This is a genomic window from Myxococcus dinghuensis, from assembly GCF_024198235.1.
In the GTDB taxonomy this organism is placed as follows: Bacteria; Myxococcota; Myxococcia; order Myxococcales; family Myxococcaceae; genus Myxococcus; species Myxococcus dinghuensis.
This window is the reverse complement of record NZ_JAKCFB010000039.1, coordinates 1-57,047: the sequence shown is the minus strand read 5'-3', so window position 1 is coordinate 57,047 and position 57,047 is coordinate 1. Positions and strand designations below refer to the sequence as shown.

46 protein-coding genes and 1 pseudogene (1 of these 47 running past the window's edge) are annotated in these 57,047 nt (G+C 71.1%); 28 read left to right on the top strand and 19 right to left on the bottom strand.

Annotation, left to right across the window (positions count from 1 at the left end; all coding sequences use genetic code 11):
- From trpS to LZ198_RS34185, 6 genes are all read left to right on the top strand, one after another.
- A protein-coding gene (gene trpS, locus LZ198_RS34210) for a tryptophan--tRNA ligase (protein ID WP_253976333.1) crosses the window boundary here: on the top strand, positions 1-710 show its 3' portion. The gene continues 340 nt to the left of window position 1, outside the view; 710 of the gene's 1,050 nt are visible here — the last part of the coding sequence; its start codon lies off the left edge, out of view; it ends in the stop codon at positions 708-710.
- Between the two features lie 151 nt (positions 711-861).
- Positions 862-1,731, top strand: coding sequence for a segregation and condensation protein A (locus LZ198_RS34205; protein WP_253976332.1), 870 nt, complete (start codon positions 862-864; stop codon positions 1,729-1,731).
- On the top strand, positions 1,718-2,725 hold the full coding sequence (gene scpB / locus LZ198_RS34200) for an SMC-Scp complex subunit ScpB (RefSeq protein WP_407667487.1): 1,008 nt from the start codon (positions 1,718-1,720) through the stop codon (positions 2,723-2,725). Before LZ198_RS34205 ends, scpB begins: the two co-directional genes overlap by 14 nt.
- 27 nt (positions 2,726-2,752) lie before the next feature.
- Positions 2,753-5,158: a pseudouridine synthase gene (locus LZ198_RS34195; protein WP_253976331.1), complete on the top strand. Its 2,406-nt coding sequence runs from the start codon at positions 2,753-2,755 to the stop codon at positions 5,156-5,158.
- Between the two features lie 83 nt (positions 5,159-5,241).
- Positions 5,242-7,353 (top strand): HEAT repeat domain-containing protein, encoded by a 2,112-nt coding sequence (locus tag LZ198_RS34190; RefSeq protein WP_253976330.1) that lies wholly within the window; start codon positions 5,242-5,244, stop codon positions 7,351-7,353.
- Complete coding sequence (locus LZ198_RS34185) at positions 7,353-9,344, top strand: cyclic nucleotide-binding domain-containing protein (protein WP_253976329.1); 1,992 nt, start codon at positions 7,353-7,355, stop codon at positions 9,342-9,344. The genes LZ198_RS34190 and LZ198_RS34185 overlap by 1 nt, the downstream gene beginning before the upstream one ends.
- Positions 9,345-9,377: 33 nt before the next feature.
- Here the strand turns inward: LZ198_RS34185 and LZ198_RS34180 are convergent, their stop codons facing one another.
- Positions 9,378-10,076, bottom strand: a complete 699-nt coding sequence (locus tag LZ198_RS34180; protein ID WP_253976328.1) for a GspE/PulE/PilB domain-containing protein — start codon at positions 10,074-10,076, stop codon at positions 9,378-9,380.
- A gap of 168 nt (positions 10,077-10,244) precedes the next feature.
- Here LZ198_RS34180 and LZ198_RS34175 point away from each other — a divergent pair, with 168 nt between their 5' ends.
- Positions 10,245-11,078, top strand: a complete 834-nt coding sequence (locus LZ198_RS34175; protein ID WP_253976327.1) for a hypothetical protein — start codon at positions 10,245-10,247, stop codon at positions 11,076-11,078.
- Positions 11,079-11,099: 21 nt separating this feature from the next.
- On the opposite strand, the gene LZ198_RS34170 is transcribed toward LZ198_RS34175, so the two are convergent.
- On the bottom strand, positions 11,100-12,353 hold the full coding sequence (locus LZ198_RS34170) for an ArsB/NhaD family transporter (protein ID WP_253976326.1): 1,254 nt from the start codon (positions 12,351-12,353) through the stop codon (positions 11,100-11,102).
- 90 nt (positions 12,354-12,443) lie between these two features.
- Here LZ198_RS34170 and LZ198_RS34165 point away from each other — a divergent pair, with 90 nt between their 5' ends.
- From LZ198_RS34165 to LZ198_RS34155, 3 genes are all read left to right on the top strand, one after another.
- Complete coding sequence (locus LZ198_RS34165; protein ID WP_253976325.1) at positions 12,444-14,861, top strand: DEAD/DEAH box helicase; 2,418 nt, start codon at positions 12,444-12,446, stop codon at positions 14,859-14,861.
- 19 nt (positions 14,862-14,880) lie between these two features.
- On the top strand, positions 14,881-16,314 hold the full coding sequence (locus LZ198_RS34160; RefSeq protein ID WP_253976324.1) for a ribonuclease H-like domain-containing protein: 1,434 nt from the start codon (positions 14,881-14,883) through the stop codon (positions 16,312-16,314).
- A gap of 74 nt (positions 16,315-16,388) precedes the next feature.
- Positions 16,389-16,883, top strand: a complete 495-nt coding sequence (locus LZ198_RS34155) for an FKBP-type peptidyl-prolyl cis-trans isomerase (protein ID WP_253976323.1) — start codon at positions 16,389-16,391, stop codon at positions 16,881-16,883.
- A 129-nt stretch (positions 16,884-17,012) separates the two neighbouring features.
- Here the strand turns inward: LZ198_RS34155 and LZ198_RS34150 are convergent, their stop codons facing one another.
- Both LZ198_RS34150 and LZ198_RS34145 read right to left on the bottom strand, forming a co-directional pair.
- Entirely contained in the window at positions 17,013-18,005 is a 993-nt protein-coding gene (locus tag LZ198_RS34150) for a hypothetical protein (protein WP_253976353.1), read from the bottom strand.
- A 49-nt stretch (positions 18,006-18,054) separates the two neighbouring features.
- Positions 18,055-18,957: a bile acid:sodium symporter family protein gene (locus LZ198_RS34145; protein ID WP_253976322.1), complete on the bottom strand. Its 903-nt coding sequence runs from the start codon at positions 18,955-18,957 to the stop codon at positions 18,055-18,057.
- Positions 18,958-19,262: 305 nt separating this feature from the next.
- On the opposite strand from LZ198_RS34145, the gene tesB reads away from it, so the two are divergent.
- The 5 genes from tesB (at position 19,263) to LZ198_RS34120 (ending at position 26,167) form a co-directional block, all read left to right on the top strand.
- Positions 19,263-20,153, top strand: a complete 891-nt coding sequence (gene tesB / locus LZ198_RS34140) for an acyl-CoA thioesterase II (protein ID WP_253976321.1) — start codon at positions 19,263-19,265, stop codon at positions 20,151-20,153.
- Positions 20,154-20,211: 58 nt separating this feature from the next.
- Positions 20,212-20,907, top strand: a complete 696-nt coding sequence (locus LZ198_RS34135; protein WP_253976320.1) for a glutamine amidotransferase-related protein — start codon at positions 20,212-20,214, stop codon at positions 20,905-20,907.
- 223 nt (positions 20,908-21,130) lie between these two features.
- On the top strand, positions 21,131-21,667 hold the full coding sequence (locus LZ198_RS34130) for a PDC sensor domain-containing protein (RefSeq protein ID WP_253976319.1): 537 nt from the start codon (positions 21,131-21,133) through the stop codon (positions 21,665-21,667).
- A 22-nt stretch (positions 21,668-21,689) separates the two neighbouring features.
- Positions 21,690-23,582, top strand: coding sequence for a methyl-accepting chemotaxis protein (locus LZ198_RS34125; protein ID WP_253976318.1), 1,893 nt, complete (start codon positions 21,690-21,692; stop codon positions 23,580-23,582).
- Between the two features lie 266 nt (positions 23,583-23,848).
- The gene (locus LZ198_RS34120) at positions 23,849-26,167 is read left to right on the top strand and encodes a gluzincin family metallopeptidase (RefSeq protein ID WP_323383201.1); all 2,319 of its coding nucleotides are present in this window, start codon (positions 23,849-23,851) and stop codon (positions 26,165-26,167) included.
- Between the two features lie 64 nt (positions 26,168-26,231).
- Here LZ198_RS34120 and LZ198_RS34115 read toward each other — a convergent pair whose 3' ends face one another.
- The 4 genes from LZ198_RS34115 to LZ198_RS34100 all read right to left on the bottom strand — a co-directional run bounded on the left by LZ198_RS34115 (position 26,232) and on the right by LZ198_RS34100 (position 31,238).
- Positions 26,232-27,167, bottom strand: a complete 936-nt coding sequence (locus tag LZ198_RS34115) for a bifunctional helix-turn-helix transcriptional regulator/GNAT family N-acetyltransferase (RefSeq protein WP_253976316.1) — start codon at positions 27,165-27,167, stop codon at positions 26,232-26,234.
- Positions 27,168-27,186: 19 nt separating this feature from the next.
- Positions 27,187-28,191: a bile acid:sodium symporter family protein gene (locus LZ198_RS34110; protein WP_253976315.1), complete on the bottom strand. Its 1,005-nt coding sequence runs from the start codon at positions 28,189-28,191 to the stop codon at positions 27,187-27,189.
- A gap of 56 nt (positions 28,192-28,247) precedes the next feature.
- Positions 28,248-29,348: an endonuclease/exonuclease/phosphatase family protein gene (locus tag LZ198_RS34105; protein WP_253976314.1), complete on the bottom strand. Its 1,101-nt coding sequence runs from the start codon at positions 29,346-29,348 to the stop codon at positions 28,248-28,250.
- Between the two features lie 117 nt (positions 29,349-29,465).
- The gene (locus tag LZ198_RS34100; protein ID WP_253976352.1) at positions 29,466-31,238 is read right to left on the bottom strand and encodes a hypothetical protein; all 1,773 of its coding nucleotides are present in this window, start codon (positions 31,236-31,238) and stop codon (positions 29,466-29,468) included.
- 102 nt (positions 31,239-31,340) lie between these two features.
- Between LZ198_RS34100 and LZ198_RS34095 the strand changes: the two genes are divergently transcribed.
- Positions 31,341-32,117: a 3-hydroxybutyrate dehydrogenase gene (locus LZ198_RS34095; RefSeq protein WP_253976313.1), complete on the top strand. Its 777-nt coding sequence runs from the start codon at positions 31,341-31,343 to the stop codon at positions 32,115-32,117.
- On the opposite strand, the gene LZ198_RS34090 is transcribed toward LZ198_RS34095, so the two are convergent.
- From LZ198_RS34090 to LZ198_RS34080, 3 genes are all read right to left on the bottom strand, one after another.
- A complete protein-coding gene (locus tag LZ198_RS34090; RefSeq protein WP_253976312.1) occupies positions 32,071-33,441 on the bottom strand; it encodes an MFS transporter in 1,371 nt (456 codons plus the stop codon). The two genes, LZ198_RS34095 and LZ198_RS34090, sit on opposite strands and share 47 nt — an antisense overlap.
- Before the next feature lie 61 nt (positions 33,442-33,502).
- A complete protein-coding gene (locus LZ198_RS34085; RefSeq protein WP_253976311.1) occupies positions 33,503-34,915 on the bottom strand; it encodes a hypothetical protein in 1,413 nt (470 codons plus the stop codon).
- 95 nt (positions 34,916-35,010) lie between these two features.
- The gene (locus LZ198_RS34080; protein ID WP_253976310.1) at positions 35,011-36,450 is read right to left on the bottom strand and encodes an esterase/lipase family protein; all 1,440 of its coding nucleotides are present in this window, start codon (positions 36,448-36,450) and stop codon (positions 35,011-35,013) included.
- 400 nt (positions 36,451-36,850) lie between these two features.
- Between LZ198_RS34080 and LZ198_RS34075 the strand changes: the two genes are divergently transcribed.
- Positions 36,851-38,071, top strand: coding sequence for a threonine aldolase family protein (locus tag LZ198_RS34075; protein ID WP_253976309.1), 1,221 nt, complete (start codon positions 36,851-36,853; stop codon positions 38,069-38,071).
- An 86-nt stretch (positions 38,072-38,157) separates the two neighbouring features.
- Positions 38,158-38,352 (top strand): hypothetical protein, encoded by a 195-nt coding sequence (locus LZ198_RS34070; protein WP_253976308.1) that lies wholly within the window; start codon positions 38,158-38,160, stop codon positions 38,350-38,352.
- Between the two features lie 63 nt (positions 38,353-38,415).
- Here LZ198_RS34070 and LZ198_RS34065 read toward each other — a convergent pair whose 3' ends face one another.
- From LZ198_RS34065 to LZ198_RS34035, 7 genes are all read right to left on the bottom strand, one after another.
- Positions 38,416-38,673: a hypothetical protein gene (locus tag LZ198_RS34065; RefSeq protein ID WP_253976307.1), complete on the bottom strand. Its 258-nt coding sequence runs from the start codon at positions 38,671-38,673 to the stop codon at positions 38,416-38,418.
- Positions 38,674-38,762: 89 nt separating this feature from the next.
- Complete coding sequence (locus LZ198_RS34060; RefSeq protein ID WP_253976306.1) at positions 38,763-40,061, bottom strand: MFS transporter; 1,299 nt, start codon at positions 40,059-40,061, stop codon at positions 38,763-38,765.
- A 168-nt stretch (positions 40,062-40,229) separates the two neighbouring features.
- Complete coding sequence (locus tag LZ198_RS34055; RefSeq protein ID WP_253976305.1) at positions 40,230-41,366, bottom strand: ABC transporter permease; 1,137 nt, start codon at positions 41,364-41,366, stop codon at positions 40,230-40,232.
- 16 nt (positions 41,367-41,382) lie between these two features.
- Entirely contained in the window at positions 41,383-42,525 is a 1,143-nt protein-coding gene (locus tag LZ198_RS34050) for an ABC transporter permease (protein ID WP_253976304.1), read from the bottom strand.
- Positions 42,525-43,463 (bottom strand): ABC transporter ATP-binding protein, encoded by a 939-nt coding sequence (locus LZ198_RS34045; protein ID WP_253976303.1) that lies wholly within the window; start codon positions 43,461-43,463, stop codon positions 42,525-42,527. The genes LZ198_RS34050 and LZ198_RS34045 overlap by 1 nt, the downstream gene beginning before the upstream one ends.
- Positions 43,460-44,221: an ABC transporter ATP-binding protein gene (locus LZ198_RS34040; RefSeq protein WP_253976302.1), complete on the bottom strand. Its 762-nt coding sequence runs from the start codon at positions 44,219-44,221 to the stop codon at positions 43,460-43,462. The genes LZ198_RS34045 and LZ198_RS34040 overlap by 4 nt, the downstream gene beginning before the upstream one ends.
- Positions 44,218-45,282, bottom strand: a complete 1,065-nt coding sequence (locus tag LZ198_RS34035) for an HlyD family secretion protein (protein WP_253976301.1) — start codon at positions 45,280-45,282, stop codon at positions 44,218-44,220. The genes LZ198_RS34040 and LZ198_RS34035 overlap by 4 nt, the downstream gene beginning before the upstream one ends.
- Before the next feature lie 420 nt (positions 45,283-45,702).
- On the opposite strand from LZ198_RS34035, the gene LZ198_RS34030 reads away from it, so the two are divergent.
- The 8 genes from LZ198_RS34030 (at position 45,703) to rtcA (ending at position 54,500) form a co-directional block, all read left to right on the top strand.
- On the top strand, positions 45,703-45,936 hold the full coding sequence (locus tag LZ198_RS34030) for a hypothetical protein (protein WP_253976300.1): 234 nt from the start codon (positions 45,703-45,705) through the stop codon (positions 45,934-45,936).
- Between the two features lie 64 nt (positions 45,937-46,000).
- Positions 46,001-46,603 (top strand): TetR/AcrR family transcriptional regulator, encoded by a 603-nt coding sequence (locus LZ198_RS34025; protein ID WP_253976299.1) that lies wholly within the window; start codon positions 46,001-46,003, stop codon positions 46,601-46,603.
- Entirely contained in the window at positions 46,600-47,802 is a 1,203-nt protein-coding gene (locus LZ198_RS34020; RefSeq protein ID WP_253976298.1) for an MBL fold metallo-hydrolase, read from the top strand. The genes LZ198_RS34025 and LZ198_RS34020 overlap by 4 nt, the downstream gene beginning before the upstream one ends.
- Positions 47,799-48,497, top strand: coding sequence for an NAD(P)H-binding protein (locus LZ198_RS34015; RefSeq protein WP_253976297.1), 699 nt, complete (start codon positions 47,799-47,801; stop codon positions 48,495-48,497). The genes LZ198_RS34020 and LZ198_RS34015 overlap by 4 nt, the downstream gene beginning before the upstream one ends.
- Before the next feature lie 23 nt (positions 48,498-48,520).
- Entirely contained in the window at positions 48,521-49,864 is a 1,344-nt protein-coding gene (locus LZ198_RS34010) for a sensor histidine kinase (protein WP_253976296.1), read from the top strand.
- Positions 49,854-51,260, top strand: coding sequence for a sigma-54-dependent transcriptional regulator (locus LZ198_RS34005; RefSeq protein ID WP_253976295.1), 1,407 nt, complete (start codon positions 49,854-49,856; stop codon positions 51,258-51,260). Before LZ198_RS34010 ends, LZ198_RS34005 begins: the two co-directional genes overlap by 11 nt.
- Positions 51,261-51,389: 129 nt before the next feature.
- A complete protein-coding gene (locus LZ198_RS34000; RefSeq protein WP_253976294.1) occupies positions 51,390-53,342 on the top strand; it encodes a CocE/NonD family hydrolase in 1,953 nt (650 codons plus the stop codon).
- Positions 53,343-53,426: 84 nt separating this feature from the next.
- Complete coding sequence (rtcA, locus tag LZ198_RS33995) at positions 53,427-54,500, top strand: RNA 3'-terminal phosphate cyclase (RefSeq protein WP_253976293.1); 1,074 nt, start codon at positions 53,427-53,429, stop codon at positions 54,498-54,500.
- A 16-nt stretch (positions 54,501-54,516) separates the two neighbouring features.
- On the opposite strand, the gene LZ198_RS33990 is transcribed toward rtcA, so the two are convergent.
- Positions 54,517-54,870 (bottom strand): hypothetical protein, encoded by a 354-nt coding sequence (locus LZ198_RS33990; protein WP_253976292.1) that lies wholly within the window; start codon positions 54,868-54,870, stop codon positions 54,517-54,519.
- A gap of 105 nt (positions 54,871-54,975) precedes the next feature.
- Between LZ198_RS33990 and sppA the strand changes: the two genes are divergently transcribed.
- Together sppA and LZ198_RS33980 are read left to right on the top strand one after the other, a co-directional pair.
- Positions 54,976-56,724 (top strand): signal peptide peptidase SppA, encoded by a 1,749-nt coding sequence (gene sppA, locus LZ198_RS33985; protein WP_253976291.1) that lies wholly within the window; start codon positions 54,976-54,978, stop codon positions 56,722-56,724.
- Between the two features lie 214 nt (positions 56,725-56,938).
- Positions 56,939-57,047, top strand: a pseudogene (locus LZ198_RS33980) (IS5/IS1182 family transposase); the annotation flags it as partial.

The following is a 57,047-nucleotide window of genomic DNA, read 5'->3' as shown; positions in this document are numbered from 1 at the left end:
AGGGGAAGAGCCCGGACTTCGGCCTCTTCGCCTATCCGGTGCTGATGGCCGCCGACATCCTGCTCTACAGCGCGGACGAAGTGCCCGTGGGCAAGGACCAGATCCAGCACATCGAGTTCGCCCGTGACTGGGCCGTGAAGTTCAACGTGCAGTACGTGCCGGGGTACGACCCCGCGGACCCCGAGGGCAAGGAGCGCGGGCACGCCCCCGGCATCCTCAAGCTGCCCTCGGCGCGCATCCAGAGCACGACCCAGACGGTGCCCGGCATCGACGGACGCAAGATGTCCAAGTCCTACGGGAACACGCTGGACCTGTTCGGGGACGAGAAGGAGCTGAAGAAGCGCGTCATGTCCATCAAGACGGACTCGACGCCCGTCGAGGCGCCCAAGCCGGTGCCCGGCGACAAGCCGTCGGATGCCTCCCTGGCCAGCGACGTGCCGCTCTATGACCTCTTGAAGGTCGTGCTCCCGGAGTCCGAGTTCCGCGACGTGGAGACGTCGTGGAGGGCAGGGGGCAAGGGCTACGGGGAGTACAAGAAGCTCCTGCTCGAAGCGCTCCACACCACGTTCGGTCCCGCGCGCAAGCGCTACGCCGAGCTGTCGGCCGACCCGGCGGAGCTGGACCGCATCCTCCAGGACGGCGCCAGCCGGGCCCGGGCCGAGGCGTCCCGCCTGATGGACCAGGTTCGCAAGGCCGTGGGCATCCCCTGAAACAGGGTGTCTGAACGGGTGTTCACGGTCGATTGTTTGACCCACCTGGGAGCCACTGTTAAGGAGGTGTGTCCCCCCGGCTCGCGCTCGAGGCCGGCAGAATCGATGACGCGCCGCCACCGACAGCCAGAAGGGCACCCAGGGTCCACCGGTGAGTGACAGTCCCCGCTCACCGGCGGACGACGCCCTCCCTGAAGGGGAGTTGCCCCGCACACCGGGCGACTCCTTCCGCGTCGCGCTGCCCAATTTCGAGGGTCCGCTGGACCTGCTGCTCCATCTCATCAAGGAGCATCGGGTCGACATCTTCGACATCCCCCTGGCGCTCATCACGGAGAAGTACCTCGAGCACCTGGAGCGGATGCGGGAGATCAACCTCGACATCGCCGGGGAGTTCCTGGTGATGGCGTCCACCCTGGCCCACCTCAAGAGCCGCATGCTCCTGCCCCGGCAGGACGCGGTGGCGGTGCCGGAGGGCGGCGAGGCGCTGGCGGCGGTGGAGGAGGCGGAGGACCCGCGCGCGGAGCTGGTGCGGCGCCTGCTCGAGTACCAGAAGTACAAGGACGCCGCCGAGCACCTGGGGATGCAGGACATCCTCGGGCGAGACGTCTTCGCGCGCAGCGTGCCGGTGGAGGCGGTCCCCATCCCCGAGGACGAGGTGGGGCTCCAGGAGTTCAGCGTCCTCAAGCTCATCGAGGCGTTGGACCGGGTCCTGGAGCGCCTGCAGCCCAAGCTGCAGCACGAGGTGGTGCGCGAGCGGGTGACGCTCTCCGAGGCCATCCTGCGCATCGTCGAGCGCCTGCGCCCCCAGGGACAGGTGCTCTTCGAGAGCTTGTTCTCCGAGACGGAGACCCGGACCCGGCAGGAGGTGGTCATCACCTTCCTGGCCATCCTCGAGATGGTGAAACGGCGCCTCATCCGCGTGGTACAGGACGAGCCGTTGGGTCCCATCCTGTTGCTGCCCAACGGGGACGCCCTGGAGCGGCTGGTCCCCACGGAGGTCGACGAGAGTGACTACCGGTAGGAACGGACGGAAGGGCAAGAACGCCGCGCCCCCGGTCGAGGAGGTGGAGGCGAGCGAGGTCGCGTCCGGGGGCCCGAGCCCCTTCTCCGAGGAGGAGATCGCCGCCGTCACCGGGCCCGGCCCGGCGGACGAGCTGGACGAGGTGGATGCCGTCGCCATCGAGGAGGACGCGGACGCGACCCCCGACCTCGAGACGTCCTTCGAGAAGCTCGTCGCCAAGAGCCGCAAGCTCTCCCCGGACCGCATCCGCACGGTCATCGAGAGCGTCCTCTTCGTCGCCGAGCGCCCCCTGAGCGTGGACGAGCTGTTCCAGGCCACCGGCATCGACCGGGAGCTCATCGCCGAGGCCCTCAACCAGCTTTCCGGCATCCACCGGGACGGCATCAGCGGCATCGTCCTGTACGAGGTCGCCGGAGGGTGGCAGTTCCGCACCGACCCCCACTCGGGCGAGTACGTCCGCCGCTACCTGCGGGTGAAGCCCCAGCGACTCACCCGGGCCGCCGTGGAGACCCTGGCCATCATCGCCTACCGCCAGCCCGTCACCCGGCCGGAGCTGGAGGACATTCGAGGAGTGGACTGTGGGGCCGTCCTCAAGGCATTGATCGACCGCAAGCTCGTCAAGATCCTGGGCAAGCGCGAGGAGGTGGGGCGACCCATCCTCTATGGGACTACGCGTGAATTCCTGGAGTTCTTCGCGCTGAAGGACCTGTCGGCCCTGCCGACACTGCGGGAGTTCCACGAGCTGACGCAGGAGCATCGGGACATCGTGGAGAAGGAAGCCCAGCCGGCGCCGCCGGCGGCGGGGACGGTGGAGACACTATCGGACCCGGGTTTCACGAAGCGGATGGAAAAGAACGCCGCGGCGAGTGAAGCCGCGCTAGAGGAGCTGGAAGAAGCCATCGAGGCGGCTGACCGGACGACGAAGGTCAGCTCCAGCGTCCTGGACACGCCCCCGCCACCCGAGACGGGTGCCGAGGGGCCCAAGCCCGAGTGACGGGCAGAGCATGAAGAAGGAAGAGTAATGGCGGCCGAACGACTACAGAAGTACCTGGCCCGCGCGGGAGTGGCTTCGCGCCGGCATGCAGAAGAGCTGATCACCGCGGGCCGCGTGGCGGTGAACAACACGACGGTGACGGAGCTGGGGAGCAGGGTGGAGCCCGGGACGGACCTGGTCTCGGTGGACGGAAAGCTCGTCACGCCGCCGGATGAGACGTCCTACTTCCTGCTCTACAAGCCGGTGGGCGTGGTGACGACGCTGTCGGATCCCCAGGGGCGGCCGACGGTGGCCAGCTACGTGGAGGAGACGGGCAAACGCCTGTTCCCGGTGGGCCGCCTGGACTACGACGCCGAGGGCGCGCTGCTCTTCACGGACGACGGGGCCCTGGCGCACAAGCTCACGCACCCGAGCTTCCAGGTGCCGCGCACGTACCTCGCGAAGGTGAAGGGCGTGCCGGACAAGGCCACGCTGGACAAGCTGCGCGGCGGCGTCCGGCTGGAGGACGGCATGGCGACGCCGGTCTCCGTGGACGTGTTCGAGGCGGCCGAGAAGAACACCTGGCTGAAGATCGTGGTGGCCGAGGGCCGCCCCCACCTCATCAAGCGCCTGTGCGCCGCGGTGGGGCACCCGGTGGTGCGCCTGTTCCGCCCGGCCTATGCGGGCGTGGGCGTCGAGGGGCTGCGTCCGGGCGAGCTGCGCCCGCTGAAGACCTCCGAGGTGGACCTGCTCAACGCCGTGTCCGACGGGAAGGCCACGCCGCCGTCGACGTCGCTGCGGCTGCCGCCCCGACGCCACGGGCGCGCGGCTCCGGGCTTCGATGAGTCGGACGAGGACGAGCTGTCGATGGACGACGACGCCCCGGCGCCGCGCAAGTCGGCCGAGCGGTCTGCTCGCAAGGCCCCGGCTCGCGCGGGTGCGGGCGAGAAGCGCTCGTCGTGGAAGCCGGCCGGGGAGGGTGGCTCCAGCCTGGCGCGCTTCGGGCGGTCCCGTGGTGCTTCGGCGGAGGGACGTCCCGCGCGCCGCGAGTGGAGCGGCGATGACGAGGCTCCGGCCCGTTCGCGCGGTCCCCGCGCGGAAGGGGCGGGGGGGGAGCGCCCGCAGCGTCGCGAGTGGAAGTCCGGCGGCGAGGGGGGTTCGCGCTTCGGTGGGGCTCGCGGCGAGGGCCGTCCCGCTCGCGCCGGTGCGGCTCGTTTCGATGGCGCGGGCGCCAAGGCGCGTTCCGACCGGGGTGAGCGGAGTGGTGGTTCCCGCTTCGGTGGCGAGGGTCGCGCCGAGCGCGGGGGTCCTCGGGCTGGTGGCGAGGGTCGCCCGCCGCGCGCGGGTTCGCGCTTCGGCGGCGAAGGTCGTCCCGAGCGCAGTGGCGGCTCGCGCTTCGGTGGTGAGGCTCGCGCCGAGCGGAGCGGTGGTTCTCGTTTCGGCGGTGAGGGGCGTGCCCCTCGGGCCGGCGGTTCGCGCTTCGGCGGCGAAGGTCGTCCCGAGCGCAGTGGCGGGTCCCGTTTCGGCGGCGCGGGTCGCGGTCCTCGGGCTGGCGGCGAGGACCGTGCCGAGCGGAGCGGTGGGTCTCGCTTCGGCGGCGCGGGTCGCGGTCCCCGGGCTGGTGGCGAGGACCGTGCCGAGCGGAGCGGCGGGTCTCGCTTCGGCGGCGAGGGTCGTCCTCCTCGCGCGGGTTCGCGCTTCGGGAGCGAGGGTCGTCCCGAGCGCAGTGGTCCTCGTGCTGGCGGCGAGGATCGTCCTCCGCGCGCGGGCTCGCGCTTCGGCGGTGAGGCTCGTGCCGAGCGCAGTGGCGGTTCCCGCTTCGGCGGCGAGGGTCGCGCCGAGCGCAGTGGTCCCCGGGCTGGCGGCGAGGGTCGTCCTCCGCGCGCGGGCTCGCGCTTCGGTGGCGAGGCTCGCGCCGAGCGCAGTGGCGGTTCCCGCTTCGGCGGCGAGGGTCGTGCCGAGCGCAGCGGTCCTCGGGCTGGTGGCGAGGGTCGTCCTCCGCGCGCGGGCTCGCGGTTCGGCGGCGAGGGTCGTGCCGAGCGCAGTGGCGGTTCCCGCTTCGGTGGCGAGGGCCGTGCCGAGCGCAGTGGCGGTTCCCGCTTCGGTGGCGCGGCGGGCCGTCCCGCTCGACGTGAGTGGAGCGGGGGGGGCGACGAGGGCGGTGCGTCCCGTCCGCCGCGGAAGGAGGGCGGCGCCCGCTCCAGTGGTGGCGCCGACCGTCCGGCTCGCAAGGAGTGGAAGCCCTACGACGACAACGGCTCGCCTCGCGAGCGGGTCGTGCGCGCCGGAGCCTCCGGTCGTCGCTCCGCGGAGGGTGCCGGTGAGAGCCGGAAGTCCGGGGAGTTCCAGGACTGGAAGAAGAAGAAGCTCGACGGGGGCTCGGCTCGCTGGAACAGCAAGGCTCCGAAGGGCCGCTTCGGCCAACCTTCCAAGGGGCCTCGCAAGCCGCGCTGACGCATCGCACTGTGGATTGGGCGGCAGGGGGCTCGTTGATATAACCCCCTGCGACTCTTCCCTGTTTCCCTCGGCGGAGACCGATGCGAACCGGCACGCGCCCTTTCCTACTCATGTTGGCCCTGGTTGTCGGATGCAACGGCAGCCGTGATCAACTCCTTGCCGACCTCCAGAGTCCTCGACCGGAGGTCCGCGCCCTCGCGGTGAAGAAGCTGGCCGAGCAGGGGAATGCGGACGACCTCGTCCTCTTCACCCGCGCGGCCAAGGACCTCTCCGCGATCGTTCGCGCGGAGGCCGCGGCGGCCCTCGGTGCGAGCCAGGATCCTCGCATCGTCGACCTGTTGGGCGAGCTGCTGGAGGACTCGGACGAAGAGGTCCAGGGCCGCGCCGCCATGGCGCTGTCCAAGGTGAAGAACGACAAGGCGAAGGCGTACCTCACGCTCCAGTACGGGCGTCGCGGGCGCACCACGCGCCAGGTCATCGTCCAGGCGCTCAAGAGCGCCAACGTCCCGGGGGCCATGGCGGAGGTCGTCGCCGCCGAGGCCAAGGGGCAGTGGGACCGCAACCTGCTGACGCTCACCGAGGGCGCGCTGCCCGAGCGGGTGGGCGCGGCGGAGGAGCTCGGCAAGAGCGGGCGCGCCGAGGCGGTGAACCGGCTCCTCCCGCTCGTGCGGGACAGTCAGGTCATCCTCGCCGCCGCCGCCGTGCGCGGCCTGGGAGACGCCGGGGACAAGCGCGCGGTCGGCGCCATCGCGTTGCTGCTGGACGAGAGCTTCCCGGAGCTGCGCGAGTCCGCGCTCACCGCCTTGATGAAGCTGCAGGATCCCGCCGCCGCTCCGCGGCTCCAGGCCGTCGCGGTGGAGAAGAGCGCGGTGAGTCCGCTGGCCATCGACGCCATCCTGTCCTTCCCCCGCACGCCGGAGACGGACTCGGCGCTGTGCGCGGTCGCCCTCGACGGCGCCCCCGTGGATGCGCTCGCCGCGGCGGAGGCGATGCGCTCGCGCGGTGGCTGTTCGGCCGAGGCCATCGGCGAGCGACTCGCCAAGCCCGCCACGGCGGCGACGGGACTTCAGGCCGTCATCGGTCTGGGGCCGGCGGCCCAGCCGCTGCTCGCCAAGGTGACGCCCTGGCTCGGTCAGAACGACGTCGCGCTGCGGATGCTCGCGGTGGAGGCGGTGGCCGCCATCGGCGATGCCTCCGTCGTCCCGCAGCTCCAGAAGCTCTACGAGCAGGAGTCGAAGGGGCTGGAGTCCCTGCGCACCGACTGGGTCACCCAGAAGCTGCCGGAGAGCTATGCGTCCGGTTATGACCCCGCGACCGCGTCCCTGGGCCGGTCGAACGTGGACGAGCGCTCCTCGCGCCACACCTCGCTCTTCGAGCGCGTGAAGGCCCTCAACGCCGCGCGCGCACGGGAGTCCGGGCGTCCGGTGGTCAAGCCCCGCGTGCCCACGGAGCTGTTCGACGATGTCGACGCGGAGCGGCTGGCGCCGTTGGCGACCGTCCTGCGCGCGCTCGGCACCCTGAAGGCCCCTGGCGCGCTGGAGCTCCTGCAGGGCTACTCGCAGGACTCGAGCGTCGTGCTGCGCACGGCGGCGCTGGTCGGCCTGGCGCATGTCGGGCCCGGGGGCGTCGCCATCGCGAAGGCGAGCCTGGTCGAGCCCGAGCGCGACATGCAGAAGACGGTGGCCCTGGCGCTGGCGGTGTCGGGCGAAGCGGGGCAGGCCGCGTTGATGGAGATGCTCCCGAAGATGGGGAGCGAGAAGATCATCGTCCTCGATGCCTTGTCGAAGGGCTCCGGCGTGCCGGCGGGCGCCTCCGAGGCGCTCCAGGTCGTGGTGCGCGAGGGTGGGGCGGAGGCGGCGCTCGCGGCCGGGCTGCTGGGGCGGCTGCGCGCGAAGGACGCCATCCCCACGCTGGTCAAGGCGCTGGACGAGACGAACAGCGTCGCGCGGCGGGACGTGCTGCTGGCGCTGGGTGAGTTGGGCGACGCGCAGTCCGCGGACGCGGTGGCGAGGGACTTGTTCCACGACCTGCCGGAGGTGCGCGCCGCGGCGGCGACGGCGCTGCGGAAGATGGGCGTCGGCAACCATGCGGAGTCGCTGGACGCGCTCAAGAGCGACTACTTCCGCAGCGTCCGCGAGGCGGCGGGCGCGGCGCTGGCGAAGGAGGGAACGGCCTCCGAGGGGGCCCGGTAATGGAAGCACGTCAGCTCAAGGACAAGGCCGCGGAGGCCTTCACCAAGGGGCGCTTCTCGCGGGCCGCCGAGCTCTACGAGGACTTCTGCCGCCTGGAGCCCAGGGACCACCAGTCGCGACTGCGGACGGGGGATGCCTGGGCGAAGGCGGGCGAGCGAGAGCGGGCCATCTCCGCCTACCACTCCGCCGCCGAGGGCTTCGCGAAGGAGGGCTTCCTCCCGCGCGCCATCGCCGCGAGCAAGCTCATCCTCGAGCTCGATCCGTCGCACAGCGGCGTCCAGCAGATGCTCGCGGACCTCTACGCGCGGCGGGGCACCCCCGCGGGCGCGAGGTCCAGTACCGCCTCCCGTGGCGCGCTCTCCTCGGCGCCGCCGCCCGAGCCGCCGCCTGCGACGAAGGCCTCATCGCAGCCCGTCGTCGCGCCCGGCGCCTTGGAGACGACACCCGGCTCCGAGCCCGCGGGCGAAGAGGAGGTCGTCCACTCCGTCAGCGTGGCGCTCCAGCCGGGCTCCGGCACGGCTGACGCCCCACCGTCCCCGGTGGAGATCGACCTGACGCTGGAGGCGGATGCGCCCGTTCTGAGCGCCGCGCCCGTGGCCTCCGCGCCCGCTCCGGTGGTGGGGTCGCGCCGGGAGGGGAGCACGCTCCCTCCAGGGCTCGCTCCGCGTGCCGCGTCCCGGGAACAGCCCGTGTCGGCCTCCGGGGGAACGGCCGCGGGGGCGAGGGACACGGCCGCCGCGTCGCGTTCACCCGGCGGCGGACGTTGGCAGGCGCTCTCCTCGAACATCGCCGACTCGGCGGTGGTGGAGACGCCTCGGGTGCCCACGGTCATCGACCCGCCTTCCGCGCCGCCCGCGTTCGCGCCGCCGGGCCTTCGTCCACGTCGTTCGGACGGTCAGCCCCCCGCCGGTGCCACGGCCATGCCGTTCCGCGAGGTGTCACGAGAGCTGGGGGCCTCGCTCCGCGCCGTGTCCGGGCCCTCGTCCTTCACCGAGCTGGAGTTGGAGGCCGACTCGCTGCTCCACGCGGTGGAGCTGGCGGCCCAGGCCGGTCTGCACCAGCGCCAGGTGGACCTGGGCGTGGCCGAGGAAGAGGAGGTCTTCAGCCTCACCGAAGAGGTCTCCTCGGAGTCCCCCTCGCTCGACGCGCTGCCCGCCATTCCCCTGTTCTCGGACCTGCCGCGCGAGGCCTTCATCGAGCTGTTCGAGCGCTGCCCGCTGCGCCGCTTCGGCGTGGGCGATCGCATCATCGAGCAGGGCAGCCACGGCGACGCCTTCTACGTCATCTGCGAGGGCAGCGTCCGCGTCTTCCGGATGGAGGACGGGAAGCGCCAGGAGCTGGCGACGCTCGAGGGTGGGGCGTTCTTCGGGGAGATGGCGCTGCTGTCCGGCGCCCCTCGCACCGCCTCCGTGGAGGCCGCGTCCGACGACGCGCAGTTGTTGGAGATCTCCGCGCCGGTGCTCGCGGGCCTCTCGCGCAACCACCCGCAGGTGGCGAAGGCCCTCAAGAAGTTCGTGCGTCAGCGCATGCTGACCAACGTCATGAACACGTCGGCGCTGTTCCGGCTGTTCAACCGGAAGGACCGCCGCACGCTGGTCGAGCGCTTCCGCGCGCGCGACGTCGAGCGCGACGCGGTCATCATCCGCGACGGTGATCGCACGGACGGCCTGTACGTGCTCCTGTCGGGGGAGGTGGAGGTCCGCAAGGACGGCCACCTGCTGACGCGGCTGAAGGAGGGCGACCTGTTCGGGGAGATCTCCCTGCTCCAGAAGGTGCCCGCCACCGCGACGGTGACATCCACCCGGCACACCACGCTGCTGCGCCTGCCCCGGGAGGACTTCGACGCGCTCATCTCCAGCCATCCGCAGATCCTCGTGCTCGTGTCCGAGCTGAGCGACGAGCGGCTGCGTCGCACGGAGCAGGTGCTCGGCGCGCTCGCGGCCTCCGCGATGGAGTCGTCCGAGGGAGACGAGGACCTCATCCTCGTGTGAGGCGTGCCCCGGGCGTCGCCCCCGGGGCGGAGGTCAGCGCACCTTCGCGAGGTAGTCGTCGCGGGTGACCAGCCCGCGCGTCTCCAGCAGCTCCAGCATCGCGCGCAGGGAGCGCGCCTGCTGCGCCACCATGCGCTCCAGGTCCGCCACCTGCTGCGTGAGCACCGCCACGCGCTGGGTCAGCTCGTTCTCCCGCTGGGGGCCGGAGGCCGGCGCGCCGCCCCCGCGGTTGGCCGGGATCATCTCCAGCGGCTCGGCGGGCGGGGCCAGCTCGAAGGTCGACTCCTCGATGCCGAAGACGAGGGGCGAGGCCGTCGCGGAGGTGATCTCCCCGTGGTAGTGCCGGCGGATGGAGCGCTCGATGGACGAGGCGCTGGCCACGACGACCTGGATTCGCTGGCCGGTGTGGAACGCCAGCTCCTGGAGGGACTCGACGTTCGTCGGGTCCGACGTGGCGACGGTGAGCAGCTTGCTTGCGGGCTCGGCGGCCGTGGGGAACACGGTGTAGCGCTCGGCGATGTCCACGCGCAGCGCCTGCATCGCGATGGCCGAGGGGGCCAGGTTCTCCAGGTCGACCGTGGGGATGGCCAACTGCCGCGACAGCGCGTGGACCATGGAGCTCTCGTCCACGAAGCCCATCTGCACCAGCGTGAGGCCCAGGCGGCCCCCCCACTTGCGCTGCTCGGCGAGCGCGGACCGGAGCTGGGTCTCCGACAGGAGGCCCGCGTCCATGAGGATCTCCCCGAGCCGGCGCTTGCGGCCCGAGGCGGGAGGAACGGGAGAAGACGGTGGATTCACGCCCGCGAGCATACCAGCCAGCGCCCCGGCTGGACTGCAGGCGACCGACCAGGACGGGTGGGGAAGGGGCGGCAGGGGGCGTAATGGGGTAGATCTCCCTCCATGACGCGAAGCCTCCTTCCCCTTCTCGCGCTGGCGCTCTCCACGGTGGGCTGCGCTTCCCAGCGGCTGGCCGGCGCGGACCTGGACCGCGTGCGCCGCCCCGCCTTCATCTCCCGCATCGAGGATGGCGCAGGCCCCAAGAGCTTCGTCTTCCGCGAAGACTCCGCATACGGCGGGAAGCTCAAGAAGCTCGAACCCGTGGAGGCGGACCGTCGCCTCACCGTGAAGCTCCAGCAGGCGGTGACGCGGTTCGAGGTGTCCGAGCGGCTGCGCGTGAACACGCTGTCACAGCTACCGCACGAGGCGCCCTGGACGTTCACGGTGGACCCCGCACGCGTGGCGTCCGTGCTGGAGAGCTTCCTCGTGGAGGAGGTGCCCGCGAACGCGCCGGACTACGACATGGTGACGCCCCTGGGGGCGGACACCATCGTCGAGTTCGTGGTGCAGGAGTTCGGCATGCGCAGCAAGAAGGGCCACGCGGGCGCCTTCCTGCGCGGCTACGGGCGGATGTTCACCCTGGACGGCCGCTCCGAGGTGTGGCGCCGTCCATTCGAGGTGGACCAGGTGGTGGAGGGGGCCTCGCACCTGGACCCCTTCAAGGTCGGCAAGAACCCGGACCTCTTCCGCCAGGCGATGACGGCCATGTTGGACCAGGTGGCCGTGGACTTCGTGAAGGACCTCACGCCGAAGGACCGCAAGGGGGGCCCGCCGCTGCCGGAGACGCCCGTGTCGTCGGCGCCCCCGGACACCGTCGCGCCCACCTGGCAGGCGCCGGCGAAGCCGCCCGAGCCGGACCTCGCGCCGGGCGAACTTCCCGACCCGGATCCGGAGTGAGCCCGTCGCCGTCCTCCAACCTCAGAACAGCGCGTGCTCCGCGAGGAGCACCGCCAGGCCCGCCACGAAGCTGATGAGCGTGACGGGCAGTCCCACGCGCAGGTAGTTCATGAAGGTCATGTTGACCTTGCCGCGCGCGGCCTCGAAGACGATGAGGTTGGCCACGCTGCCCACCAGCGTCAGGTTGCCGGCCAGCGTGGACCCCAGCGCGAGCACGTGCCAGCCCAGCTCCACGTTCTGGAGCGTGGGCACCCAGCTGCGCGCGAGCATGACGAACGGCACGTTGCTGAAGAGGTTGGACGCCACCAGCGTCAGCCCCGCGAAGCCGAGCGTCTCCTTCCAGGCCGGCCCCTGCATCATCGGCGCGAACAGGAGGCGGATCTCCTCCGCCCAGCCGTGCTTGTTCACGCCGTAGACGACCACGAAGAGGCTGGAGAAGAACAGCAGCAGCACCCAGTCCACGCGGTCCAGGGCCTCGCGCGGCTCGCGGCGCGACAGGGCCATGACGCAGGCGGCGCCCGCGAGCGCGCTCCAGCTCATGGGCAGGCCCAGGAAGAAGGCCCCCACCACGCCCGCGAGCACCACCATCGTCAGCGCGAGCAGCCCCCGGTCCACGGGCGGCGGCGGCGGGCGGGGCTCGAACCGGAAGACGGGGAGGTCGTAGCGGAAGAGGAAGAGCAGGGCGCCCGCGACGATGGCGGTGGAGAGGATGGCGGGCAGCGCCATGTACGCGGCGAAGGTCGAGTAGGGCAGCCCGGACGCCCCCTGGATGAGCATGTTCTGCGGGTTGCCGGTGAACGTGGCCACGGAGCCGCTGTTGCTGCCCATGCACACCGCCAGCAGGTACGGCACCGGCGGCAGCTTCGCCTCCTCCACCGTGGCGAGCACCAGCGGCGTGAGCATCAGGCACACGGTGTCGTTGACGAGGAACGCGGACAGCGCCCCGGAGATGAACGTCACGGCCACCAGCAGCACCTGGGGCGTCCGCGCGCGGCGCACGGCCCAGGCCCCCGCGGTGCGGAAGAAGGCCGCCTGCGACAGGTAGGCCGCCAGCAGCATCATCCCCAGCAGCAGGACGATGGTGTCCGCGTCGATGGCGTGGCGGGCCGGATCCTCGCTGTGGTTGAAGACCTCCGCGGGCGTGACGACCCCGCAGACGACCATCAGCACGGCGCCGAGCAGCGCGCCGCCGGGCCTGTCCAGCTTGAGGAAGGGGAGCCGGGCGCCGGCGATGAAGATGTAGGTGAAGACGAAGATGGCGAGGGCGAGGACCACGGGCGCGGCACCCTAGCCGAGTCGCGTCCCGGGTGCGTCGCCACCGTTCGCGTTGTCCGGTCCGGTATACGTCTGTACAGTGCCCGCCCCATGAAGTCCGAGAAGGATGAGGCCCCCTTCGGGGGCCCGCGCCGCAACCCCTGGAACACCCCCCAAGGCCTGGAGGCCGTCCTCCAGGGGTGGCGCAAGGACCGGCAGTTGTGGCCGTGCTTCGCGCTCGACGAGGCGGCGCCCGCGCGCGTGGGCGCCTTCGCCCCCATCCCCGACGAGGTCGCCCCGCAGGTGAGGGCGGCGCTCGCCCAGCGGGGCATCGACCAGCTCTTCTCCCACCAGGCCCAGGCCTTCCAGCTCGCCCGGGCGGGGCGGAGCCTGGTCATCGCCACCCCCACGGCCTCGGGTAAGAGCCTCTGCTACAACCTCCCGCTCCTGGACCGCTTCGCCCGGGAGCCCCAGGCGCGAGCCCTCTACCTCTTCCCCACCAAGGCCCTGTCGAGAGATCAGGAGGAGTCGCTGCGCGTGCTGATGCGCGAGGCGGGCCTGTCCCACGGCGCCATCACCTTCGACGGGGACACCCCGGCGGACGCGCGCCGCGCGGCCCGGGAGCGCGGGGGCGTGCTGCTCACCAACCCGGACATGCTGCACACCGGCATCCTCCCGCACCACGCGAACTGGGCGCGCCTGTTCTCCAACCTCCGGTATGTCGTCATCGACGAGCTGCACACGTACCGGGGTGTCTTCGGCTCGCACCTGGCCAACGTGCTGCGCCGCCTCCAGCGCGTCGCGCGCTTCCATGGCTCGGACCCGGTGTTCATCGCGGCGTCGGCCACCATCGGCAATCCCCAGGCGCACGCCCGGCGGATGCTCGGGCGGGACGTGGAGCTCGTGTCGGAGAGCGGCGCGCCCTCCGGTGAGCGCCGGGTCATGGTGTTCAACCCGCCCGTGGTCAACGCGGAGCTGGGCATCCGCGCCAGCTACCTGAAGACCGCCGTGCGGCTGACGGCGGACCTGGTGCGCGCGGGCGTGTCCACGCTGTTGTTCGGCCAGTCGCGCAACAACATCGAGGTGATGCTCAAGTACCTGCGCGACCGCTTCGTCGAGGAGAAGCTGGACCCGTCGCTCATCCAGGGCTACCGCGGCGGCTACCTGCCCGGCACGCGCCGCGCCACGGAGGCGGCCCTGCGCGCGGGCGAGGTCCGCTGCGTGGTGGCCACCAACGCGCTGGAGCTGGGCATCGACATCGGCTCGCTGGACGCGGTGGTGTGCGCGGGCTACCCCGGCTCCGTCGCCGCGCTGTGGCAGCGCTTCGGCCGCGCCGGTCGACGTGGCGCGGGCAGCCTGGCGATGCTGGTGACGTCGAGCGCGCCCCTGGACCAGTACCTCGCGGGGGACCCGCGCTTCCTCATCGGCGCGCCCGTGGAGCACGCGCGCATCGACCCGGACAACGTCGAGATCCTCGTCCAGCACCTCAAGTGCGCCTCGTTCGAGCTGCCGTTCGAGGAGGGGGAGCCCTTCGGTGACGTGCCGCCGGAGTCCACGACGGAGGCGCTCGGGTTCCTCGCGCAGCACGAGGTCGTCCATCCCACGGCGGGCGAGGGCGGGCGGCGGGTGTTCCACTGGTCCTCGGACGCGTACCCCGCCAACCACGTCTCCCTGCGCAGCGTGGGCTGGGACAACGTGGTCATCATCGAGCGGGGCACGGACCGCACGCTGGCGGAGATGGACTTCCGCTCCGCGCACACGATGCTGCACGAGCAGGCCATCTACCAACACGAGGCCGAGCAGTACCAGGTCGAGCAGTTCGACTACGAGAACCACAAGGCCTTCGTCCGCAAGGTGGCGCCGGACTACTTCACGGACGCGATGACGTACGTGCGCGTCAACGTCATCCAGGAGGACCAGTCCGCGCCCATGGGGCCCTCGCTCCAGGCGGGCATGGGCGAGGTCTCCGTCATCGAGAAGGTCGTGGGCTACAAGAAGATCAAGTACCACACGCACGAGAACGTCGGGTACGGCGACGTGGCCCTGCCGGAGATGCAGATGCACACCACGGCGCTGTGGCTGACGGTGCCGGAGGCCGTGGTGCGCTCCCTGAACGCGCCGCGCCCGGCCGTCATCGACTCGCTGCGTGGGCTGGCCTCGGCGCTGCGCACCGTGGCGTGCGTGGGGTTGATGATCGACCCGCGGGACGTGGGCAAGACGCTCGGCAGCCGCGACGACGCCGAGGGGCCTCCGCGCAAGGACGGGAGCGTGGGCTTCGACCCGACGATCTTCCTCTACGACAACGTCCCCGGCGGGGTGGGGCTGGCGGCCCGCCTCCACGACCAGCGCGACGAGCTCCTGGTCCGCGCGCGGCGCCTGCTCGAGTCCTGCGCGTGCGAGGAGGGTTGTCCGGCGTGCATCGGGCCCGCCGCTGGCGTCATGCCCGGGGCGGCGCCCGTGGACCCGCATCCACGCAAGCGGCTGGCGTTGGAGGTCCTCTCCGCGCTAGGCATCGCCGGCGTGCAGTAGAGCGGGAGGCGCGACGCGCGTGGACCTCAAGCGCAAGCTGGCGCGGTTGTCGGGCGTGGGGCCGGGGAGCAAGGCCCCCGCTCGCTCCGTCGTCGCGCCCGAGGCTCCTCGTGACGAGGCGGGGCCCTCCGCGCCTTCCCCCCCGGAGCCCGCCGTCGTCGAGGCGGCGCCGGAGCCACCCCGTCCCCAGGACCCGCGCATCGAGTCCCTGCGGCGCATGCTGGCGGACTGGTCCCAGCGTCAAACGCAGACGCAGGCCCGCCGCGCCGAGGCCCCGCGCCCGCCGCCGAAGCCGCTCCCCGTGGTCCCGGAGGAGACGCCGCACGGGACGCTCCACGTCTGCGAGCAGCTGCTCCCCCCCGACCACCACCACGGCTCGGCCCCCGTGGCGGGGGCGCTGGACGTGGAGGCGTCGCTCATCGCCAGCCTCGCGCTGCACGAGGACCTGGCGGCGGTGGACTTCCAGCGGATGCTCTTCCTCGACACGGAGACCACGGGGCTCGCGGGAGGCACGGGCACGGTGCCCTTCCTGGTGGGCGTCGCCTGGTTCGAGGGGCGCTCGCTGCGGGTGCGCCAGCTCTTCCTGCGCAAGCTGGGGGAGGAGGCCCCCATGCTCCGGTGGCTCGCCGCGCGCATGGCCCACGCGTCCTGTCTGGTGACGTTCAACGGCAAGAGCTTCGACTGGCCGCTCCTGCGCACCCGCTTCGTCCTCAACCGCGTCACGACGCCCCGGGAGCTGCCCCACCTGGACCTGCTGCACTGCGCCCGCCGCGTCTTCAAGCACCGGGGCGCGGGGACGCGGCTGGTGCACATGGAGGAGCAGGTGCTCGGCTATCGCCGGGTGGACGACGTGGATGGGGCGCTCATCCCGGAGCTGTACTTCCGCTACCTGCGCGGAGGGGATGGCGCCTCGCTGACGCCGGTGCTGGAGCACAACGCCAACGACCTGCTGCTGCTCGCGGCGCTGCTCGGAGAGCTGGGGCGCCGCTTCCGGGCGGGGGCGGACGGGGGCTCGGCGTTCGCGAGCGAGGACCCCCGGGACCTCCTGGGCTTCGCGGGCGTGGCCCTGCGCGCGGGGGACCACGCGCGGGCCCGGGCCTTCGCGCGCGCCGCGGCCCGGGGGCCCGGCAACGTGGGCATCGAGGCGCTGGCCCTGGCCTCCCGCCTGGCGCGCATGGCCGGCGAACCCATGGCCGCGGCGAACCACCTGCTCCAGGCGCTGGAGACGGCGCGGGGCTTCCAGGCCGCCACGCTGCACCTGGAGCTCGCGAAGCTGTACGAGCACGCCCTCAAGGACCTCCGCCAGGCGCTGGAGCACGCGAGGAAGTCCGCGGCGGCCGAGTTGCCGGAGGACCACCGGCGCCGCATCGTCCGGCTGGAGGGGCGCATCGAGCGCGGCGCGCGCACCCCCTCCCTGGACCTGCGCGCAAGGGCCGCGCGTCCCGACCCCTGAAGCGTTGCGTCGGGTTTCGAGCGGTGATGCAGATGTTGAGGGCGCCGGCCAGCCGCCTGCGCTATGAGGGCGCCATGAAAATCACGAAGGACAGTGTCGTCTCCATCGACTTCAAGCTGCACCTGGGCGATGGCAAGGTGGTGGACGAGAGCGAGGGCGACGAGCCCCTCGTCTACCTGCAGGGCCACGAAGAGATCGTCCCGGGCCTGGAGAAGGCCCTGGAGGGGAAGACGAAGGGCGACTCCCTGAAGGTCGTCATCACGCCGGACGAGGGCTACGGCGAGTACGATCCGGACGGCATCGAGGAGGTCCCCCGCGACTCCTTCCCGGAGGACCTGACGCTCGAGGTCGGCGGCGAGCTGTTCGCCAGCGACGACGAGGGCAACGAGATGGAGGTCACCGTCAAGGAGATCCGCGAGAAGACGGTGATGGTGGACTTCAACCATCCGCTCGCGGGCAAGACGCTCCACTTCGACATCACCGTGCGCGACGTGCGCGCCGCCACCGCCGAGGAGCTGGAGCACGGTCACGCGCACGGGCCGGAAGGCCACGGGCACGACCACGACTGACGCCGTCCCACGAGGACGACGTGCGAGGACGCCCCCCGCTCCGGGGTGGCGTCGGATGGCCCGCGAGCGCTTCCCGCGCGGACGGGCTCTCTGGCTCCGACGGGTCCAGGACCGCGCCCCCCTCCGGACCTAGCGGCTGCTCACGATGTCCGAGTTGAACGCGAAGCCGACGAGCAGGTACGGCAGCGCCTCCTCGCGGTTGGGGTGCTTCAGGTACCAGGCCACGTTGGCGAGCACGGTGGGGCGGTTGAAGCGCGTGCCCTCGTCCGTGTTGAAGGCGTAGGCCACCAGCGGCCCCACGCGCATGTGGCTGTTGTTCGCGGACGTGCCCTCCGGGACGCCCTGGGCCTCGTCGTAGCGGGGCCAGACGGCGCTGTAGCGCAGGCCCACGGTCCACTGCGTGCCCAGCCAGATGAGGTCCGTGTCGTTGGCGAAGAGCCAGCCCTTGCCCGGCACGAGCGTGTCCGGCGTGGCCTCGTAGAAGGTCGTCCCGCCGTCGCGCAGGTCCACGTTCCAGTACTCGATGGCGAACTTGGTGCGCAGCGCGATGGACCGCACCTTCGCCTGGAGCGTGGGCTCGATGAAGAAGTGGTGGCCCGTGGTGCTGTAGGCCCCGTCCTCCCCGTCCTGGCGGATGTCGTCGGAGAAGTCCCGGAAGGCATCCGGGAACGACTGGAGGAAGCCCATGGTGCCGAAGAACTGCATGTACTCGTAGCCGGCGCGCACGTTGAGCACCGCGAGCGGCTGGATGTCCACCGTGGGGCCGATCTTGTACGAGGCGGGGCTGAGCTTCAGGCTCAGCGCGGCGTTGACGAAGGTGTCGCGCAGCAACACCGACGGGCTGTCGAACAGCCGCTTCTGCGCCACCAGCCGGTTCTGCGACTCCAGCCCCAGCGGGTTGTAGCGGAAGACGTTGAGGCTCGAGAGGTAGACCCGCACGTCGGGGATGGCGCGGGGGATGGGCGGGGGAGGCTCGCTCGGCGGCGTCACCTCCGGAGGGGCCGTGGGCGCGACAGGGGGGAGCTCCGGCGTCGCGGCGGACGTCTGGGCCGCCGCGGGGAGCGACAGGCCCAGCACGAGACACAGCGGACGGAGGCATGGCGGCAGACGCGAAGACATCATCTCGGGACGACCTCGGGGCGGGGGGGGGACGACGACGGAGCCCGGAGGCTCAGGTCTGGCTGGGCGTGGCGTCGGCCGCCTCGGGCTCGGGGGCCTGCAGCCGCGTCACCCCGTAACCGAAGGCCGCCGCCGTGAAGTACATGATGATGCTGTAGATGGCGGGCGGGATGGCCATCGTCGCGTTGTCGAGCAGCAGCGGGCTCATGGCGATGGTCATGGCCAGGATGCCGTTGTGGATGCCGATCTCCATCCCGATGGCCACCGCCTGACGCCGGGGCAGGCGGAACAGGAGCGGCGCCACGAAGCCGATCCCCAGGCTGGCCACGTTGAACGCCAGCGCCGCGAGCCCGACCTGCTGGAAGTACGACCCCACGTGCTCGCGCTCCTTGAAGACGGCCGCCGCGACGATGAGCGCGAGGAACGCGGCGGAGAGGATGCGGATGGGCTTGTCCAGGCGCAGGGCGATGCCGGGCTTGCGCGAGCGGACCAGCATGCCCAGGCTCACCGGCCCCAGCACGATGACCATCACCTGCACCATCTTGTCGAACTGCATGGGCATGGCGCGGCCCTCGCCCATGAAGTGCATCATCGACAGGTTCACGATGAGGGGCAGGGTGAAGATGGTCAGCGCGCTGTTGACCGCGGTCAGCGTGATGTTGAGCGCGACGTCTCCCCGGGCCAGGTGGCTGAAGAGGTTCGCCGTGGCGCCCCCCGGTGACGCCGCCAGCAACATCAACCCCACCGCCAGCTCCGGCCCCATGCCGAAGGCGTGCGCGATGAGGGCGCAGACCAGCGGCAGCACCAGCATCTGGACCACGAGGCCCAGGATCACCGCGCGCGGGTAGACGATGACGCGCTTGAAGTCCTCCAGCGTCAGCGACAACCCCAGGCCGAGCATGATGATGGCGAGGGACAACGGCATCAGCACGGTCGTCAGGACATTGGACTGCATGTTCCCCCCATGGTTGGTTGGGTCACCCGTCGCCACCTGGGTCGCGTTGTCGGGAAATGCCGCGAGCGTCGCGCAGTTGGGCGTCCCGCTTCAAGCCATCCTGTTGCGATTTGCCTGACATGCGGGTGACGCCTGGCGTCATCGTGTTTCATGGTGTCGGGAGGACACGCGGCGCGGTCGAGGTCCCTCGGCGGGAGGACGAACGTCCGCTCCCGGGCGAGCGCCCTGTCTCATTCCCGTCTCGCCGCCCGGGCGCTCACTGTCCCCGAGACAGGGCCCCGGGGGGTCGGATAGGAGAGACCTCCATGAGTCGTGTCCTGGATGAGCTGCTGGAGCTCCTCAAGCTGGAGGCCATCGAAGAAAACCTGTTTCGCGGGAAGAGCCAGGACCTGGGCTTCCGCCAGCTCTTCGGTGGGCAGGTGCTGGGGCAGGCGCTCTCGGCGGCGAGCCAGACGGTGGAGGCGGAGCGCCACGTGCACTCGATGCACGGCTACTTCCTGCGGGCGGGCGACGCGAGCGTCCCCGTCGTCTACACGGTGGACCGGGTGCGGGACGGCGGCAGCTTCACCACGCGCCGCATCGTGGCCATCCAGAAGGGGCAGCCCATCTTCACCCTGATGGCGTCGTTCCAGGGGGACGAGCCCGGCTTCGCGCACCAGTCGTCCATGCCGGACGTGCCGCCGCCGGAGTCGCTCGAGACGGAGATGGACCTGCTGCGCCGCCAGGCGCACCGCATCCCGGAGCGGCTGCGCGACAAGTTCCTGTGCGCCAAGCCCATCGAGATGCGGCCCGTGGCGTACGTGGACCCGTTCAACCCCACGCCGCACGCCCCGTCCAAGGCCGTCTGGTTCCGCGCGGACGGCCAGCTCCCGGACGACCCGCAGGTGCACAAGTACGTGCTGGCGTACGCGTCCGACTTCAACCTCATCAGCACCGCGCTGCTCCCGCACGGGACCAGCTTCTTCAAGCCGGACATCATCGGCGCCAGCCTGGACCACGCCCTGTGGTTCCACGGCGACCTGCGCGTCAACGACTGGCTGCTCTACGTCATGGACAGCCCGTGGGCGGCCAATGCCCGGGGCCTGGCGCGTGGCTCCATCTACACGCGCGACGGCCGCCTCGTCGCCTCCGTGGCCCAGGAGGGCCTCCTGCGCATCGTCGATCCGGCGCGGCGGGCGGTGAAGTCCGGGCCCTGACGCGGGCCGGGTTTCCGCTAGGCTCCGTCGGCGTGGAACGCGCAGGGAGGTCGTGACGATGCGAGCCGTGGTGTATCAGCACGAGGAGCACGAGGGCGTCGGGCTGCTGGGACCGGCGTTGGAGGAGGTGGGCTTCACGCTGGTGAACCGCTTCCGCGCCGTGCGCCGCGAGGACGTGGACGCGGAGCTGGTGGTGGTGATGGGCGGCCCCATGGGCGTCTACGAGGCCGACCAGCACCCCTTCCTCCGCGACGAGCTGGCCATCCTCCTGGAGCGGCTCGCCAACGAGCGCCCGTGCCTGGGCTTCTGCCTCGGGGCGCAGATGCTGGCCGCGGCCGCCGGCGCGGAGGTGTTCCCCGGCAAGAATGGCTTCGAGGTGGGCGCCGCGCCCGTGCGCTGGACGAAGGAGGGCCTGGAGGACGAGGTCATCGCCGGGGCGCGCCCGAAGTCGACCGTCGCCCACTGGCACGGTGACACCTTCAAGCCCGTGCCCGGCGCGACGCTGCTCGCCTCCACGGACCGCTACGTCCAGCAGGCCTTCCGCCTGGGCGGCTCGTATGGCTTCCAGTTCCACCTGGAGCTGACCGCGGCGGAGCTCGGCCACTGGCTGGAGCTGGGCGCCGAGGATTTGAAGCAGCGCGGCAAGGACCTCGCGGAGTTGAAGTCGCAACTGCCCAGGCTGAAGGCCGCCGAAAAGGAAAATACCGAGTTGCTCCAGCGACTGGCGCATCACTTCGCCCAGCTTGCTCGCTGAAATCCGCTCTTCGTGCCGTGTGACATCCAGGTGAACGGATGTGTCGTCATCGACCCACGATGTCTCGGATGAATGCAGGCGGGCACTCGGGGTGACGGGGGGCGGGGGGCCGTCGCTCTCGCCTGCTCACGGGTGATGTTTCATTCATGTATTGTTCCGACCCGTCCGCCGGCGGAGGAGGGGGCCGTTCCCGCCGAGTCATCGCGGATGTGACGAGGTCGGGATGCACTGGACTGGTGTCGTGTTCACGCTGCTCGCGGGGGTGCCTCCGGATGGGGCCGCGCAGCTCGCGAAGGTCGAACGTCTCATGCCGGCGTTGTCACGGCTGGCGGCGGACCCGCAGATCGTCGAGGCCGTGCGCGCGCAGAACGCGCGGGGCGTGTCGCTGGACACCGTGCGCGAGCGGGACGAGGCCTGGCAGGCGACGTCGCAGCTCACGCCCTTGAAGAAGGAGGTCCTCGGGTCGGCGTGCTCGAAGCTCCTCGTCCGGCACCAGCAGGCGCTGGGGCGCCGCCTGGCCGAGTCCTTCGTGATGGACAAGCTCGGGGGGCTGGTGGGGGCCACGCGCCGCCCGTCCGACTACTGGCAGGGGGACGAGGCGAAGTTCCAGGTCCCGTTCACGCGGGGCGTGGCGCTGACGGAGAAGCCCTTCTTCGACGACTCGTCGCTGACCTACGTCGTCCAGGTCTCCCTGCCCATCCGGGACGCGGGCCGGGTCATCGGCGCCGTCACCTTCAGCCTCTCCCTGCTGGATCTCTGAAACCTCTTCGTCTCCGAGCCCCATGCGCTTCCTGGATCGCTTCTCGCTTCAGACCCGCCTCATGGCGGCCGTCTGCGCGCTCACCCTGTGCACGCTCCTGCCCCTCAACGTCCTGGGGCGCGTCTTCGTCTTCGACCTCATCCAGGAGCAGATCAACGCCTCGCTCCGCGCGGAGGCCCAGCACCTGCGTGACGTGGTGGAGACCGCGCTCTCGGAGCGCGAGGCGAACGTCCGCAGCTGGGCGGAGGACTCCATCATCCGTGGCGCGCTCCTGTTCGACACCTACGAGAAGAGCGACGCGGTGCTGGCCTCGCTCGAGAAGCGCCACCCGTCCTTCGCGGGGCTCGTGCTCTTCACGGAGGAGGGGCAGGCCGTGTCGGCGAGCGACCCCCGGCTGCTCCAGGCCTACGCCGGACACGAGAAGGACGTCCTCGCGGCGGCGTGGTTCCGCGCGGCGCTGACGGGGCACCAGGACATCCGCGGCTTCACCCGGGAGGACCCCTACTTCGGGCAGGTCGTGCTGCCGCTCGCGGTGCCCATCCTCAGCCCCCTGAGCGGCGCGCGGATCGGCGTGCTGCTGGCGCCCTTCGAGTGGGGCCAGGTCCGGGGCGTGGTCGCGCCCGCGCTGGAGCGCGCCCGCTCGCGAGGCCTGGGCAGCTTCGCCCTGGAGGTGAAGGGCGTGGAGGGCGAGACGCTCTTCGACAGCCAGGAGGGGGGGGCCGCGCGCACCTCGGACGTGGTCCAGGTGGAGTCCATCAACGAGACCCACGCCAGGGACGTGGGGGACGGCTGGCGCTTCGTGGCGACCGTCGAGCCCGAGGAGGCCTACGCGCCCCTCGACACGGCGGAGACGCTGTCGGTGACGATCACCCTGCTGTCGCTCGCCGTGGCGGGCGCGGGCGCGTTCGCCCTGGCCCGGGGCACGACGCGGCCCATCACCCAGCTGAGCGAGGTCGTGGCCCGCGTCGTCCGCGAGGGGGACCTGACCCAGCGCGTGGAGTTGGTCGACCGCCGGGACGAGGTGGGGCAGCTGGCCCTCACGTTCTCCCAGATGATGGACCACCTGCGGGAGTCCAACCGCGAGCTCCAGGAGGGCACGCGCGTGCTGGGCCGGACCGTCGCGGACCTCACGGCCGCCGCCGCCCAGCAGGAGGGCAACCTGTCGCGCCAGGCCGCCGCCCTCCACGAGACGCAGGAGACGGCGCGGGAGATCGAACAGACGTCGCGGATGGCGGCGGAGCGCTCGCAGGCGGTGCTCGGCGTGGCGGAGCGCTCGCAGGAGGTGGGGCGCGCGGGTGAGCAGACCGTGGCCGCCAGCCTCCAGGGCTTCGAGCAGCTTCGCGAGCAGGTGGGGCGGATGGTGGCCAGCATCTCCGCCCTCAACGAGCGCACGCGCCAGATTGGCGGCATCACCCAGACGGTGAAGGACCTGGCGGACCAGTCCAACATGCTCGCGCTCAACGCGGCCATCGAGGCGGCCCGCTCCGGCGAGCACGGCAAGGGCTTCGGCGTCGTGGCCCGGGAGATTCGCAGCCTCGCCGACCAGTCCATCTCCTCCACCAGCCGCGTGAAGGAGATCCTCGACGACATCCGCGTCTCCATCCAGGGCTCCGTCAAGATGGCCGAGCAGAGCCAGGAGGGCGCCGAGGTGGGGCTTTCCCAGGTCCAGGCCAGCGGCGGGAGCCTCCGGGAGCTGGTCGGAATCGTCCACGACAACGTCGCCGCCGCGAAGCAGATCGCCGCCGCCGTCACCCAGCAGAGCGCCGGCGTCTCGCAGATCTTCACCGCCGTCACCGACCTGTCCCGGATGATGGAGGAGACGATGGCCGGATTGCGCAACGCGCAGCAGATGACCGCCGCGCTGCGTGAGGTGGCCCTCCGCATGGAGAAGGTGGCCGCCACCTATCGCGTCTGACCTGGGGGAAATCTCCAATGGTGCCACAACCGCGCGACGCGGTGTGGCGAAAGGGCGGACGCACCGCGCCGCGACGGAGACTGTCCACTTCCCGACAGTCCCTCGGTTTTATGCGGGCGCACTCGGAGTAAAACTGAATTATGCGCAACCCGGGGATTCCTGGTTCCATGCCGGAGCCAGCACGGGGTCCCCGGTCGTTGATCCTTCTCCCCGTGAAGGAGCACCGCATGCGCAGCGTGGTGAAAGCCGCTGTTTGTATGGCAGTGATGGCGACATCGCAGGTGTGGGCATTCACGCCCACCGACACCAACAGCAAGAGCGCCCTGGCCAGCCAGGCGTTCTTCAAGCCGGAGCTGACCTTGCCCAGCGGGCAGGTCACCCTGAACGAGGCATTGCCGAAGCTGGGCCCGGATGCGGCGAAGATCTGGCAGGACTTCTTCGCGCGGAACGGCAAGGACTTCGAGATCTACGTCGATGTCGTCACCGGCACGACGACGAACATCCAGGGCGCCGTGCCCATCATCCCGGGCAACGGCGTGGGCAACAAGCTGACCCTGAACAGCGTGGGGCGGTCGCTGGGCCGCTCGGTGACGAGGGTGGACGAGGCCGTGGTCGCGGACCTCGTGCTCAAGTTCATCGACGCGAACCGCGCGGCGCTCGGCGTGGACACGCTGCAGATCGGCGCGGCCCGCGTGGAGCAGATCAACGAGGACCTGTGGCAGTTGTCCTTCCCGCAGGAGCAGCGGGGCGTCCCGGTGCGCTATGGCCGCATCGCGGCGACCATCAGCCACGGCAACCTCGTGCTGCTGGGCACCGAGTCCTGGAGCAACGTCGAGGGCTCCGCGGTTCCCCTCGTCGACGGGGACCGGGCCATGGTCATCGGCAACGAGCGCTTCGGCCTCTATGAGAGCCCGCCGACGCTGTGGAAGGACGCCACGCTGGAGTTCACCCCGGTCCACGTGCCCGGCGGCGGCTTCGGCAAGGGCCAGTCGCACCAGCTCGTCTGGAGCTATGGCATCCAGCTGGACGGTGAGCTGGAGCGCTGGAAGGTGACGGTGGACGCCCTCACCGGCGACGTGCTGGCGCTCGAGGACGACAACCACTACCTCGACGGCAACGTCGTCGGTGGCGTGTACCCGCTCACCAACACGGGCCTGGCCACCTCCTGCACCAACCCCGCGACCTGCGGCGTGATGCAGCCCAACACGCCCATGCCGTGGGCCAACATCGCCTCGGGTGTGTACACGAACAGCGCCGGCACGTACGCGGGCTATTCCGGCACCTCCATCACCACCACGCTGAACGGCAAGTACATCCGCATCAGCGACTCCTGCGGTGCGCTCAGCTTCACCGGCGCGCCCAACCTCAACCTGGGCGGCACGAACGGGGACCACGACTGCACGCCGGCGCCGAACAACACGCCGGCGGCCCGCAGCGCGTTCTACGAGCTCAACCGCATCGCCCACCTGGCGCGCGGCTGGCTGCCGACGAACACGTGGCTGAACGGCCAGATGACGGCCAACGTGAACATCACCAGCACCTGCAACGCCTTCTGGAACGGCTCGACGGTCAACTTCTACCGCTCCGGCGGTGGCTGCCGGAACACGGGTGAGATCGCCGCCGTGTTCGACCACGAGTGGGGCCACGGCATGGACGACAACGACGTGGCGGGCACGCTGAGCAACTCCAGCGAGGCCTACGCGGACATCGCCGCCATCTACCGCCTGCCGGCCTCGTGCGTGGGCTTCGGCTTCTTCCAGACCATCAACAACGGCTGCGGCATGACCGCGGACGGCACGGGCTACAACGTGAACGAGGCGCAGACGGGCACCGCGTGGTGCGCGACCAACTGCTCCGGCGTGCGTGACGCGGACTACGCGGCCCACAGCCCGGCCACGCCCACCACCCCGCAGAACTTCGTCTGCACCCGCTGCTCCACCGGCACGGGCCCGTGCAGCCGCCAGGTGCACTGCGCCGCCTCCCCGGTGCGCCAGGCCGCCTGGGACTTCATCAAGCGCGACCTGACGGCCGCGCCGTTCAGCTTCGACGCCAACACGGCGCTGAACATCGGCAACAAGCTGTTCTACCAGGGCAGCGGCAACATCGGCTCCTGGCACGCATGTAACTGCACCGCCGGCACGGCGGATGGCTGTGCGGCGACGAACGGCTACAAGCAGTGGCTGGCCGCGGACGACGACGACGGCAACATCAACAACGGCACGCCGCACATGACGGCCATCTACGCCGCCTTCAACCGCCACGGCATCGCCTGCACCACGCCGGCGGCGGTCAACAGCGGCTGCGCGGGGGGCCCCACGGCCGCTCCGGCGACCCTCACCGTCACGCCGGGCACCAACTCCGCGGCGCTGAGCTGGGGCGCCGTCACCGGCGCGACCCAGTACTGGGTGATGAAGTCGGACGGCGTCAACGCGGAGAGCTACGGCAAGACCCGCATCGCCACCGTCACCGGCACGACCTACTCGGACACCGAGGCCATGACGGGCCGCAGGACCTGCTACACCGTCATCCCGGCCAGCAGCAACGCCTGCTTCGGCAAGGCGAGCGCCATCACCTGCATCAACTGATGCGGGTGGCGTGAGCTGAAAGGGCGCGGCGCGGCCACGAGGTGCCAGTGGTCGCGCCGTCGCCTCACAGGGTCAACTCCCACGTCTGGCCGATGAGCCCCTTGCCGAACGCGTCGTGGGGCTCGGTCTTGACGAGGACGAAGCCCGCCTGCTCGTAGAGGCGACGGGCGGCGTGGAGCTGCGGGTCCGTCCACAGGCGCACCTTCCGGTAGCCGGCCTCGCGGGCGAAGCGGACACACTCGTCCACCAGCCGCTTGCCCAGGCCCAGCCCGCGCGCCGCGGGCTCCACGATGAGCATGCGCAGCTTGGCGACCGTCTTCGACTCCTTGACCAGGAAGACGGAGCCGACGTTCTGCCCGTCCTTCTCGGCGATCCAGCACCGCTCGCGCTGGGGGTCGTAGTGGCGCAGGAACCGGGAGGCGATGTCCGCCACCAGGGCCTCGAAGCTCTCGTCCCAGCCGTACTCCTGCGCGTACAGGGCGCCGTGCCGGTGGACGACCCAGCCGATGTCCCCGGGCCGATGGGGGCGCAGGGTGTAGGGCGCCTCGTCCTTTCGCGCGGACGTCCCCCCGAGCAGCCGCTGGATGGTGTGCATCGCCTCCAGGAGCCGCTGCTGGTCCGGCGGGGGCAGGGGCATGAGCAGCGCGCCGATCTCGTTGTTGGAGCTGGTGTTCAGCCGCGCGAGCGCCGCCTCACCCTTGCGGGTCAGCTTCATCAACTGCTGGCGCCCGTCCGTCGCCGACGTCTCCTTCGCGAGCAGGCCCAACGTGCTCAGCCGGCGCAAGAGGCGGCTCAGGTAGCCCGGGTCCAGTCCCAGGTCCCGGCTCAGCTCGGCGGCCGTCGGCCTCTCCCGTTGGAACAGCTCGAAGATGACGCGCGCCTCCGTGAGGGAGAACTCGCTGTGGAGGAACTCCTTGTCCAGGATGCCGATCTTGTGGGTGTAGAAGCGGTTGAAGTGCCTGAACGCCGCGAGGTGCTGCTCGTACCGTTCCTTCGCCATGTCGTTGCCTCCGCGGGGACTATGGAGCACCCACTCCAGGGGATGACATCCTCGCGGCATAGCGCTCCGCGAGCACCGAGCAGACCAGCAGTTGGAGCTGGTGATAGAACATGAGCGGGAGGACGACGAGCCCCAGCGCGGGATGTGCTCCGAAGAGCAGCCGCGCCATGGGGACGCCCGACGCCAGCGTCTTCTTGGAGCCACAGAAGACGGCGGCGATCTCATCCTCCTTGGAGAAGCCCAGCCGCCGGGCCGAAAGGGTGCTCAGGCCCAGGACCAGGGCGAGGATGAGCGCCGCGCCCGCGAGCGTGGTCGCCACGATGCCGGCGCCGTGGGCGCGGAAGGTCCCGGACGCCACCGAGTCACAGAAGGAGGCGTAGACCAGCACGAGGATGAAGAGCCGGTCGACGCCGTTGGTGTACTTGCGGTAGCGGGCGAACGCGGACCCCAGCAGCGGGCGCAGCAACTGCCCCAGGGCGATGGGGAGCAGGAGCAGCACGGACAGCTTGAGGATGGCGGGCCCCAGGGACAGGGACTGGCCCGTGGTGCTCGCGAGCAGCCCGAGGATGAGGGGCGTGAAGACGATGCCCAGCAGGCTGGAGAGGCTGGCGTTGAAGATGGCCCCCGCCACGTTCCCCCGGGCCACACCCGTCATGGCCACCGACGAGGAGATGGTGGAGGGGACGGCGCACAGGAACAGGAAGCCGAGCGACAGGTCCGCGGGGAGGAGCGCGCCGAAGAGCTGGTCGAGGACGACCCACAGCAGGGGGAACACGATGAACGTGAACGACTGCACCAGCAGGTGCAGCCGCCACTGGAGCGCTCCGGCCTTGAGGTTCCCGGGGGGCATCCCCAGGCCGTGCAGGAAGAACACGAGGAAGATGCCCACGTTGGTGACGACGTCGGCGTGCATCGCGCCGCCCTCGCGCCCGAAGTCCGGGAAGAGGAGGGCGAGCCCGACGGCGCAGAGCATGCCCAGCAGGAACCAGTCGCGGGCGAGCCGCTGGATGAGGCGGAGTGGCATCTGGGGCTTGAATACTCCCTGCGCCGGGAGTCCTCCAAGCCCCAGGGCCCCGTCCTTCAGCGGTTCAGGCGGAACGTCACCACGAGCCCCGCGTGGTCGGAGGGCCAGAGCCCCGACGCGGAGCGGTCCGCGGTCTGGTTGCCCACGACCTGGGCGGACACCGGCTCGATGCCGTCGCCGGTGTAGAGCACCAGGTCGATGCGCTGCGTGAAGTCGGGCGTGGCGTCGTTGACGGTCTCGCTCAGGCAGCACGTGAAGCCGTCGCCGGACCCCACGCGGGTCCAGGCGTCGACGAGCCCCGTCGAGGCTCCGGTGAGGCTGTCATACGCGTCCTGCCGCGTGCCGGGGCCCGTGTTCATGTCCCCCACGACGATGACGGGCCGCTCGAAGGCGCCCACCAGGCCGAGCAGCTCCGAGGCCTGGTTCTCGTTGCCCGGGACCAGGTCCTCCAGGTGCGTGTTCACGAAGGTGAACCGCGCCCCGTCCAGCGTGGCGTCCACCTTGGTGAAGCCGCGCTTGAAGCCCAGCGTCGTGCCCCCGGCGGGCACCTCCTGCATGTAGTCGTAGTTGCCCGTCACTACGTTGGCGATCTGCACGTCGCCCCGGGTGAGGATGACGTCCTGGTCCGTGAGGCGCACGTCGGTGAGGTCCGTGGGGTTTCCGGACAGGGCCGCGGGCAGCTCCGCGTCGGCGTTCTGTACCTTCGCCGCCACGCGGTAGTTGAGGCCGCGCGACTGCAGCTCCGTCATCAGGATGGCGAGGAAGTCGTACGTCACGTTCGTGGCGTCCGGCGACTCGGGCGGGGAGCCGTCGCTCGGGTGCTGCGTCCGGTAGATGGAGACCTCCTGGAGGCCGATCAACGCGGGGTTGGCGGCCTGGATTTCATCCGCGAGCCCCTTGGCCCGTTCGGGGAAGTTGGTGGCCTGCACCGTCTCGTACAGCTCCGCGGCGACCACGGGGATCTGCTCCGGCGTCGTGGCGCTGGCGAGCCGGAAGATGTCGCCGCCGAGGTAGATGTTGCGCGTCATCACCACGGCGTCCGTGGTGGTGGGATTGGGCTGGTCGTCGTCATCGTCGTCGTTGCAGGCGACGAGGCACAGCGGGGCGAAGGCGAGCAGCGGCGTGAGGAAGGAGCGGAGCGTCTGGAATGGCGTCATGGGCACGAAGGGGGCTGGAGGTCGTGACGCCCATGATTCCGGCGCGGAACGCGGCGCCTCCACAACGGCCCTCCGGGGCGGCCCGTCGGCTCATGCACAGCCGCGCGCGCGGAGTGTTCAGAGCCCTGCGGGACCGCGCTGGAACGGCAGCTCCAGGTGTCCACCCGGGGGTGGGAGCGAGACCGCCTGGAGCCCCTCTCCGCGCCAGGTGACGAAGCACAGGTCCTTCGACTCCAGGGGGCGGCCGAAGTCGAAGTGCGCGCGGGTGAAGCCTCCCTCGTCCGCCTCGGCCACCGTGACGCGCAGGTCGCCCAGCGCCAGGCGCGTCCCGGCCGGCGGCGCCGAGGCCCGGTTGACCTGCTCCCAGAAGCCCGGCTGCCGCGGGGCGGCGCGGACCACCAGGTCGAAGGAGGAGTCGGAGGTCCGCTCCAGGACGTGGTCGTGTGGGGCCGCGCTCAGCAGCCGGAAGCCGCGGGGCTCGCGCCCCAGGAGCACCATCGCGGCGGGGACGTAGAGGGCGACGGTCGGATCGGACGCGGCCACCATGACGAGTGTCCCGTCGCAGTGGGGCGCCTCCCGCGCGATGCGCCACTGGGCCTCCGCGATGCGCGCGAGCGCGACCCCCAGGCCGACCCGGAACAGGGGCGCCAGGGCCAGGTGCCCCAGCGCGAGCACCGCCACGCCGAGGAACGCGCGCCGTCTGGCGCCCCGCGTGGCGGAGTCATCCCGGAAGGCCTCCCATCCGCGCGCCATCAGCACGGCCGCCAAGGCGCTGCCCGCGACGAGCGGGAGCATCAGCACCCGCCCGCCGACGATGCCCACCGCCCCGGGGAGGGTGGCCACGAGCCCCCCGGGCAGCAACCAGCTCAACGTCCTCCGCTCCGTCACACCCAGCCGCCCCCACAGGCTCCGCAGCAGGAGCAAGGCCCCCAGGGCGCAGAGGGCACCCCAGGCCGCGAACCCCGCGTGGAGCGCGGGCAGCCCCGCCGCGACGTCCGAGGGTGTCGCCACGAGCAGCTCGCCCATGAGGATGAGCACGCGCTGGAGGACGGTGACGAGGACCGTTCCCGGCGCGGCGAGGGGATCCAGATAGCCGCCGCTGCCATGGGCCCCGTAGCCCTGGCCCAGGTACCACGTGAGGTATCCGAGGACGAGCAGCCCATGGGGCGCGAGCCTGGAGCACGCGACGCGCCACCCCTCCCTCCGCCCGAGCCCCTCGTACACGCCCAGCATCGCGGCCGTGCCGAGCGCCACCTCGCCGGACAGGAGCGCCGCCAGCAACGCGAGCGGGGAGAGGATGCGCCCGGGGCGCCAGCCGTCCTCGCGCTCGCGCAGGTACGCCGCGAAGGCGAGCAGGCCCAGGACGCCTGAAACGAGCGGATGGCGGGAGGCGAGCCACGCCACGGGGAACATGTGGGCGCTCGCGATGGCGTAGACCGCGGTCGCGAGCGCCGCGATGGCACCGGGGAGGAGCCGCCGGTGCAGCCAGCCCACCAGGGCCACCAGCGCCAGGTACCACGCGAGGCTGTGCAGGTGGGCGGGGAAGGGCGCTTCGCCGAAGAGCCAGGTGTCGACGCTGAGCAGCGCGCTCGGGACGGGCCTGAAGAAGCGCACGGTCAGCGAGTCCGACGCCCACCACGGCAGCAGGCCGGCCTCCCTCAGCCGCACCGGCTCGGCGCGCGGCGCGCCCACGAACTCATAGAGCGTCAGGGGGCCCCAGTCCCCCATGGACGCCATCCGTCCGGAGAGCACGAGCCGGTGGACCAGGTCGTCGAGCAGCAGCCCCACCCGGAGGGAGGGCAGCGACACCAGGGTGCCGAGCGCCAGCGCGAGCACGAGTGAGCGCGGCCACCGCCACCAAGGGCCCGCGGGTGAGGCGTTCTGCGACATGGGAAGGGACACGATGGCGCGGACGCGCCGCGCACTTCAAGGCGTGGTGCGGCACGTACGCGCGGCATTGCCCCCGGGCCCCGCTTCCATCACGATGTCGGCATGAATGTGAATTCAGCTTCAGGTCGGACCGCGCTCGTGACGGGGGCGGCGAACGGCATCGGCCTGGCGGTGGCGGAGTCGCTGGCGGGCCAGGGCGTGCGGGTGCTGCTGGCGGACCTCGACGAGGCGGCGGGGGCCGCGGCCGCGGCGCGGCTGCCGGGCGCGCGGTTCCAACGCGTGGACGTGTCCTCCCGCGAGGAGTGCCGCGCCCTGGTCGCGAGGGCCGAGAAGGAGTGGGGGCGGCTGGACATCCTCGTCAACAACGCGGGCGTCCAGCACGTGGCGCCGGTGGAGGAGTTCCCCGAGGAGCGCTGGGAGCAGCTCATCCGCATCATGCTCGTGGGGCCCTTCGTGCTGACGCGCCACGCGCTGCCGCTCATGTACGCGCGCCGGTGGGGACGCATCATCAACATGTCCTCGCTCCACGGGCTGGTGGCCTCGCCCTACAAGTCCGCCTACGTGTCCGCGAAGCACGGACTCATGGGCCTGACGAAGACGGTGGCCCTGGAGGCCGCCGACAAGGGCGTGACGGTGAACGCGGTGTGCCCCAGCTACGTGCGCACGCCCCTGGTGGAGAAGCAGATCGCCGACCAGGCCCGCGTCCACGGCCTCTCGGAGACGGACGTGGTGGAGAAGGTCATGCTCGCCCCCGCGGCGGTGAAGCGGCTGCTGGAGCCCGAGGAGGTCGCCGCCTACGTCTCGTTCCTGTGCTCGGACGCCGCGGGCGGCATCACGGGGTCCGCGCAGGTGATGGACTGCGGCTGGACGGCTCGCTGACGGGCGTCTCGGGGGCGCCGGCGACGGGCGCCTCCTCCGTGAGTCGAGCCCGGAAGGTCTCCGCGGACAGCCAGACGGAGACGAGGGTGACGACGGCCAGCGCGACCATGTAGAGCGACACCGGCCACGACTGTCCCCCCGAGCGGGCCAGCAGCGCGGTGGCGACGACGGGGGACAGGCCGCCCGCGAACACCGAGGCGAGCTGATAGCCGAGCGACGCCGCGCTGTAGCGCACCTTCGTGCCGAACAGCTCCGAGAAGAAGCTGGCCTGCGGCCCGTACATCGCCGCGTGCGCCACGATGCCCAGGGTGATGGCGGCGGTGATGAGCCCCGCCTCGCGGGTGTCGACGAGCCAGAAGAACGGGAAGGCCATCAGCCCGCAGCCCAGCGCGCCCGCGAGGTACACGGGGCGCCGCCCGAAGCGGTCGGACGCGGCGCCGAAGGTGGGGATGGCCACCAGGTGCACGGTCGTCGCCACCAGCACGCCATTCAGGATGGTGGTGCGGGGCAGCCCCAGGCGCTCGGTGCCGTAGGACAGGACGAACGTGGTGATGATGTAGAAGAAGCCGTTCTCCGCGAAGCGCGCCCCCATCGCGAGGAGGATCTGCCGGGGGTACTGGCGGAGCGCGTCGAGGACCGGCAGCGACTCGTGCGCCTCCTGCTTGGGCCGGGCGCGGAACACGGGGGACTCGGCCACCTTCAGCCGGATGAAGACCCCCATGCCGATGAGGACGGCGCTGAGCAGGAAGGGCACGCGCCAGCCCCAGGCGATGAAGTCCGCCTCGGGCATCCGGGAGAAGACGTTGAACACCGCGGTGGCCACGAGCAGCCCCGCGGGCGCGCCCATCTGCGGCCAGCTCCCGTAGAAGCCGCGCCGGTGCGCGGGGGCGTGCTCCACCGCCATCAGCACGGCGCCGCCCCACTCGCCGCCCAGCCCGAAGCCCTGGATGAGGCGCAGCAGGACGAGCAGGGCGGGGGCCCAGGCGCCCACGCGCTCGTAGGTGGGCAGGAGCCCCACGGCGAACGTCGCCACGCCCATCAGCATCAGCGTGGCGCTCAGCATGGCCTTGCGCCCCAGGCGGTCGCCATAGTGGCCGAAGACGACCCCTCCGAGCGGACGCGCGACGAAGCCCACCGCGAAGGTGCCGAAGGCGGCCATCGTCCCGGTGAGCGGGTCGAAGGAGGGGAAGAACAGCCGGTTGAACACCAGCGCCGCCGCCGTCCCGTAGAGGAAGAAGTCGTACCACTCGATGGCGGTGCCGATGAAGCTCGCCACCGCCACCTTCAAGATGGAGTCCCGCTGCTCGTGTGCCGGTGTTTCCATGACGTCTCCTCCCGCTTTCGGTCGCGCGCGTCGCCTGGGGTGTCGTGCCGTCGCGGTGGGATTAGAGCAGCAGGCGGAGCGTCATGAAGTACGACGCGTCGATCTCGTCCTCGATGCCGTCCTGCTTCTTCTGGTAGCGGGCGTAGCGCGCGCCCAGCGCCACGTCCTCGGTGAACCAGTAGGTGCCGCCCACGTTGAGGAAGAACTGGGTGGTGCGGGTGATGGGCTCGGTGGCCGGCAGCTCCCCCGTCGCGGCGACGTAGGTGGGCGAGCGGTCCGCCACGCGGTTGAACTGGACGCCGATGCCCGAGCGCCCCTCGAAGTTGATGTCCATGCCCGCGCCGACGGTCGTCGCCGTGTAGTGGGTGCCCAGCAGCGTGTCCGCGAAGCCCGGAGTGGCGTTGGCCACGTCGTTCTGGACGCGGGCGAAGTTGAAGAACGGGGTGATGAACAGCGGGATGCCCACGTTCGTGTGCAGCTTGAGCAGCGCGTTGCCGCGCAGGTTGTTGCCGTGCAGCAGCGGGTCCGTGCGCGAACTGGTCTGGTAGTTCACGTCGAAGACCTGGGCCATCGCCTTCACCTCGAACAGCTCGTGGGTGTACGTCAGCGAGGGGCTGATGACCTGGAAGTGCAGGTCGTCATCCGGCTGGCCGTTGCGGTAGTTGGCCAGGGGTCGCTCCCAGAAGCGGCTGCCGCCGCCGAACGTGCCGCCCACCTGGTACGAACTGGAGGTGCTGAGCGGGTTGGCGGCGGTGAAGCCCAGGCCCACCCGGAAGCCCTTCCAGTCGTACGAGGCCTGCGCCCCCTGGCCCCGGTTGAATCCGCTGTAGAGCAGCGGATCGCGGGTGTACTTGTCCGCCAGGAGCGTGTCCGCGATGTGGGTCGAGATGTAGTCCACGCTGGCCGGGTCCACGACGATGCCCGCCTCGAGCGTGGCGTTCCAGCGCTGCAGCCGGATGACCTGGTCTCTCACGCTGAAGGACGCGGTCCCCTCCCACACGCCGGAGCCGTGGGCGCGGATGTTGCGCTCGAACTCGCTGCGGAACGAGACGTACTGGCCCAGGCGGCCCTCGAAGCCGAACCGGGTGAGCGCCACCGTCGTCGCGCGGCTCTCACGGTTGCGGTTGAGCGTCTGGATGAGGTTCTCCACGTGGACGCCGCCCGCGAGCGCGAGGACGGGCTTCACGTAGAAGGTCTCGTTGCCCACCGCGATGCGGGGGCGGACCACGGGGGGCGGGCGGTTGTCGATGACCTCGGCCGTGCCCGCCATCTCCTCGGGCGTGGTCGCGGCCTCCGGCTCCGTGGGCTTGGGCGCGTCGGGGGCTCCCGCGGTGGTGGGGTCGGCGGAGGCCTGGGCCGCGTCGGCGGACGGAGCGGGGGAGGCGGGCGTGGAGTCGGAGGCCTGGGCCCAACCCGCGGGCGCGGAGCCCAGGGCCAGCGCGCAGAGGGACGCGGCGAACGGGAATCGCTTCATGGAGGAACTCGGGACTGGAGGGGAGGGACGCGGGAGCCGGCCCGCGCACGAGGGCGGGCCGGGCTCTCTGGAGGGATGACGCGGGGACGACGGGACTACTCGGCGAGGTAGCGCATCGCCAGGTCGAGCCCGGAGCTGGAGCGCAGCGAGCCGAAGTGGTTCGCGATGAAGCCCTTGTTGAAGTAGCCGCTCGTGTCGTAGTCGGTCAGCGTGGTGAGCGTGTTGGTGACGCAGCCATCCATCTCGATGCGCGACGCGGCCTCGGACACGTAGAGGTCCTGGTAGTTGGTGCCCTTCTCCTTGTCCGTCATCGTGATGGTGTAGTACTTCACGACGTTCTCGCCGCACTGGCCCGTCTTGCCGAAGGCGTAGTCGCCGTCCGCGCACGGCGTGGCGAACAGGTCGCGCGGGCCGTTGAGCGGCTTGTGGAAGTAGGTCTGCACGTAGTTGGACCGGCTGCCCATCTCGCAGACGATGGTCCCGCGCATCGTCGTGTTGGTGGCGCACAGCGAGCCCAGGGCCGGGTCATACGTGGACACGCCGTGGTTGGCGCCCGAGCCGAGGATGACGTGGCTCACCTGGGGGAAGGGGTTGATGGCGCCCGCCTTGCCCGCCTGCCACTCCACGTACATGCGGCGCAGGGCGTCACGCGCCACCGTTACGCCGAGCGAGTGCGCGATGAGGGCCACCTTCCGGTTCGGCTGGTCCTTCATCACCGCCTTCAGCAGCGACTGGAGGATGGGCGTCGACCAGCCGTGGTCGATGTTGCCGGAGGAGTTCTGCGTGGTGCTGTTGGCGGACGGGTCGATGCTCGTCACCACGTCCGTGCGGAAGTCCACCGCGATGACGCGGTAGTGCGCGGCGATCAGCTTCTCCGCCAGTTGGTCCCGCGCGGTGGTGTCCGCGGTGAACTGGACGTTCTCGTACGCGGTGGTGGGCGGGGTGCCCGGCGGCAGGATGAACTTCTCCCAGGTGTGCGGCCGGGTGGAGTTGCCGTGTACGAGGACGATGATGGGCTTGGACGTGTCCTCGTTGGGTTGCGTGTACTCCTTGGCGGCACAGGGATAGCCGGGGATCTTCGCGCGATCTCCCGGCAGGAAGCCCGTGGCGGCGTTGGGACCTCCGAACGCGGAGTTGCCCGTCCACTTGCCGTCGTTGTTCCCGTCGACGTACGGCGTGGAGCCCGTGGTGTTCGTCTTGTCGTAGTAGAGGTTGTCCACCGCGCAGCCCGGGTGGTTCGTCACCGGGCGGTACTTGCCGTCGTAGGACAGGTAGTTGTCCTGGTTCTGCGGCGTCGTGGTGGTGAGCTCCTTCATCTCCGACGCGTCCTGGATGGACCAGGTGGCGATGTCGATGCCCGCCGCCTCGACCTCCGCCGTCTTCGCCGCGATGCGGTCGCGGCAGGCCTTCACCGCCGCGGGGACCTGCGTGCCGGGCCCGGGCTGTTCTCCTCCGGGCTCCTGGTTCGAGCATGCCACTCCGACCAGGCCGACGACAGCCACCACCGCGCGGATATCCATGCGACGCGTTGCCATGTGTAGCTCCGATGCAATCGCTAGCTGATGCTGTGGGGATAGCGAGCACGCCCTCCGTGACACCACGACGGAAGAGGCCCCGACTTGCGAACACAACTGTGTCGCAAGTGCGCGATACGTACCAAACGCACGGTCCGGACCGCAAATGGAGTTGAAGGGTGATTCAGGTTTCTGGGCACCAGAACATGAAGCCTGATTCAGCATTGCAGTGCGTCATGTCTGGTTATTTCCGCCGATATCGCGGCGCGTCAGGGATTGGCGTGTGTCGCGCGGGGCCCGGCCACCTCGGCGCCCGGTCCGCTCGTGGGAACGGCCGTCCGGATGTGGGAATCCCTGCGTGCGTGCGGGACGCCATACTACGGTCCCCCGGGTCGGGTTCCCTCTTCGCCGCGAGTGCCTCATGACCCCTCATCGATTCAGCCGCAGTGAGTTCCTCTCCCTCTCCAGCCTCCTCGCGGGCAGCGCCTTGCTGGCCGGTGGAGGCGAGGCGCGCGCGGCGGCGGCTCCCGCTCCCGTACCGGCGACGGCGCAGCCCACGCGCGAGCAGATGGAGGAGGTCCGCAGGGCGTGCCGGGGCTTCGTGTCCGGTGCGCCGTCGCCCGACCCCGGCCCGGAGCTGGTGCGGATTGGCGAGTGGATCCAGCGCCAGGGCGTGCGCGAGGACTTCTACGGCAACGCCGAGCTGATCCAGTCCTTCGAGAAGAAGGTCGCGGACCTGCTGGGCTTCGAGGCGGGGTGTTTCATGCCCACGGGCACGATGGGGCAGCTCATCGCGCTGCGCATCTACGCGGACGCGGGGCGCAACCGGAACGTGGGGGTCCATCCGTCCTCGCACCACGTGCTGCACGAGGACAGCAGCCATGTCGTCCTGCACCAACTGCACGACGTCATCCTCTCGCCCTGGACGCGCCCGCTGCTCGCCGGCGACGTCCGGGACGCGCGCGAGCCGCTGGGGACCGTGAGCGTGGAGCTGCCGGTGCGCTGGCTCGGGGGGCAGCTCCAGACGTGGGAGCAGCTCGAGGAGCTCAAGCAGACCTGCCAGTCCCGGGGCGTGAAGCTGCACATGGATGGCGCGCGGCTGTGGGAGTGCCAGCCGTACTACGGCCGCCCCCTGCCGGAGATCTGCAAGGGCTTCGACTCCGTCTACGTGTCTTTCTACAAGACGGTGGGCGCGCTGGGCGGGGCGATGCTGGTGGGCGGACGCGACTTCATCCGCGAGGCGCGCATCTGGCGGCACCGGCATGGTGGCGACATCTTCCACCTCTATCCCTACGTTGCGTCCGCGGCCATGCGGCTGGATGGTGCGCTCGAGCGCATCCCCGCGCAGGTGCGCCGCGCGAAGTCCCTCTCGGAGGCGCTCGCCGCGGACAGCCGGCTCACCGTGCTGCCGCGCCCCGTCCCGACGAACATGTTCCGCGTCTTCGTGCGGGCAGACATCGACGCGCTGCGACGGCAGTTGTTCCGCGTCGCGCGCGAGGACCGCATCTGGCTGGCGGGAGGCTTCGGCCCGACGCGTGTCCCCGGCGTCCTCGAGGCGGAGTTCACCATGAGCTCGGGCGTGGACACGCTGAGCGACGTGGAGATCTCCCGCGCCTTCCGCAAGCTGCTCGACGGCCTGTGAGCGGGGCGGTGGGTGGGGGGCTCGGTCGGCCCCTCGCTCCCGGGGAGGCGCGTTGCGTGGGCTCGTTCCTGCGTTACGTCGAACGCATGACCGAAGCACCCACCGCATCGCGCGACTTCATGATTCCCGAAGGTTGCCCCCTCTGCGCGGCCGACCTGCCGGTTCGTGTCACGGCGGCCGGGCCGAGCGGGGTCTGCAAGCACTGTGGCTGGCTCGGGCGGCCCCTCATCACCGTGACGCACCAGGGCCTGCGCGTCAGCTACGAGGGTGCTCGCGCCTGAGCGGGCCTCTCGGGACACGGGGCGGACGGCCTGGCGCCGTCCGCTCGTGCCTTCCTTCGCACGTCAGATGCAGCGGGTCTGCCCGGGGACGATGGTCGAGCAGTAGTACATGTAGCCGCCCGGACACATCGCGTTGATGCCCACCCGGGTGGCGCACATCCCGGAGGGGCAGCCGTCCATGTCACAGACGGTGGGGCCGGGAGGCAGCTCGAGGGACTGCGTGGCGCTCTCCGTCGACGGCTCGGTGGACTCCTCGGCCGTCTGGGGGCCGCACGCCGTCAAACCCAACGCCAGGCACAGCATCAGCATCCGCTTCTGCATCGAGATGGACCTCCGGTAGGGGAATTGCCAGTGTACGCGGATTGCGCGTTTTGAGGCAGTCCCCCTGGCCGGGGGGCCCGGGCGCGGCGTCAGCCCGCGGCCTGGGTCGTGGCGGGCTCGGGCTCCGGGGCTTCGGGCTGGGTGGAACGGGCCGCCGTCTCCAGGCGGTCCACGCGGCGCAGCTCGGGGAAGGCCCAGACCCAGATGGCCACCACGAGCAGCGTCCCGAGCGCGCCCGACACCACGGCGGGCACGGCGCCCACGTGTTCGGCGAGCCAGCCCGCGCGGAACTCACCCAGCTCGTTGGAGGCGCCGACGCACATCATGTTCACCGCGCCCACGCGGCCTCGCATCTCGTCGGGGGTGGACATCAGCTCCAGGGTGTGACGAACGACCACGCTGACCATGTCGGCGGCGCCCGCGATGGCCAGCGCCACCAGGGAGAGTGGCAGGGAGCGGCTCATGCCGAACACGCAGGTGGCGGTGCCGAAGACGGCCACGGCGGCGAACATCTTCCATCCCGCCCTGCCGCCCAGGGGCCGCATGGCGAGGGCGACGGCGACGATGGCGGCGCCGGCCGCGGGGGCGCACCGGAGCAGCCCCAGGCCCCAGGGGCCGGTGTGCAGCACGTCCCGCGCGTAGATGGGGAGCAGCGCCACCGCGCCGCCGAGGAGCACCGCGAACAGGTCCAGGGTGATGCTCCCCAGGAGCATCCGCTGACGGCGCACGAAGCCCAGGCCCGCGACGAGCGTGGAGAAGGAGAGGGGCTGCGTGGAGGCCCGGCCGGTCCGCACCTTCAGCGAGAGGATCCACACCACCGTGAGCGCGCACAGCGTCGCCGAGCCGACATAGGCCCCCGTGGGACCAGCCCAGCCATAGAGGACGCCACCCACCGCGGGGCCGGCGATGGTGGCCACCTGCCACGTGGTCGAGTTCACGGCGACGGCGCGCGTCAGCTCGTCCTTGGGCACCAGGTGCGGGGTGAGCGCGGAGCCCGCGGGCGCGTAGAAGGCGCGCGCGGTGCCGAACACGATGAGCACGCCGTAGACGAAGCGCACGTCCCGGACGTGGCCCAGGGAGAAGGCCAGGAGCGCCAGGCTGCACAGCAGCATCACGCCCTGGCAGATGGCGAGGATCTTCCGCCGGTCGAACCGGTCGGCGACCTGGCCTCCCACCAGACAGAAGGAGAGGAACGGCACGAACTGCGACAGCCCCGTGTAGCCAAGCGCGAGGGCGCTGCCCGTCACCTCGTAGACCTGCCAGCCGATGGCCACCGACTCGATCTGCATGGCCAGCACCGCGCACAGACGGGCGATCTGGTAGAGGCGGAAGTCGCGGTGCCTGAAGACGGAGAATGAAGGGGAGGGGGCGTCGGCGGTTTGACCCATGCAGGGCGGGCTGTAACGCAGCGCCGCCGGGCTTTCCAGTCACAGACGGAGGGGGCGAGGGCTCCAGGGCGCGCGCACCGGGTCCCCGATGGCGTCGGGCGCTCGTCCGGTGAGTCCGTCCCGGGCCCGACCGCCGCTCCAACGGCCCCCCGCCGTGAGCGCGCCCGTTCAGGCGGAGGTCTTGTGGAAGCGGCGCGCGGCCACCGACATGACCACGGTGCCGAAGGCGGCCAGCATGACGAGCTGGCGCCACAGGTCCGGCAGTCCGGCGTCCTTGAGCAACGAGCCCCGGAGCACTTCGACGTAGTAGCGCACCGGGTTCACGTACGTGACGACCGCGAGCCAGTCCGGCATCGCGCGGATCGGGCTCATCACCCCCGACAGGAGGACGGCCGGGAGGACGAACAGGAAGCCGCCCACGAAGGCCTGTTGCTGGGTCCGGCTCACGGTCGCGATGAGCAGGCCCACGCCCAACGTGGACAGCAGATAGAAGAGGGTGGCCACGGCGACCAGGACGAGGCTGCCCCGCAGGGGGACGCCGAACACCCACGCGCCCACGCTCAGCGCCAGCCCCACGTCCACCAGGCCGATGACGAGGAACGGAGTCACCTTGCCCGCCATCAGGATGCCGGGGCGCAGCGGTGTCACCTGGAGCTGCTCGAGCGTCCCCGTCTCACGCTCGCGTGACAGCCCCATGGCCATGATGACCGTGGTGACGATGAGCAGGAGCATCGCGGCGATGCCGGGCACCACGTAGACGGACGTGGACAGCTCCGGGTTGTAGAGCACGCGGGGGACCAGGGCCACGGGGGCCCTCGGCACGGACGTGCCCTGGGCCCGGGCCTGCGCCTGGAGGAGCTGGGTCGCGCGCAGGGCCGCGAAGCGCGCCACCGCGTCGGAGGCGACGCCCGAGCGTGTCGGGTCCGAGCCATCCACGAGGGCCTGGACCTGCGCGCCCTGGCCCCGGAGCACGTCCTTCTGGAAGTCCCGAGGAAGGACGAGCGCCACCGACGCCCGGCCATCTTCCAGGGCCTCCTCCGCCGCGTGCTCGTCCCGCAGCTCGGCCTTCAGGTCCAGGGTGTCCCCGGCGAGCTGCGCTCGGGCGTAGTCGCGGCTCTCCACCGTCCGGTCCTGGTCCACGACCACGGTGGGGACATGGCGCACGTCGAAGTTCACCGCGAAGCCCAGGACGAAGAGCTGGACCAGCGGCGCGATGGTGAGCAGCGCCATGACCCGGCGATCCCTCACCGTCTGCCGGACCTCCTTCACGACCACCGCGCGGTACTGCACCAGGAGCGGATGCATGGCCTCGTGCCTTTCCTCAGTCCAGTCGCCGTTGGAAGCGCCGCGTGGCCAGCACGAGGACGAACACCGCGAAGAGCGCCAGCGCCAGCAACTGGGGCCAGAGCACGTCCAGGCCGTTGCCGCGCAGCAGCACTCCGCGCAGCGTCGACACGAAGTACCGCGCTGGAATCACCGTGCTGATGACCTTGAGCGGGAGGGGCAGGTTCTCGATGGGGAAGATGAAGCCGGACAGCAGCATCGACGGCAGCACCGAGGAGATGGTCGCCACCTGGGTCGCCACCATCTGGTTGCGGGTCACCACCGAGATGAGCAGGCCCTGCCCGAGCATGCCCACCAGGAAGAGCAGGGCGCCCAGTCCCAGCGCCACGAGGCTGCCGCGCACCGGCACGTCGAACACCCACGCGCCGACCGTCAGCACGAGCAGCACCTGGAGCACGCCGATGCCGAGATAGGGCAGCAGCTTCCCCACCACGATTTCGAGGCGCCCCACCGGCGTGGCGAAGAGCTGCTCCATGGAGCCCCGCTCCCACTCGCGGGCCACCGTCAGCGCGGTGATGATGACCGCGACGATGGCCAGCAGGTACGCCGCGAGTCCCGGTACCAGGAACATCGCGGACCGCGCATCCGGGTTGAACAGCGTCCGGACCCGGACCTCGAGCGGCGGGGCTTGCACCGGCGCGCCAGCGCCGAGGAGCTGGCGGCTCGCCACCTCCACCAGCGCCTGGGCCTTGGCGAGCGCCTGGGTGGCGGTGTTCCCGTCGGCGCCATCCACCAGGAGCTGGACCTGCGCCGTGCCACGCTGCACGTCCTCGGCGAAGCCGTGTGGGAGGAGCAGCACTCCGGCGGCGTGGCCCCGTCGGAGCTGCTGGAGCGCGGCCTCCGGGGAGGTGCCATCCTCGATGGCGACGAACTCACCGGACGCGGTGACCTGGCGCACCAGCGCTCGGGACAGGTCCGTGCGGTCCTGGTCCACCACGGCCAGCTCCAGGTGGTCCACGTCGAAGCTGATGCCGAAGCCGAACAGCACCAGCATCAGCACGGGCATCGCCAGGGCGAGGTAGAGCGTGCGGATGTCGCGGCGGATGTGCAGCACCTCCTTGCCCGCCATCGCGAGGATGCGTCCGAGGGTGGCCGACCCGCGTCGTGTGGGCGTCGTCATCAGTCGTCCCCCCTTTGGGCCCGGGCGGTGAGCGCCAGGAAGACGTCGTCCAGCGTCGGCGCGGACTCCTCCATCTCCAGCGGGTCCACACCGCGCGCGCGCAGCCACGCGGCCAGCGCCTCGGGGGCCATGCGCTCCGGGTCCACCCGCACCGTCGCGCCCGCGCCGAAGCGGCTCACGTCGAGGACGCCGGGGGTGCCCTTCAAGGCGTCCAGGGCGACGGAGAGTCGGGGGCCCCGCACCTCGAGCACGCGCCCGGGCGCATGGGTCCTCTTCAGGCCCGTGGGTGTGTCGAGCGCCACCAGCTTCCCGTCCACCATGATGCCGATGCGGGCGCAGTTCTCGGCTTCGTCCATGTAGTGGGTGGTGACGAAGACGGTGGTGCCCTGCGCGGCGAGGTCGCGAATCAGCGCCCAGAACGTGCGCCGTTGGACCGGGTCGACCCCCGCGGTGGGTTCGTCGAGGAACACGATGCGGGGGCGGTGCAGCACGGCGCTCGCGAGCGCCACGCGCTGCTGGAGTCCCCCGGGGAGCGAGCCCGTCACCGCGTCCTCGACGGCGCCCAGGCCCATGCGCTCCACCATCTCCGCGATGCGCGTGCTGAGCGTCCGTCCCTGGGCCCCGTAGGCGGAGGCGAAGAACTCCAGGTTCGCGCGGACGCTCAGGTCCAGGTACAGCGAGAACTTCTGGGACATGTACCCGATGCCGGCCTTCACCCGCTCGGGTTCGCTCCCCACGTCGAAGCCGGCGACGCGGGCCCCGCCGCTGGACGGGGTCAGCAGGCCGCACAGCATCCGGATGGTGGTCGACTTGCCCGCGCCGTTGGCCCCCAGGTAGCCGAAGATCTCCCCCACGCCGACGTCGAAGCTCACGTCGTCCACGGCGACGAAGTCGCCGAAGCGGCGGGTCAGGTGGCGCACCTCGATGGCCGGGCTCATGCGGCCCTCCCGCCCGTGTGCTTCTCCACCAGCGCGAGGAACACCGCCTCGAAGTCGGAGGCCGCGACCCCGTGCGCCCGCGTCAGCTCCCGGGGCGCGCCCTGCGCGATGAGCTCTCCCGCGTAGAGCAGGCCCACGCGGTGACACCTCGCCGCCTCGTCCATGTACGGCGTGGAGACGATGAGCGTCATGCCCTCGTGGACGAGGCCGTAGAGCAGCTCCCACAGCTCGCGGCGGCTCACGGGGTCCACGCCGTTGGTGGGCTCGTCCAGCAGCAGCACGCGGGGGCGGTGGAGCAGGGCACACGCCAGCGCCAGCTTCTTGTACATGCCGCCCGACAGCGCGTCCGCGCGTCGGTCCGTGAAGCGCCCCAGCCGGGTGATGTCGAGCAGGCGCGCGCGCCGCTCCGCGAAGTCCTCCTTCGACAATGCGAAGAGCCTGGCGAAGAAGCGCAGGTTCTCCTCGACGCTCAGGTCCCCGTAGAGCGTGTTCCGCTGCGGGACGAGCCCCAGTGACTCGCGCACGTGCGAGCGCGGTGCCGCGGGATCCTCCGACAGGGTCCGCACCTGACCCGCGTCCGGCAGGAGCAGCCCCGCCATCAACCGGATGCTGGTGGTCTTCCCCGCACCATCCGGCCCCACCAACCCGTAGACCTCGCCCGCGTGGACGGCCAGCGACACGCCGCGCAGGGCCTGGGTGGCGCCGAACGCGCGGCGCACGTCCTTCAGCTCCACGTCCACGGCAGCCTCGGCGCTCATGGGTGCTGCTCCGCCACCGCGGGTTCGTTCACGGGCCCCAGGGTGATGTCCACGGGCATGCCGGGGAGCAGGACGTCCTCGGGCGCGTCGATGCGGACCTCCACGGGATAGACGAGCCGGTCCCTGTCGCTGCGCGTCTGCACGTTGCGCGGCGTGAAGGCCGCCTCGCGCGCCACGGTGACGACGCGGGCCTGGAAGGTGCGGTCGGGATAGGCGTCCGCGCGCACCGTGGCGGCCTGGCCGGGCTTCGCCGCCGCCAGCTCCGCGTTGGGCAGATAGAAGGTGGCCTTGGGGCGATGCGTGTCCACCAGCCGCGCCACCACGCCGCCGGGCAACGCCAGTTCCCCGACCTCCAGCGCGAGCGTCTCCACGGTGCCGGAGATGGGCGCGCGCAGCTCACACTCCGACACGGAGACCTGGGCGCGACGGACGGCGGCCTCGGCGGCCTGGATGCCCCGCAGCGCGGCCTCCGCGGCCTGGAGGCTGGCGTTCTGCTGCTCCGTGGCCGCCCGCGCCTGACGACTGGCCGCGGTGCTCGCGTGGCGCGCCGCGGCCAGTTGCTGCGCCAGGGATTCCGCCTGGGCCCGCGCCTGGTCCAGCGAGGCCTCCGTCGTCGCCTCGCCCATCTGCTTGAGGCGATCCGCCTGGCGCTGCGCGAGGCCGTGCTGGTCCGCGAGGGAGGCGATCTGCGAAGCGCTGCCCTCGGCCTGGGCCGCCACCGCCTCGCTGGTGCGTCCCGCCGCCACCGCCTGCGCCTGGGCGGACGCGGCCTGGGCCTGGGCCACGGCCAGTCGGGCGGTGGCCTCGCTCAGCCCGGCCTCCGGCTCCGTGCAGTCCAGGGTGACGAGGACCGCATCCTTCTGGACCCGCGCGCCTTCCTCCACGGGGCGCGTCAGCACGCGGGCGTTGAGGCGCGAGCGCACGTCCACCGCCGTGCCCTCCACCACCCCCGAGCCCCCGGGGGGACCCTCCGCGGCACGACGCTCCTTGAGGATGCGCACGCCCAGCAGAGTGGCGAGTGCCACCACCAGCACCACGAACAGGACGACGGCACGTCGCATGGAGTCTCTCCTCGAGGCCGCGGGCACGCCCCCACGGTGTCGCCTGCCGGGTTGGCAAGGCTCATGCCATGACGACCGGGAGGTGGTGGGCGCGTGGGAGGTGTCGGAGGCCCACGCGACGACCCTGCCGGAAATCCGGCACCCCGCCGGAAGCCCGGCACCCGCGGGCGGTGGGACGAGGCGTTCCGAGGGAAAGGTGCGCACGCTCGTGGCGATGGCCTTCCTCGCGAGCGGAGGAGGGCCTTTCACCATGGCATCTTCATGCTTCTTCACGATGGCGCCTGTCACGCCGTGGCACCTTCCGCTCGCCTCCTGGTCGTCCTGGATTGGGAGGTGGGCGGGCGGTCGCTGGGTGGCACCGTCATTGCTCATGAAACCCGCGCACACTCCCGTGCGCACCCGAGAAGGCGAAGAGGCCCCATGCTGTTCGACATGTACCTGTTCTTCTGCCTGCCGCTCCCCCTGCCGAAGAAGCGGGGTGCCGCGGAGGGCATGACGGGCGCGCGCAAGGTCGCCAAGGGACGTGCTCCCGCGAGGGCGGCTCCTCGTGCGACCGCGAAGCGGGGAAAGCAGGCCGCCGCCAGCCAGCCCGGCCGCCAGGGCCGCCGCGCCACGCTGCGGGTCCTCGAGGGCGGTCGGTCGGCGCCTCGCTGAACGCCGGTTGGTGTGTCGTGGATGGGTTTGACAAGTTGGGTCCAACTTGTCAAATCTGTCCAGGATGGTGGATCCGAAGAACATCGCGAAGCCGGTGGAGGACGCGCGTCGCCGGCGGCTGTTGGACGCGGCGATCACCGTGTTCCTCCGCTTCGGCTTCCGGAAGGCCTCGATGGACGAGGTCGCTCGCGCGGCCGACGTCTCGCGGCAGGGGCTGTACCTGCACTTCGCGACGAAGGAGGCCCTCTTCCGGGAGACGCTCGAGCACGTGCTGGAGACCTCCGCGCGGCAGGTGGAGGCGTGTCTGGGGGACGAGTCCCTCCCGTTGGAGGCCCGGCTGTCGGGGGCCTTCGACGCGTGGGTGGGGCGGTTCGCCGGCACGATGGGCGCGGACGCGTCCGACCTGGGCGAGGCTGCGGGCGGTGCCCTGAAGGACCTGGTGCCCCGTCACGAGGCGCAGTTCCTGGACGCGGTGACGAAGGCGATCCGCGCCTCGGGATTGGTGGCGGCCTACAAACCCGTGGGACTGAGCGCGAGACAGCTCGCGGACACGCTGAACGCGACGGCCCGGGGGCTGAAGTATGCCTCCGCGTCGCGCGAGGCCTTCAAGGAGGGGATGGGGGTCGCGGTTCGCGCCCTCTGCATGCCCCTGGGAGCATCCCGATGAAGACGACGGGTTGGCGGCGCGTGGTGCGCCGGAGCGCGCTGGCGCTGGGCGGAGTGGTGGTGCTGGGCGTGCTCTTCGCCCTCGCGGACGGCTACACCGCCTTCGGCAAGAAGGCCCAGGGCGCCCGGAGGGAGCGCATGGAGCGCTCGCCCCAGTGGAAGGACGGCTCCTTCCACAACCCCCAGCCGTTGGTGAACCACGTGTGGGACATGTTCGCGGGCATGGCGCGGGCGAGCCCGCACACGAGCCCCGAGCAACCGCTCGCGGTGGAGCCCATCGACCCGAAGCGGTTCGACACGCCGCCGTCCACGGGGTTGCGCGTCACGTGGCTGGGGCACTCCACGATGCTCGTGGAGCTGGATGGCCACCGCATCCTCACGGACCCGGTGTGGAGCGAGCGTGTGTCGCCCTTCACCTGGGTGGGGCCGCGCCGCTGGTTCCCCGTGCCCGTCGCCTTGCGGGACCTGCCCGCCATCGACGCCGTGGTCATCTCCCATGACCACTATGACCACCTGGACCACGGGACACTGGTGGCGATGAAGGACTGGAAGACGACCTTCATCGTCCCGCTGGGGATCGGCGCCCACCTCGAGTCCTGGGGGATTCCTCCGGAGCGCATCGTGGAGCTCGACTGGTGGGAGCGCACGCGGGTGGGGGGCTTGGAGGTCGTGGCCACGCCCGCGCGGCATGCGTCCGGAAGGTTCCTGTTCGACAAGGACGCCACGCTCTGGGCGGGCTATGCCCTCGTGGGCCCCACCCACCGCGTGTACTACTCCGGCGACACGGGCCTGTTCCCCGCGATGCGGGACATCGGCGAGCGGTTCGGGCCCTTCGACCTGACGATGATCGAAACCGGCCAGTACCACCGGGCCTGGCCGGACTGGCACATCGGACCGGAGCAGGCCGTGCTGGCACACCAGATGCTACGGGGGAAGGTGATGCTTCCCGTCCACTGGGCCTTGTTCGGACTCGCGTACCACGGCTGGACCGAGCCGGGTGAACGCACGGTCGCCGCCGCGCGGGACGCCTCCGTGCGCCTGGTGTTGCCCCGGCCGGGAGAGAGCTTCGAGCCGACCTCCGCGGACCTCCACGCCAAGTGGTGGCCGGAGTTGTCGTGGGAGACGGCGCAGCAGCACCCGGTGCTGTCGACGGGGATGGATGGCGTCGTGACGTCGGTGGAGCCGGGAGGTCAGCCATGAAGGTGGTGCTCTTCGGTGCGACGGGCATGGTCGGGCAGGGCGTGCTGCGGGAGTGCCTGCTCGCGCCGGACGTGGAGGAGGTCCTCGCCGTCGGGCGCTCCGCGACGGGGCAGCGGCACGACAAGCTGCGGGAGCTGGTTCGCTCGGACCTCCACGACTACGCGGAGGTGGAGGCGCAGCTCTCGGGGTTCGATGCGTGCTTCTTCTGCCTGGGCGTCTCCGCGGCGGGCATGCGCGAGCCGGACTACCGGCGCATCACCTATGACCTGACGCTGGCCGCCGCGCGGACGCTGGTCCGCCTCAACCCGGGGATGACGTTCATCTACGTGTCGGGCGCGGGCACGGACAGCACGGAGCGGGGGCGGGCGATGTGGGCGCGGGTGAAGGGCGCGACGGAGAACGCGCTGCTCCAGCTCCCGTTCGGGGCGTCGTACATGTTCCGACCGGCCTTCATCCAGCCGATGCACGGGGTCGTGTCGAGGACGGGGTGGTACCGCGCCATCTACGCCGTCTTCTCGCCGCTCTATCCGCTCCTGAAGCGGGTGGCGCCCGCGTACGTGACGAACACCGAGGCGGTGGGGCGGGCGATGCTGGAGGTCGCGCGCCATGGCGCGCCGAATCGCGTCGTCGAGAACGCGGAGCTCACCGTGCTCGGAACCTCCGCGGGCGCCCGGTCCCATCCCGCGGCGAGCTGAAGGCCGCCCCGAGCGAGGACGCCATGGACGCACGCGCGCGCCGCAGCTTCAACGACATCCAGATGAAGCACATCGGCCGGGTCTTCGGTCGCATGGTGCGGCTGCGGGCCTATGGCGGGCTGGTGTTGATGGCGGCGGTCGCGGGGGCCACGCTCGCGGATGGGGCCCGGTGGCGCTACTACTGGATGGTGGCGCAGGTCTTCATCGCGCTGAAGTTCTTCTTCATCGAGCTCAAGCGGTTCAAGCGCCACGGCTTCACCTCGCGCAGCGTGCCGTTCAACCTGGGGGTGGGCATCCTCCTCGAGCAGAGCCTGACGCTGGGAACGGGGGGGCTCGCCAGTCCGTTGCTGCCGCTCCTCCTGCCGTTGGCCTTCGTCGGCGCGGCCGTGCTCCCCGCGCGCCAGCGCAACCTCCTCATCGTGAAGGAGCTCGTGTTGTTGTCGCTGTTGTCGGCGACCCATCTGTGCGGCTGGATTCCGAACCTGCACCTGTCGTTCCTGGGCGAGCCGCCCCGGGAGATGCTCATCGCCGTGGCCATCACCATGCCGCTCCTGGTCCTCGCGGCGAACGTCGTCGGCGCGGCGATCCGCGGTACCTTCGATGACATGCTCACCGATGTCTTCACGCAGCGCGACGAGCTGCTGGCCACCCATCGCGTCCACGCGCGGACGCTGGAGGCGCTGTCGGCGGAGATCGCCCACGAGCTGAAGAACCCCCTGGCCACCGTGAAGGGGCTCTCGCAGTTGATGGCGCGGGAGACGGGGAGGGCCCAGCCCACGGAGCGGCTGGAGGTCCTCCAGTCCGAGGTGACGCGCATGCAGGGCATCCTGGAGGAGTTCCTCAACTTCTCGCGTCCCCTGGTCCCGCTGTCCATCAGCGAGGTGGACATCGGGGCGCTGTGTGATCAGGCGCTGGTGCTCCACGAGGGCGTCGCCGCCGAGCACGTCGTCCGGCTGGTCCGCGTGGGAGAGCTGCCGGTGCTTGCGCGGTGCGACCCACGGAAGGTGAAGCAGGTGTTGATGAACCTGCTGCTCAACGCCATCGATGCCAGCCCCCGCGAGGGCCTCGTCGAGGTGGAGGTCGACGCGAACAGCCTGGGCGAGGTGCGGGTGTCCATCCGCGACTCGGGCGCGGGGATTTCTCCGGAGCTGGGGGCTCGGGTGTTCGAGGCGGGGGTGACGTCGAAGGCGCGGGGCTCCGGGCTGGGGCTCACCGTGGCCCGCGCGTTGGCCCGTCAGCACGGGGGGGAGGTGACGCTGCGCAACGCCGAGCGCGGCGGGTGTGTGGCGGAGTTGCTGCTGCCCCGTGAGCCGCCCTCGGAGTCGCTGGCCCCCGTGCGGGAGCGCGAGGTGGCGCGTGCCGGGTGACGTCGTCAGCGCCTCGCGGGTCCTCGTCGTGGACGACGACGCGGGCGTCCGCTTCACGTTGAAGGAGACGCTGCGGAGCCTCGCGGGGGTCGAGGTCGAGCTGGCGGAGGACGGCGCCTCGGCCCTGGAGAAGCTGGCCGAGCGGCCGTGCGACCTCGTCATCACCGACCTGCGTATGCCCCGCATGGATGGCATGGAGCTGGTGCGGCGCATCCAACTACAGCCCCATGCCCCGCGCGTCATCGTCATCACCGCGCATGGTTCGGAGCGCTTCGCGGTGGAGGCGATGAAGGCGGGCGCCCACGACTACTTCCGCAAGCCCTTCGACGTGGACGAGCTGCTCGCCGTCGTGATGCGCGCGCTGGAGGCGGTGCGGTTGCGGCACGAGAACGAGCGGCTCCAGGGCGAGCTCAACCTGTCCCGCTCGCTCGTCTTCGCGTCGGAGGCGATGGGGCGGCTGGCGCAGCTCGTCCAGCGCGCCGGTTCTCGCGACGTGACGGTGCTCATCTCCGGCGAGAGTGGAACGGGCAAGGAGCGGGTGGCGGAGGCGCTGGTGCGGGCCTCGTCCCGGGCCTCGCGCCCCTACCTGCGCTTCAACTGCGCGGCGCTGACGGAGGAGCTGGCGGAGGCGGAGCTGTTCGGCCATTCGAAGGGGGCCTTCACGGGGGCGCACCGCGTCCGCCAGGGGCTGTTCCGCGAGGCGGACGGCGGCACGCTGCTGCTCGACGAGGTGGGCGAGCTGGCCCTGCCGCTCCAGGCCAAGCTGCTGCGGGTCCTCCAGGAGGGCGAGGTCCGTCCGGTGGGGGAGGACCGCCCCGTGAAGGTGGACGTCCGCATCCTCGCCGCCACCCACCGGGATTTGCGCAAGCGCGCGTCGGAGGGGGCCTTCCGCGAGGACCTCTACTACCGGCTCAATGTGGTGCAACTGCGGGTGCCTGCGCTGCGGGAGCGGCCCGAGGACATCCCGGTGCTGGCGCGGATGTTCCTGGACCGCTTCAGCGACCGGTTCCACACGGGCCCGTTGAAGGTCCCGGAGGGCCTCCTGGAGCGCCTGATGGCCTGGCCCTGGCCGGGGAACGTCCGCGAATTGGAGAACACCCTGGAGAGCCTGGTCGCGCTCTCCACCGAGGGTGTCCTGGACCTGGCGCTGCTGCCCGGACAGGCGGCGCCGCCGGTCGGAGCCGCCGCCATGGTGGAGGACACGTCCCCGTTGGGGCTCAAGGAGCGCGTCGAGGCCTATGAGCGGGGGCTCGTCCTGGACGCGCTGCGTATCGAGGGGGGCAACCGCAGCGGCGCCGCGCGTCGACTGGGCATCGGCCGGGCGACGCTCCACGACAAGCTGCGCAAGTACGGGCTCGACGCGACGGCGGACGAGGGTGGGGACGGGAAGGGCTGAGGACGGGGGCCGACGTGTAGGTTCCGGGAAGAAAGGGCGACCTCGATGGTTGGGGCCGCGGAATCTTGGTGGTTTCCACCGGTTCCCGATGTCCCCCACAATGTCGCCCTCCCTCGACCAGGAGCGTGCATGTCCTCCGTGTCCCGTCTTCTCGCGGCACTCCTGATGTTCTCCCTCGCCGGTGTGGCGCGGGCGCAGGCGAACCCCACCCCCTCGAAGGCCCCGGGCGCCCAGTCGCCTGAACGGGCGGAGCGGGTCCGCTCGCGGTACACGAAGTACGAGTTCCACATCCCCATGCGGGACGGCGTGAAGCTGTTCACCTCCGTCTATGTCCCGGTGGATGCGTCCGCGACCAGGCGCTACCCCATCCTGATGGAGCGCACGCCCTACAGCGTCGCCCCGTACGGCCTGGACCGGTACAAGGCGAGCCTGGGGCACACGGAGGCGTTCGAGAAGGAAGGCTTCATCTTCGTCTTCCAGGACGTGCGTGGCGCCCACATGTCCGAGGGCGAGTTCGTCAACGTCCGCCCCCACAAGCCGAAGAAGAGCGGGCCCAAGGACACGGACGAGAGCACGGACACGTACGACACCATCGAATGGTTGGTGAATCGGGTGCCGTTCAACAACGGACGCGTGGGGCAGTGGGGCGGCTCGTATCCCGGCTTCTACACGTCCGCGGGCGCCATCGATTCGCACCCCGCGCTCAAGGCCGTGTCTCCGCAGGCGCCCATCGCCGACTGGTTCATCGGCGACGACATGCACCGCAACGGTGCCTTCAACCTGACGCTGGCGTTCAACTTCTTCTCGACCTTCGGGCAGCCCCGGCCCAAGCCCACGGACAGCGAGGAGTGGGACTTCTTCGAGCACGGCACGCCGGACGGCTACCAGTTCTTCATGGACCTGGGGCCGCTGCCCAACGCCGAGTCGAAGCACCTCAAGGGGGAGGTGGCGTTCTGGAAGGACATCGTCGCGCACCCCAACTACGACGCCTTCTGGCAGGCGCGGAACCTGCTGCCGAACCTGAAGAACATCAAGGCCGCGGTGCTGGTGGTGGGCGGCTGGTTCGACACCGAGGACCTCTACGGACCGCTGCGCACCTACGCGGCCATCGAGAAGCAGAACCCCGGCATCTCCAACTCCATCATCATGGGGCCGTGGTCGCACGGTGGATGGATCCGCACGGAGGGCTCGTCGCTCGGTGACGCGGACTTCGGCTTCCGGACCAGCGACACCTACGCGGACCTGTCGCTCGCCTTCTTCAAGCACCACCTGAAGGAGGGGGAGAAGCCGGCGCTGCCGGAGGCGATGGTGTTCGAGACGGGCGCCAACCGCTGGCGCCAGCTCGACGCGTGGCCGCCGAAGAACGCCCGGCCGACGAAGCTGTTCTTCCAGCCCAAGGGCGGCCTGTCCACCCAGGCGCCCACGGGAAGCGCGGAGTCCTTCGCCGAGTACCTCAGCGACCCGAACAAGCCCGTGCCCTACACGAAGGAGATCTCCACCCACTGGAGCTCGACGTACATGACGGAGGACCAGCGCTTCGCGGCGACCCGCCCGGACGTCGTGGTGTTCCAGACCGAGCCCCTGGAGGAGGACCTGACCGTCGCGGGGCCGCTCGAGGCCGAGCTGTGGGTGTCCACCACGGGCTCGGATGCGGACTGGGTGGTGAAGCTCGTGGACGTCACCCCGGGCACGCCCCAGGGGGTGAAGAAGGGCGGCATCCCGGAGAAGGGCAAGCCGAACCGCGGCCACCAGCAGACCCTGGTTCGCGGCGAGCCGTTCCGCGGCCGGTTCCGGGACGGCTTCAGCACGCCCAAGCCCTTCAAGCCGGGCGAGGTGACGAAGGTGCGGTACACGATCAACGACGTCTTCCACACCTTCCAGCGGGGGCACCGGGTGATGATCCAGGTCCAGTCGAGTTGGTTCCCGTTCATCGACCGCAACCCGCAGACCTTCGTGCCCAACATCTTCGAGGCGAAGGAGTCGGACTTCACGCGCGCCTTCCACCGCGTCTACACCTCCGCGGCGCACCCGAGCTTCATCCAGGTGGGCGTGCTGCCCGCGCTGGACGCCCAGGGCGGGTGAGCGGGAAGTCTGACGGGAGATGTCCGCGGGTTGCTGTTAGGCTTTGCCCGCCCCGCGGGGACACCAGGGATGGATGGGAGGGACATGAGCGGCACGCAGGAACCCGAGCACGGGTGGGTTCGGCTCGACGGGAGCGAGGGCGAGGGGGGAGGGCAGATCCTCCGCTCCGCGCTGTCGTTGTCGCTCATCACCGGCCGGCCCTTCCACCTCACCCGCCTGCGTGCCCGGCGTGAGCCCAGCGGCTTGCGGCCCCAACACCTGGCTTGTGTGCGGGGGGCGGAGGCGCTGGGCGGCACCAGTGAGGGGGCGAGCGTGGGCGCCTCCGAGCTGTCCTTCACGCCGTCGCCGGTGCGCGCGGGGGATTATCTCGTGGAGGTGGGGACCGCCGGGAGCACGCCGCTCCTGTTCCAGTGCCTCGTGTATCCCCTGGCGCTCGCGGGGGGAGGGCGGCTGACCCTTCGGGGCGGCACGCACCTGCCGCACAGCCCCAGCTTCCACTACCTCGCCACGGTGTGGCAGCCGGTGGCCCGCGCGTACGGGCTGCCGGTGCAGCTCACCATGCCGCATGCGGGGTTCTATCCGGAGGGCGCGGGAGAGATGGTCGCGGAGGTCGGCGCGCCCCAGGAGCCGCCGCTGCTGGTGGAGCTGCCCGCGCGAGGCATGTTGCGGGAGGTCCACGTCTCGTCCTTCGTGGGAGGCCTGCCGTTCGGCATCGCCGAGCGCCAGTCGCGCGCGGCGGTGGTGGCCCTGCGGGAGCGGGGCATCCTGGCCGAGGCAGAGAACCGCCCCCTGCCGGTCAGCCGCTCCACGGGCACCGTCACGTTCGTGCTGGCGCAGTTCGAGCACACCATCGCGGGCTTCACCGCGCTGGGAGAGCGGGGGCGTCCCGCCGAGGACGTGGGCCGGGAGGCGGGGGAGGAACTGGTGCGGTTCATGGAGACCGGTGGGGCGCTGGACGAGCACCTCGCCGATCAGATCCTGTTGCCCGCGGCGTTGCTGGCCTCGGGGCGGCTGGGGCCCGCGTCCCCTGGGACGACGCGCTTCACGGCGGCGCGGGTCACCGACCACCTGACGACCCACGCCCGGGTGGTGGAGCGCTTCCTGCCCGTCCGTGTCCGGGTCGACGGAGCGGGCGCGGTGGAGGTCTCCCCGGCCTGAGCGCCGGGGAGGCGGGTCAGGCGGCCTCGTCGTCGCCGCGCGCGGAGTTGTTGCCGAAGGTGTTCGAGTCGCTGATCTCCTTCGTGGTGCTCCGGTAGGCGCGGAACGCGAAGGGGAGGGTGGCCAGGAACACGAGGCCCGCGAGGCCCGTGGCCTTCCAGGGGAAGGGCTTGGACTTGGTCTCCATGTCCTTGCCGAAGGCGGTGAGGTTGCTGCCCATGGCCCGCTGCTTGGCCGCCTCGCGCTCCTCGGCGGTCACCTCGTGGGGCGTCTGGAAGTCCTGGACCTTCTTGCGGGGCTGGGCCAACGCCGCGCCGCCCGTCGCGAGGGCGAGGGCCAGGAGGAGTCGGGCAAGGGTGAGATTTCGCATGGCGGGGGAGGCTATCACGACCCAACGGGGGCGCTGAACAGGGCTTGCACACGCCGAGTGTTGTCCAGTACGGCGCCAGGACGCCCACATCCGCCCCGGGACGCCATGCTGCGCCTGCCCTTCATCGCCCTCGCCAACCTGCTGCTCCTCCTGCGCACCCTGCTGGGCGCCCCCTTCCGGATGTTCGGCGCCCGCTATCGGCCCGCCTACGTGCGGTTCCGGCTGACGGGGGAGCCCACCTACCGGGAGCGGCGTCGCCCTCGGTTCTCCCTGGGGGGCGAGCGGCCGGAGCCGGCCGACATCACCTCGTTGGAGCGTTTCGGCGAGGCGCTGGGGCTGTTGGCCCGGGACCCGAAGGTGAAGGGCATCTTCCTGGAGCTCGAGGGCGTGGGGATGTCCTCGGCGAAGCGCGAGGCCCTGGTGGCCCTGCTGGCGGACTTCCGCGCCCGGGGCAAGCGGGTGGTGGCCTGGGCGGTGATGGTGGACACGGACACCTACGCGCTGATGTGCGCCGCGGACGAGGTGCTCATGCCCCCCATGGGGCGGCTGGAGCTGGTGGGGTATGCGGCCGAATCGTCATCGCTGGGCGAGGGACTGTCGCGTCTGGGCATCCGGCCCCAGTTCGTGCGGCGGGGCGACTACAAGACGGCCCCCGAGCTGTTCACGCTGCCCCAGTTGTCGGACATCCAGCGGCGGACGGTGGAGTCCTTCCTGGACGAGCGCTACGGAGTGCTGGTGGACGCGGTGTCGGGGGGCCGGCGCAAGACGCCCGACGAGGTCCGGGCGCTCATCGACCAGGGGCCCTTCAGCGCCCAGCGGGCGCTCGCGGTGGGCCTGGTCGACGGCCTGGTGAGCGAGTCGGACCTGCCCAGGCACCTGGGGCTGGTGGAGGCCGGGGCGGACGAGGACGACGAGACGGAGCTGGAGCCGCTGGACACGTACCTGGGCACGCTGCCGTTCCCGCCGGTGCCATGGCGACGGCTGCGGCGCCGGCCCCGGCTGGCGCTGGTGTCCGTGACGGGCGTCATCGTGCCGGGCAAGGGCAACCCGGGGGGGCGGATGGCCACGTCCGCCGCGGTGGTGAAGGCGCTCCGGGCGGCGGGGCGGGACAAGCGGGCCAGGGCCATCCTGTTGCACGTGACGAGCCCGGGTGGGGCGGCCATCGCCTCTGAGGAGATGCTGGAGGTCGTCCAGCGGGTGGCGCGCAAGAAGCCGGTGATCGCCTACATGGACCAGGTCTGCGCCAGCGCGGGGTACATGGTGGCGTTGGGGGCGAAGGAGCTGTGGAGCGCGCCGCACGCGGTGGTGGGCTCCATCGGCGTGTTCGCGGGCAAGTTCGACGTCTCCGGGCTCTTGGCGAAGCTGGGCATCCACCGGACGCTGCTGACGCGCGGCGCGAACGCGGGGCTGTTGTCCTTCTCCCGCGCCTTCACGGAAGGGGAGCGGGCGGCGCTGGAGGCGGACGTCGAGGAGATGTACCAGTCCTTCCTGGGGCACGTGGCGAAGGCGCGGGGGCGGACGAAGGAGGAGATCCACGCCCTGGCCGAGGGCCGGGTGTACTCGGGGCTCCGCGCGAAGGACGCGGGCCTGGTGGATCGGATCGGCAGCTTCGAGGAGGCCTGCCGCCACGCGCTGTCCCTGGCGAAGGTGGCCCCCGGAGACTTCGAGCTGAAGACCTACGGGCGCGGCGCGGGACGTCTGTCCTTGCTCAAGCTGCTCATGGGCGCGGCCCATCCCCAGACGTATGGTTTCTGCCCGCTCGCGTGGACGCTGACGGGTGGAGAGCGGGGGATGGTGGCCGAACTGGAGGCCCAGGCGGGGAAGTGGAGCTGGCTCGTCTCCGACGAGACGTGACGTCCGGCGCGCGTGGCAGGGAATGGAAGACCCATGCTGGGGTCTTCAGTGACTTCCCTCCCGCGCTGAACTGAAACGCACCAGCGGCTGTATGGCTTCGCGGCGACGACTGCGCGTGAAGTCGACGAGAACCACGGGAGGGCCCACTCACAGCCCCTAACGAAAGTCAGGAATGGACTGGTCGCAGGTGGGGACGAGCCCCAGGTTGAGGGGCATGGATCGCGAACTCGTCCCCGACGCCTTCTGGCAGCGCGTGGCTCCCTTGCTCCCTCCTCCTCGCCCCAAGAAGAAGCTGGGTCGACCTCGAGCTGACGACAGGGCGG

What these genes read in the sequence shown, in the direction of transcription:
- LZ198_RS34025 (WP_253976299.1), top strand. Translation starts at nt 46,001, where the DNA reads ATGGTGGATCCGAAGAACATCGCGAAGCCGGTGGAGGACGCGCGTCGC.
- sppA (WP_253976291.1), top strand. Translation starts at nt 54,976, where the DNA reads ATGCTGCGCCTGCCCTTCATCGCCCTCGCCAACCTGCTGCTCCTCCTG.
- LZ198_RS34020 (WP_253976298.1), top strand. Translation starts at nt 46,600, where the DNA reads ATGAAGACGACGGGTTGGCGGCGCGTGGTGCGCCGGAGCGCGCTGGCG.
- LZ198_RS34085 (WP_253976311.1), bottom strand. Translation starts at nt 34,915, where the DNA reads ATGAAGCGATTCCCGTTCGCCGCGTCCCTCTGCGCGCTGGCCCTGGGC.
- LZ198_RS34130 (WP_253976319.1), top strand. Translation starts at nt 21,131, where the DNA reads ATGCACTGGACTGGTGTCGTGTTCACGCTGCTCGCGGGGGTGCCTCCG.
- LZ198_RS34155 (WP_253976323.1), top strand. Translation starts at nt 16,389, where the DNA reads ATGAAAATCACGAAGGACAGTGTCGTCTCCATCGACTTCAAGCTGCAC.
- LZ198_RS34000 (WP_253976294.1), top strand. Translation starts at nt 51,390, where the DNA reads ATGTCCTCCGTGTCCCGTCTTCTCGCGGCACTCCTGATGTTCTCCCTC.
- LZ198_RS34015 (WP_253976297.1), top strand. Translation starts at nt 47,799, where the DNA reads ATGAAGGTGGTGCTCTTCGGTGCGACGGGCATGGTCGGGCAGGGCGTG.
- LZ198_RS34040 (WP_253976302.1), bottom strand. Translation starts at nt 44,221, where the DNA reads ATGAGCGCCGAGGCTGCCGTGGACGTGGAGCTGAAGGACGTGCGCCGC.
- LZ198_RS34090 (WP_253976312.1), bottom strand. Translation starts at nt 33,441, where the DNA reads ATGGAAACACCGGCACACGAGCAGCGGGACTCCATCTTGAAGGTGGCG.
- LZ198_RS34180 (WP_253976328.1), bottom strand. Translation starts at nt 10,076, where the DNA reads ATGGACGCGGGCCTCCTGTCGGAGACCCAGCTCCGGTCCGCGCTCGCC.
- LZ198_RS34045 (WP_253976303.1), bottom strand. Translation starts at nt 43,463, where the DNA reads ATGAGCCCGGCCATCGAGGTGCGCCACCTGACCCGCCGCTTCGGCGAC.
- LZ198_RS34195 (WP_253976331.1), top strand. Translation starts at nt 2,753, where the DNA reads ATGGCGGCCGAACGACTACAGAAGTACCTGGCCCGCGCGGGAGTGGCT.
- LZ198_RS34095 (WP_253976313.1), top strand. Translation starts at nt 31,341, where the DNA reads ATGAATGTGAATTCAGCTTCAGGTCGGACCGCGCTCGTGACGGGGGCG.
- LZ198_RS34135 (WP_253976320.1), top strand. Translation starts at nt 20,212, where the DNA reads ATGCGAGCCGTGGTGTATCAGCACGAGGAGCACGAGGGCGTCGGGCTG.
- LZ198_RS33990 (WP_253976292.1), bottom strand. Translation starts at nt 54,870, where the DNA reads ATGCGAAATCTCACCCTTGCCCGACTCCTCCTGGCCCTCGCCCTCGCG.
- LZ198_RS34030 (WP_253976300.1), top strand. Translation starts at nt 45,703, where the DNA reads ATGCTGTTCGACATGTACCTGTTCTTCTGCCTGCCGCTCCCCCTGCCG.
- LZ198_RS34075 (WP_253976309.1), top strand. Translation starts at nt 36,851, where the DNA reads ATGACCCCTCATCGATTCAGCCGCAGTGAGTTCCTCTCCCTCTCCAGC.
- LZ198_RS34055 (WP_253976305.1), bottom strand. Translation starts at nt 41,366, where the DNA reads ATGCATCCGCTCCTGGTGCAGTACCGCGCGGTGGTCGTGAAGGAGGTC.
- LZ198_RS34125 (WP_253976318.1), top strand. Translation starts at nt 21,690, where the DNA reads ATGCGCTTCCTGGATCGCTTCTCGCTTCAGACCCGCCTCATGGCGGCC.
- LZ198_RS34175 (WP_253976327.1), top strand. Translation starts at nt 10,245, where the DNA reads ATGACGCGAAGCCTCCTTCCCCTTCTCGCGCTGGCGCTCTCCACGGTG.
- LZ198_RS34190 (WP_253976330.1), top strand. Translation starts at nt 5,242, where the DNA reads ATGCGAACCGGCACGCGCCCTTTCCTACTCATGTTGGCCCTGGTTGTC.
- LZ198_RS34050 (WP_253976304.1), bottom strand. Translation starts at nt 42,525, where the DNA reads ATGACGACGCCCACACGACGCGGGTCGGCCACCCTCGGACGCATCCTC.
- LZ198_RS34080 (WP_253976310.1), bottom strand. Translation starts at nt 36,450, where the DNA reads ATGGCAACGCGTCGCATGGATATCCGCGCGGTGGTGGCTGTCGTCGGC.
- LZ198_RS34010 (WP_253976296.1), top strand. Translation starts at nt 48,521, where the DNA reads ATGGACGCACGCGCGCGCCGCAGCTTCAACGACATCCAGATGAAGCAC.
- LZ198_RS34070 (WP_253976308.1), top strand. Translation starts at nt 38,158, where the DNA reads ATGACCGAAGCACCCACCGCATCGCGCGACTTCATGATTCCCGAAGGT.
- LZ198_RS34105 (WP_253976314.1), bottom strand. Translation starts at nt 29,348, where the DNA reads ATGACGCCATTCCAGACGCTCCGCTCCTTCCTCACGCCGCTGCTCGCC.
- LZ198_RS34115 (WP_253976316.1), bottom strand. Translation starts at nt 27,167, where the DNA reads ATGGCGAAGGAACGGTACGAGCAGCACCTCGCGGCGTTCAGGCACTTC.
- LZ198_RS34035 (WP_253976301.1), bottom strand. Translation starts at nt 45,282, where the DNA reads ATGCGACGTGCCGTCGTCCTGTTCGTGGTGCTGGTGGTGGCACTCGCC.
- LZ198_RS34065 (WP_253976307.1), bottom strand. Translation starts at nt 38,673, where the DNA reads ATGCAGAAGCGGATGCTGATGCTGTGCCTGGCGTTGGGTTTGACGGCG.
- LZ198_RS34120 (WP_323383201.1), top strand. Translation starts at nt 23,849, where the DNA reads ATGGCGACATCGCAGGTGTGGGCATTCACGCCCACCGACACCAACAGC.
- LZ198_RS34185 (WP_253976329.1), top strand. Translation starts at nt 7,353, where the DNA reads ATGGAAGCACGTCAGCTCAAGGACAAGGCCGCGGAGGCCTTCACCAAG.
- LZ198_RS34145 (WP_253976322.1), bottom strand. Translation starts at nt 18,957, where the DNA reads ATGCAGTCCAATGTCCTGACGACCGTGCTGATGCCGTTGTCCCTCGCC.
- rtcA (WP_253976293.1), top strand. Translation starts at nt 53,427, where the DNA reads ATGAGCGGCACGCAGGAACCCGAGCACGGGTGGGTTCGGCTCGACGGG.
- LZ198_RS34110 (WP_253976315.1), bottom strand. Translation starts at nt 28,191, where the DNA reads ATGCCACTCCGCCTCATCCAGCGGCTCGCCCGCGACTGGTTCCTGCTG.
- LZ198_RS34165 (WP_253976325.1), top strand. Translation starts at nt 12,444, where the DNA reads ATGAAGTCCGAGAAGGATGAGGCCCCCTTCGGGGGCCCGCGCCGCAAC.
- LZ198_RS34150 (WP_253976353.1), bottom strand. Translation starts at nt 18,005, where the DNA reads ATGATGTCTTCGCGTCTGCCGCCATGCCTCCGTCCGCTGTGTCTCGTG.
- tesB (WP_253976321.1), top strand. Translation starts at nt 19,263, where the DNA reads ATGAGTCGTGTCCTGGATGAGCTGCTGGAGCTCCTCAAGCTGGAGGCC.
- LZ198_RS34060 (WP_253976306.1), bottom strand. Translation starts at nt 40,061, where the DNA reads ATGGGTCAAACCGCCGACGCCCCCTCCCCTTCATTCTCCGTCTTCAGG.
- LZ198_RS34100 (WP_253976352.1), bottom strand. Translation starts at nt 31,238, where the DNA reads ATGTCGCAGAACGCCTCACCCGCGGGCCCTTGGTGGCGGTGGCCGCGC.